The sequence below is a fragment of the Eggerthella sp. AM16-19 genome (genome assembly GCF_003474385.1).
Classification (GTDB): Bacteria; Actinomycetota; Coriobacteriia; order Coriobacteriales; family Eggerthellaceae; genus Senegalimassilia.
The window spans coordinates 1-57,671 of the sequence record NZ_QUCY01000003.1; the positions used below are offsets into that span (position 1 = coordinate 1).

Sequence of the window (57,671 nt, forward strand, 5' to 3'; positions counted from 1 at the left end):
GGGAGGGGCCCGCAGGGGGAGGTCCCCCCTGCGGGCCCCTCCGCGTTTTGGGGGACGCCTGAAGGCGCCTTTCCGCGTCCCGGGGCTCGGCCGACGGCGGCGCATGCGCGATATCCGCCGATCGCGGTGCCGGGGGCCCGCCCGGAGGGGCGTCCCTGCCGGGCGGTCCTTCGTTCGGGCGCTGCGCGCCTGCTCGGTTCTGCGCTGTATGCGCTCCGTGTAATCAGTCCTGCCTGGGTCGGGGCTTTTCGTGCATTTGGTACCATGAAAGTAACTACTATTCGTTACTTAACTCAAAGGGGAAATGCATGAAGCTGTCCCATTATGATTATCTGGTTGTCGGCGCCGGCATCTCTTCGGCGGTGTTCTGCCATGAGGCCGCCAAGCTCGGTAAGACCTGTCTGGTCATCGACCGCCGCGACCATGTTGCCGGCAACATCTACACCGAGGACGTGCAGGGTATCAACGTGCACCGTTACGGCGCGCACATCTTCCACACCTCCTTGCGCCCGGTCTGGGACTACGTCAACCGATTCTCCGAGTTCAATAATTACGTGAACAGCCCCGTGGCCGTCTACAAGGACGAGCTGTACAACCTGCCGTTCAACATGAACACCTTCTCGAAGATGTGGGGCATCCGCACCCCGGCCGAGGCCGTCGAGATCATCGAGCGCCAGAAGGCCGAGGCCGCCGACCTCATCGGCGAGGGCGAGCCGAAGAACCTCGAGGAGCAGGCGCTGTCGCTCATCGGCCGCGACGTGTTCGAGAAGCTGATCAAGGGCTACACCGAGAAGCAGTGGGGCCGCAGCTGCACCGAGCTTCCCCCGAGCATCATCAAGCGCCTGCCGGTGCGCCTGACCTACGACAACAACTACTTCAACGACCGCTGGCAGGGCATCCCCATGGGCGGCTACACCGCCATGGTCGAGCGCATGTTCGGTGACGTGGAGATCCTGCTGTCCACCGAATACCGCGAGTTCCGCGAGCAGAACCCCGGCATCGCCGACCGCACCATCTACTGCGGCCCCATCGACGAGTACTTCGACTTCAAGCTGGGCACGCTGGAGTACCGCAGCCTGCGCTTCGAGTCTGAGACCGTCGAGTGCGAGAACTGGCAGGGCAACGCGGTGGTCAACTACACCGAGCGCGAGGTGCCGTGGACGCGCATCATCGAGCACAAGCACTTCGAGTCGCAGTCCTCGCCGGTCAGCGTGATCACGCGCGAGTATCCGGCGGACTGGAAGCCCGGCGACGAGCCGTACTACCCGATCAACGATGAGCGCAACTCCGCGCTGTACGAGCAGTACGAGCAACTCGCCAAGCAGGAGGGCGACGTGGTGTTCGCCGGCCGCCTGGGTGGGTACAAGTACTACGACATGGACAAGGCCATCGACGCGGCATTCGATTTGGTGAATGCCGAGTTGGGCGTTGACCTGCGCGCATAATTCTTTGTAAGACGCGATGCATGCTATTCGGTTGCATTGGTGTTGCGAATAGCTTTTCGTGTTGATTGCGAATACCTCTAAAGTAGTTATGCCAAATTGGCTCCGATCATTTTAGTCAACGGCTAGGGCTTTGGCCCTGGCCGTTTTTTCTTCATGAACTCCGAGAGGCTTTCAAACGAGATTCGTTCGAAAGCCTCTGTTGGTGTTTACTGAGCGCCGTTGGGGAATTGAACTCGGAAAAATGCTGGAGTTGTGTCGGAAAAGGAGTCGGAATCTTGGTGACAATATTCGTCCTCTGAATGGGGTTTTCAGTGGTTGCGAATTTTGACTCGCGAATATGTGACCGAGGTGTCAATTTGCTCGAAATACGTTCTGCCTTTTTGCCACGATTGCCACTGCGGCATTGTGGTTCGCTTTCGGAGATTGCGTAATCCTGCGCAATGGCAAAGCGGCTTGCGTTGCCTTACTTGTGGGCGTCAGGGTACGGCATGTCGCTTTTTGGTGAAATTTGGAGTTGCGGGTCGATTCTGGCGGCAGGCGATTACGCTTCTTCGCAGACGCGCAGACGCGCAGACGCGCAGACGCGCAGACGCGCAGACTTTGCCTGATAAGCTATTCGCCGCAAAACCCCGTAAAACCCAGTTTACCGCCGTGTTAATTCTGCGCTGAATGCGGGGCTGGTAATTCCAAAAAGGTATAATGACCTTGGAAAATACTAGGCGGTATGGAGGATTACCACATGGCTGGAAGCATGGATGTCATCGAGTTCGTGGCGCGTGAGGCGCTTACGAATGAGGACAAGTTCAAGCGATTGGTCGAGCAATTAGGCGACTCTTCGCGTCGCAATCGGCAGAATGCCGCGGGATCGCTGGCGTTTATCGCGAAGGTTAGCCCCGAGTTGCTCGTTCCCTATGCGTCCGATTTGATCGATGCCTTGAATCGTCCCGAGGCTCAAACTCGCTGGGAAAGCTTGGATGCGCTCACCGCGCTCGTTCCGGTGGAATCGCGCTGCACTGACAAGGCGCTTGCCGGTGCCGAGAATGCGCTGTTCGATGAGGAGAACGGGTTCGTTCGCCTGGCTGCTATGCGCTTCTTCTGCGCATATGGTGCCACCACCGAAAAGCGCAGCGAGAACGCCTGGCCGCTCATTGACGAAGCAATCCAGTGCTATCACGGCGATGTCGAGTTCAACGACATGCTGAATGCTGTTGCGGAGTTCGCCACTGGCAAGCTTTCGGAGCACGTTAAGGAAGCACTTGTTGAACGTATGTCGTTTGATGCGCATAATGGCAGGGGTGCCTTGAAGCGCAAGGCGCAAACCATCATTGACAACGTTCAAGGGCAATAAGCTTGGAACCTCGGGCTGTGCCGCGTTGCGGTGCAGCCTGTTTCTTTCAACCCGTATGCGCTGCGGCGCAGGACAGAAGGAGTGGCAATGGCACAGCATACTGTAACCTTGATTCCGGGCGACGGCATCGGCTTGGAAACGTCTGCTGCAATGCAGCAGGTCGTGGAAGCTGCAGGTGCGGATATCGTTTGGGAAGTCGCTGAGGCCGGTGCGGCATGCGCCGAGAAAACGGGCACTCCGCTGCCTGATGAGACCATCGAGGCGGTGAAGCGCAACAAGGTTGCCATCAAGGGCCCGTGCACCACTCCCGTTGGAACCGGTTTCCGCAGCGTCAACGTTGCGCTTCGCAAAACGCTCGACCTGTATGTGTGCCTGCGTCCGGTGCTGTCCATGCCCGGCGCTGGTGGCCGTTACGATGACGTCGACCTGGTTATCGTTCGCGAAAACTCCGAGGACCTGTATGCAGGCGTGGAATTCGAAGAGGGCTCCGAGGCGGCTTCGAAGCTCATCAAGTTCTGCGAGGACGAGGGCGCGGGCGTTATCCGCCCCGATTCCGGCATCTCCATCAAGCCCATCTCCGTCACGGCTACCCAGAACATCGTGCGCTATGCCTTCGAGTATGCGCTGAAGCATGGCCGCAAGAAGGTCACTGCTGCTCATAAGGCCAACATCATGAAGTATTCCGACGGCCTGTTCCTGCGCACGGCGCGTGAGGTTGCCAAGGAGTACGAGGGTCGGGTTGAGTTCGATGACCGCATCATCGACGCCTTCTGCATGAATATGGTCATCGATCCGGCGCAGTTCGACGTGGTGGTGTTCCCTAACCTGTACGGCGACATTGCCAGCGACCTGGCCGCTGGCCTGGTCGGCGGCCTGGGCATCGCCCCGGGTGCGAACATCGGCAAGGAATACGCCGTGTTCGAGGCCGTGCACGGCTCCGCTCCCGACATTGCAGGCCAGAACAAGGCGAACCCCACCGCGGAGATCATGTCCGCGGCCATGATGCTCGACCATCTTGGGGAGTTGGAGATCGCCGAGCGTATCCGTCGCGGCGTCCGCGCCGTGTACGCAGACGGTTCCGTGCTGACGGGTGACATCCGCAAGGCCACTGGCAGCAGCGCCCCTGCGGCAAGCTGCACCGGGTTCACCGAGGCGCTCATTGCCGCCATCAAGGCTCAGGCGTAATCGTGCGGTCGGCGTTGGCCGGCGTGCCGTGCGAAGCGGAGTGCCGGCCCGTGCTCACTCCCGTAGCGGGTTTGAGCTGGGAGGTGCTGCTGCCGGTTTAAGTTGGTGGCAGGTAGGTTTCATCCTGCGTGCACGGCAGCCGGCCGACGTTGATTGTCGGGTTTGCTCCTGCCGGCGTGTATGACTATCGGTTGCCGGCGATTTTCGGGTAGGTTTCAACCGGCGTGTGCAGTTGCCGGTGGGCGCCGATTTCCAATAGGGTTCCCATCGGCGAGTGCGACTGAAGGTTAATGCCTGATAACCAAGCGGGATTCGCCGACGCGCGTAGCTGCTGGCAGAAACCGATTCCCGCTAGGGCTTTCGCCGGTGAGCGAGATTGCCGGCTGAATCGTGTTCAGCAAGATCGATATCAGGGTGCGACACGCACCAAGAGGGGACGATATGAAGAACGAGAAGTTCGCCGCTACCCTTTCCGTGGGCGATGCGGCTTACACCTATTATCCGGTTGAGCAGGTTGAGGGCTCCGAGAAGCTTCCGTATGCGCTGAAGGTGCTGCTCGAAAACGTGCTGCGCAACGCCGAGAGCCCGGAGGCGGCTTCCGATCTGGCCAAACGCGTGATCGAGGCTGGTTGCGCAGGCGAGGTGGGCAGCGAGGTCGAGTTCAGCCCTGCGCGCGTGCTGTTCCAGGACTTCACGGGCGTGCCGGTGTTCGTGGACTTCGCCGTGATGCGCGAAGCTTGTGCGAACTTGGGCGGCGACCCGGCGAAGATCAACCCGCAGATTCCCTGTGACCTGGTCATCGACCACTCGGTCATCGCCGATGTGGCGGGCTGCTCCTGCGCCATGGAGAAGAACATGGAGCTGGAGTTCCAGCGCAACGGTGAGCGCTATAACTTCCTTAAGTGGGCGCAGAAGTCGTTCCAGAACGTGCGCATCGTCCCGCCGGGAGCAGGTATCTGCCATCAGCTGAACATCGAGCAGTTCGCGCAGGTCGCCATGACCTCCACGGCCGCAGGTGTGGAAACGCCGGAGGGCGAGAACCCCACGGTGTACTTCGACACCCTGGTTGGCACGGACAGCCATACGCCTACCGCCAACGGCATCGGCGTGCTGGGCTGGGGCGTCGGCGGCATCGAGGCCGAGGCGGCGGCGTTGGGCCAGCCGATCACCACGCTGGTTCCCAAGGTAGTGGGCGTGCGCCTGGCGGGCAAGCTGTCCGAGGGCGTCGCGGCCATGGACGTGGCGCTGACGTTCGCGAAGATGCTGCGCGAGAAGGGTGTCGTCGGCTGCTTCGTCGAGTGCTTCGGCCCTGGCCTGGACAGCCTGAGCGCCACTCAGCGCACGTGCATCTCCAATATGACGCCGGAATACGGCAGCACTTGCACGCTGTTCCCCGTTGACGACCAGACGCTGGCGTACCTGCGCCTGACCGGTCGCAGCGAGCAGCAGGTGGCGCTGGTCGAGCAGTACGCGAAGGCGCAGGGCTTCTGGAACGACCCGCAGGCGCCCGAGCGCGTGTACGCCGACGTGGTCGAGCTGGACCTGAGCAGCGTGAAGCGCAGCATCGCCGGCCCGTCGCGCCCGCATGATCGCATTTTCCTTGAGCAGGCGCAGGAGCGCTTCCATGAGATTTGCGCCGATCGCGGACTTGACCTGGGTAAGAAGGAAACGGTCGACGTGAACGGCCATGTATGCGAGTTGGGCCACGGTGCGCTTGCCATCGCCGCGGTGACCAGCTGCACCACCGCCACCGACCCGTCCATGATGCTGACCGCTGGCTTGGTGGCGAAGAAGGCTGCCGAAGCGGGGCTGAAGCCCAAGCCGTGGGTGAAGTGCATCCTGGCTCCGGGCAGCCATGCCACCGAGCTGCTGCTTGAGCATGCCGGCTTGATGGATGGCTTGCGCGACCTGGGCTTTTACACATGCGGTTTCGGCTGCATGAGCTGCATCGGCAATTCTGGCCCCATTCTGCCGGCGCTGCACGACATCGCCGATGACTTGGAGCTTGCCAGCGTGCTTTCGGGCAACCGCAACTTCGAGGGCCGCATCTCGCCTGACGTGTCGCAGAACTACCTGGGCGCGCCGGCAACGGTGATCGCTTACTCGCTGGCTGGCACCATGGACGTGGATCTGCCCAACGCCGTGCTGGGCGAGCGCGCCGACGGCACGCCGGTGAAGCTGGCCGACATCTGGCCGACCGACGCCGAGGTCGCCGACCTGCTGGAGCGTTTCGCCACGAAGGAGCTGTTCGAGGAGGGATCGCGCGGCCTGTACGACGGCGACGCCGCCTGGCAGCAGCTTGGCAGCGAGCCGTCCGACACGTTCGCGTGGGACGAGGCTTCCACGTACGTGCGCCGCGCGCCGTACTTCGACGGCATGGGCGCACAGCCTGCGCCGGCCGAGCCCATCAAGGATGCGCGTGCGCTGGCCTTCCTGGGCGACTTCATCACCACCGACCACATCTCGCCCGCGGGCAGCATCGCGTTGGATTCCCCGGCGGCGAAGTACCTGGAGGAGCGCGGCGTCGTTCCGGCGGACTTCAACACCTACGGTGCCCGTCGCGGCAACCACGAGGTCATGATGCGCGGCACGTTCGCCAACGTGAAGCTGTCCAACAAGCTTGCGGAGGGCAAGAAGGGCGGCTGGACGCGCGACTTCCTGAAGGGCGAGATCACCCCGCTGTTCGATGCGGCTATGGACTATGAGCGGGCCGATGTGCCGCTGGTCGTGGTGGCCGGCAAGATGTATGGCAGCGGCAGCTCGCGCGACTGGGCGGCGAAGGGCCCCATGCTGCTGGGCATCCGCGCGGCGTTCGCGGAAAGCTTCGAGCGCATCCATCGCTCGAACCTCATCGGCATGGGCGTGATGCCGCTGCAGTTCGAAGAGGGTGAAAGCGCCGAAAGCCTGGGTCTGGATGGCTCCGAGCAGTATACGGTCGGCGCCGTGGACTTCTCGAAGGGCCTGCCCGAGCCGCGCGTGGTGGACGTTATGGCGAAAAAGGCCGACGGGTCCGAGGTCGCCTTTAAGGCGACGGTCCGCGTGGACACGCCTACCGAGGGCAAGTACTTCGAGCACGGCGGCATTCTGCAGTACGTCCTTCGCCAGCTGGCGAAATAAGGGCGACGGCCGAACGCGGAGCTTCGCCAAGGGGAGAGCGCCGCGCTTCCCGGAGGGGCGCGGCGTTGACCGGCCGTCATCGCAACGAATATAAAAGGTAACGGAACGCGTTCGGTTTCAAGGGAAGCTGGATGCGTTCCGCTACAATGTGGAACATTGTTCATCCATCAATGGAGAAAGGGATGCCGTGAAACAGACATCCGGTTTTGAGTCGCTCATCGATGCCCTGAAGCAATCGGGCTTCGACATGGGCGCAGGCTTCGGAGGGCCCGCTGGCGCCTCCGGCGAAGGGGGTGCCAGCAGTTCGTCGGGCAACGGTGCTGGCGGCCAAGGTTCCGAAAACCCGTTCACCGCGTTCAGCGGCGGCCGCGGCAACAAGGGCGGCAACGGCGGGGGCGTCCCCGGGTTCTCATTCGGCGACAAAATGGGCCAGATGGGCAAGAAGGCGCTCATCATCACCGCGGTGTTGGTGCTGCTTATCGTGGCGGCGGCCTACTGGTGGTTCCATCCGCCCATCAATATCCACAGCGTGGACACGTGGATGTTCGTAGTCGTGTTCATCCTTCTGCCGCTGTTCCTGCTGTGGAACGTGAAGTCGCGCACGTACGAAACGGGCAACAGCAAGGTCGACCCCAATCGCACGAAGGCGAAGGCGTTCAAGGTGGCGTCGTGGATTCCCGTGGCCATCGCGCTGGTCGGCGTGGTGGGTGCTTTGGCGTCGCTGTCGGTGTTCCCTGGCAACGCTGCCAAGTACGCTAGCGTGCTGGAAACACAGGACGCTGACTTCGCGCAGGATATCCAGCAGGTCGACTATTCCGAGATCCCCATCATCGACCGCGATTCGGCGGCGCTGCTGGGCAATCGCGCCATGGGCAACATTCCCGAGTACGTCAGCCAGTTCGAGATCGCGGGCACGTATAGCCAGATCAACTACCAGGGCACGCCCGTGCGCGTGAGCCCGCTGGGCTATGCCGACCTGTTCAAATGGCTGACGAACCGAGCCCAGGGCATCCCGGCGTACGCGCTGGTGGATATGACCACGCAGGATGCGCAGATCGTGAAGCTGGGCGACCGCGCGATCTTCTATTCGCGTTCCGAGCCTTTGGCCCGCAATATCGACCGTTACGTGCAGTTGAAGTACCCCTTCTACATGTTTGATGAGAAGTCGTTCGAAATCGACGAGGACGGCCAGCCTTGGTGGGTCTGCCCGGTGCAAACGCGCACCATCGGCCTGTTCGGCGGCACCACCATCGAGCGCGTGGTCATGGTGAACGCCACCACGGGCGAGTGCACGGACCTGGCCATCGACGATGTGCCCCAGTGGGTCGACCGCGCCTATCCGGCCGAGCTGCTTATCCAGCAGTACAACTGGTCGGGCAAGTATCAGGACGGCTGGCTGAACAGCTGGCTGGGCCAGAAGAACGTGGTGCAGACCACGCCGGGCACCGATGACAACGTGGGCTACAACTACATCGCCAAGGACGATGACGTGTGGGTGTACACGGGCGTGACGTCGGCCACGGCGGATAACTCCATCGTGGGCTTCGTGCTGGTGAACCAGCGCACGGCTGAATCCCATTACTACCCGGTGGCGGGCGCTACCGAGGAATCGGCCATGCAGTCGGCCGAGGGCGCGGTGCAGAACCTGCGTTACTCTGCCACGTTCCCCATCCTGATCAACGTGTCCGAGCAGCCGACGTACTTCATGGCACTGAAGGATAATGCAGGCACCGTGAAGAAGTTCGCGATGGTGGACATCCAGCATTACCAGAACGTGGCAACGGGCGATACGGTCGCGGAGACGCAGAAGTCCTACCAGGCGATGCTGGCAACCAGCGGAACGCTTTCCGGCGATGCCGCGGAGGCCAACATGCAGGAGCAGACGGGCGCGATCCGCAGCATGACGCAAGCGGTTTTGGACGGCAACTCCCACTTCTATGTGACGCTGGAAGGCGTTGAGGGCATCTACGACTTCGCCTTGCCTGCGCAGCTCGGTATCGTGGGCTATAGGGAAGGCGATACCATCACCTTCAAGTACATCGCCGGCGATACCACAAATTCCGTCCAAGAACTTGTTGACACGCAGAATAAATCTGATACTATAGATAAGTCGTCTTCTGAGCAGGCCGCAAAGACGGTTGAACGAACCGCGGAAACGGCCGACCAGCAGAAGACGGAGCAACAACACTAGTTCCGCTGCCCGAGACAGCAGGCACCGAAAGGTTCAATCGCAAGCAATTGCGGCCCGCCGAGGTGGTTGTTAAGTATCGCACTTCAACGACCCCTGTGTCTTAGGACGGCAGGGGTCGTTCTTCTTCTCAAGCGCGACTCCACCCGCATGGGGCGGAACCCGAGTTTGAGAAGAAGGAGGTGTAACAATGCCGAACGCAAAGAACCAATCCATGCTGTCCGCGATCAAGGAAGATCTGGAGGGTGCGGGTGCTGTGTGGGTCGTCGATGCCTGCGGTCTGACCGTCAAGGAGGTCGAGGCTCTGCGCAACGCAGTCCGCGAGTCCGGTGCATGCATGAAGGTGTACAAGAACACCGTTATGCGCATCGCTCTGTCCGAGGCCGAGCTGCCTACGCTGGACGACATGCTGCATGGCCCGAGCGCATTCGTGTTCGCCGGTTCCGATGTGGCTGCTGCCGCGAAGGCCGTCAAGGAATTCGCCAAGTCCAACGAGAACCTGCAGATCAAGGGTGGCTTGATGGAGGGTGCTGCAGTCAGCGCCGCAGAGGTGGAGGCCATCGCTTCCCTGCCCTCTCGCGAGGAGCTGTACGCTCACATCGCCGCTGCCATCAACGGTGTGGCTCAGGGTCTGGCAACCGCTATCAACGGTGTGCCGCGTGGCCTGGCTCAGGTCGCAAAGGCCGTTGCCGATCAGAAGGTTGCGTAAGCAAGCTTCTTGCGGCATAAGACGTGCCGCGTAATGCATTTGAAATTTCGGCTGGAACATTAGGATGATCCAGCCCCTTTGAAAGGAAACTAACATGGCTGTTTCTCGCGAAGAGATCATCGAGGCTCTGAAGGAAATGTCCCTGCTCGAGGCTTCTGAGCTGGTCAAGGACATCGAGGAGACCTTTGGCGTGTCCGCTGCTGCTCCGGTTGCTGTTGCCGCTGCTCCGGCTGCTGGCGCTGCTGCCGCTGAGGAGAAGTCCGAGTTCGACGTCGTGCTCGAGGGCTTCGGCGACAACAAGATCGCTGTCATCAAGGCTGTCCGTGAGATCACCGGCCAGGGCCTGAAGGAAGCTAAGGAGACCGTCGAGGGTGCTCCTTCCACCATCCAGGAGGGTGTGGCCAAGGACAAGGCTGAGGAGATCAAGAAGACGCTGGAAGAGGCCGGCGCTGCTGTGACCCTGAAGTAAATTCAGCCTTCCGACTGCTTTTACAGGACCCGCTGCTTGCAGCGGGTCCTTTTTTGTTTGGGCTTGCATTCCTGCTTCGGAACGCAACAGAATGGTTACGGATGCGGTGTTGCCCGCGTAGGGCGTGTAACGTTCCGGGAAGACGATTATGGTATACCGCACAAAGAGGTACGACGGGAAGGAAGCGCCATGCAGACAGGGTATTTCAGCGCCGCATGGAACGATGTGAAGAGCTCACAGGGCTGGCTGGGGAAGATGTTCCTGTTAGGCCTTATCGCGTTCATCCCGGTGTTCGGCCCGGTGGTGCTGTTGGGCTATGCGTTCGGCTGGGCTCGCGACATCGCATGGGGCGTGCATATGCCCATGCCTGCGCGAATCTTCGGAAACGAGGACGGCTTGCTGTATCGCCGCGGGCTGATCGTGCTTGCCATTTGCGTTGTCTGTTGCGTGGTGATCCCGGGTGCGCTTGAAGGCTGCTGGGATGCGCTTGCGGGGCGCGGTTTGAGCAACGTTTCGCATGCCGTTTGGGGCGGTGCCGGCGGTGCTGCGATAGTGAGCCCGGTGTATTCCCTGTTCAGCCTTGCGGTTTCCTTGGCATCCGTCATGTTCTTCCTGGTGGCCTCCATGCGTGCGAGCATCTATGGCAGGTTGGGGCCTGGTTTTCAGGTTCCGCGTCTGTGGGCTATGATGCGCCACGACATGAAGGGCTTGCTGCGGGTTCTCGGGCTTTCCATTGTGCTCGCCATCGTGCCTGCGGTGGTGACGGGGATTGTCGGGTCGCTTTTGGTCGGGGGCGTTATCGGCGTGGGGGCGTATGGGCTGTTCTCCAACGGTACCGCGCCTGACATGATGCTTATCGTCGCTGCGGGCATGTGCTTAGTCGTTGTCTGCCTTGCCTTGGCTGTGGTGGTTTCGGCGGCATCGGCGTTCGCGGTGGTGATGCAGGCGCGTGCCGTGGGATACTGGACAAGGCAATTCGACGTTCCGGCATGGCGCGGTCAGGATGACTCCATGCCGTTCGAGATGGCGTCCAACGGGGCGCCGAGATAGGCGGTTCCGTGAAACAAGGGAATAGAGGCCAAGGGTCGCGTGGCGTATCCGATGGGCAAGCCGGCAGCCGAAGCGGCAAGCCGTCGCGCCGCGGAGGCGCGCAGGATAGCGTGAGCGCAGCTCGTCGCAGCCTAGGGAAACAGGGCAAACGAAACGAGTTGGGGAAGCAGGGTTCCCAGCATGCGTTGCGCGAGGATGGGCGCCCGTGCGAAGGCGCTAACGCTGACGCGGGCCGTCGTGGCTCGAAGAAGGCGCACGGCTCGGGCAGGCCGCAGGGTGCGTTCAAGTCGAACAAACCGCAATGCTCCCGAGATTCAGGCAGGCCGCAAAGCTCGCGTGGACAGGGCAAAGCGCGCGCATCGCGCGGCGGTTCCGTGGCGGCGCCAGCAGCCAAGCAGGCGAAACTGCAAGCATCTCTGCCTCCGCGCAGTGCGTTCTTGCCGGTTAGCCGTGCCGATATGGAGAAGCGCGGTTGGGATTGTTGCGACTTCGTGTTCGTGTGCGGCGATGCATATGTCGATCATCCCTCGTTCGGCATGGCCATCATCACGCGCCTGCTTGAGGCAAACCACTATAAGGTGGGTGTGATCTGCCAGCCCGATTGGCGCGACCCGGAAAGCGTCACGGTGCTGGGAAGGCCCCGGCTGGGTTTCTTGGTTTCCGCCGGTAACATGGACTCGATGGTGAACCACTACACGGTTGCCAAGAAGCATCGCAGCACCGATGCGTTCTCGCCCGGCGGCGAGATGGGGCTTCGTCCCGATCGCGCGGCGGTGGTCTACGGAAACTTGATTCGCCGTACGTACAAGGACGTTCCCATCGTGCTGGGCGGCATCGAGGCATCGCTTCGCCGTTTGGCTCATTATGATTACTGGTCTGACAAGCTGAAGCGTTCGATCCTGCTTGACTCCGGCGCCGACCTGGTCAGTTACGGCATGGGCGAGCATTCCATCGTGGAGATCGCCGATGCGCTGGCGGCTGGGCTCGACGTGTCCGACATCACGTTCATCGACGGCACGGTGTATCGCGCGAAAACGCTTGAGCACGTGTACGATTACGAGCTGCTGCCCTCGTTCGATAGCATGCAAAAGGATAACCTCGAGTATGCCCGCAGCTTCAACGTGCAGTACGGCAACAGCGACCCCTTCACGGGAAAACGCCTGGTGGAACCATATTCCGACCATGAGTTCGTGGTGCAGAACCCGCCGAGTAAACCGCTGACCACCTCGGAGATGGACGCGGTGTACCGTTTGCCGTATGCGCGCGCGTATCACCCCATGTACGAGGAAGCCGGCGGCATCCCGGCCATCCGCGAGGTGAAGTTCAGCCTGACCAGCAATCGCGGCTGCTTTGGCGAGTGCGCGTTTTGCGCGCTGACGTTCCATCAGGGGCGCATTGTGCAGGTGCGAAGCCATGAGTCCATCGTGGAAGAGGCGAAGCAGATGATCGCCGACCCGGAGTTCAAGGGCTACATCCATGACGTGGGCGGCCCCACGGCGGACTATCGCCACCCTGCGTGCGATGCGCAGCTGCGCCGCGGCGCCTGCCGCAACAAGCATTGCCTGACGCCGCAGCCGTGCCGCAAGTTGAACGCCGACCATACGGATTACCTGCAGTTATTGCGCGAGCTGCGCGAACTGCCGGGGGTGAAGAAGGTGTTCGTGCGCTCGGGTATCCGCTTCGACTACGTGTTAGCCGACCGTGCCAAGGGCGAGGCGTTCGTGCGCGAGCTGTGCGAGCACCATGTGAGCGGGCAGCTGCGCGTGGCGCCCGAGCATGTTTCCAACGCCGTGCTCGGCGTGATGGGCAAGCCGCAACATCAGGTGTACGAGAAGTTCGTGAAGCTGTTCCAGCAGGCCAACGACGCCTGCGGGCTGAAGCAGTTCGTGGTGCCGTACCTGATGTCGTCGCACCCCGGCAGCACGCTCGATGAGGCCATCGAGCTGGCGGAATACGTGCGCGACATGGGGTTCAATCCCGAGCAGGTGCAGGATTTCTACCCCACGCCGTCCACCATGTCCACGGCCATGTACTTCACGGGCGTGGACCCGCGCACCATGGAGCGCGTGTTCGTGCCGAAAAGCCCGCACGAGAAGGCGCTGCAGCGCGCGCTCATCCAGTATCGTGACCCGAAGAACCACGACCTGGTGATGGAGGCGCTGCGCAAGGCGGGTCGCGCCGACTTGATCGGGTTCGGGCCGAAGTGCCTGATCAGGCCTTATAAGAGCGAAGGCGGGTACGGCGCTGGCGCGAAGAAGGGCGTGGCGGGCGCGAAGAACGCGACTCGAGGGGCGAAGGCCCGTGAAGGCGGCCGGGGCTCCGGCGGCCATGGCGCGGCTGGTGCCGGCAAGCGCGGCCAGGGTTCGGGTGGCAGGGGCGCTTCCGGTGGCCGCGGCGGCAAAGGCAACGGATCGCGTGGGAAAGCGCCCCGACGCTAGCTGAATCACAGCATATTCCCTAGGTGGAGAGGGTATACTATAAGGGTTGCAATCAACGGCGTCGGCGCTTGAGCCGCTGACGCCTTGCCTCTGTGGAAGAAAGGCGGCAGCGCGCATGAAAATCTCAACGAAGGGTCTGTACGCGGTTCGTTTGATGCTGTATCTGGCGGAACACGACGGCGGTGGCCCCGTGTCGCTGAAGGAAGTGTCCGAATCGCTGGGCATCTCGAAGAAGTACCTGGAGCAGATCGTGTCGAACGTGGTCACGGCGAAGCTGGTGCGTTCGGTGCGCGGCGCCGCCGGCGGCTATCAGCTGGCGAAGCCGGCTAGCGTGATCACCGTGCTGGACGTGCTGCGGGTCACCGAGGGCTCGCTTGCGCCGGCATCGTGCCTGGAAGATGACACCTTCGACTGCAATATGCCGGTTCCCTGTATGGAGCTGGGCGTATGGCGTGGGCTGTATAAGGTGATCAACGAGTATCTGGGCGGTATCACGCTGCAGAGCATCATCGACGAGCATTCGGCGGTTGCAGCGGACAGTTATTCGATCTAACGGAAGGGCGTGAGCGTTCAAGCTTGCGCCCTTTTCGCTATTTACCTGGAGAAACGGCATATAACCCACCAAACCACCGGAAATACGGGATAATATTTTGAAATAGATATTGACATTGCCTAGAGACATAGTAGGATAACAGGCATGAAAATGGCGTTCCGCACGTGGCAATCAACGGCGGACAAGCGAGAGAGGAACATCATGACCATCCACAAGAGCGTGTCCGAGTTGATCGGCGGCACCCCGTTGGTGGAGCTGTCCAACTACGAGAAGAACCATAACCTTGAGGCCACCATCGTGGGCAAGGTGGAGCTGTTCAACCCTGCCGGCTCGGTGAAGGACCGTATCGCGAAGGCGATGCTCGACCAGGCCGAGGCCGAAGGCAAGCTGGATGCCGACACCGTCATCATCGAGCCGACCTCCGGCAACACCGGCATCGGCTTGTGCTCGCTGGCTGCTGCGCGCGGCAACCGCATCATCATCACCATGCCCGAAACCATGTCGGTCGAGCGCCGCAACCTTATGAAGGCATATGGCGCCGAGCTGGTGCTGACCGATGGCAGCAAGGGCATGAAGGGCGCCATCGCCCGCGCATCCGAGCTGGCAGAGGAGATCCCGAACTCGTTCATCCCCAGCCAGTTCACGAACCCGGCCAACCCTGCCGTCCACGAGCGTACCACCGGCCCCGAGATCTGGGCGGACACCGACGGCAAGGTGGACATCCTGGTCGCCGGCGTGGGCACCGGCGGCACGCTTTCCGGCACGGGCAAGTATCTGAAGTCGCAGAACCCCGACATCAAGGTGGTCGCTGTGGAGCCCGCCGGCTCCCCGGTGCTGAGCGAGGGCCATGGCGGCGCGCACAAGATCCAGGGCATTGGCGCGGGCTTCGTGCCCGACACGCTGGACCAGTCGGTCTATGACGAGGTAATGCCCATCACCGACGAGGAGGCGTTCCAGGCCGGTCGCGAGCTGGCAGGTAAGGATGGCCTGCTGGTGGGCATCTCCTCCGGCGCCGCGGTTGCCGCCGCAACGAAGCTGGCGCAGCGTCCCGAGAACAAGGGCAAGCTGATCGTGGCGGTGCTCCCCGACACCGGCGAGCGTTACCTGTCTACGGCAATGTTCAACTTCTAGGAAACGCAAGCTGCCTGTTTGCGGCGAAAGCTGCAGGTCGGCGAACATGAGAACTCGGCGAAAGCGCCCCGCTCCAGTTGGAACGGGGCGCTTTGCGCGTTAAGCGGCCTTTTGCGGTGGTTGTGGGCTACGTTCTCGTTACGGTTCGTTCGTCGATTGCCGCACCTGCGCGACCTTGGGTACAATAAAGAAATAGCGTGGGGACGGGGAGCCCGCCCAAGGCGATAGGGGCGGAGTGTCCATCTATCGCGAAAGAGGCGGAGAGCCCGCCTAGTGCGATAACGACGGGCAAGCCCGTCTTGCGTGAAAGATTATCGGGGAAAGGGGCTCATCATGAGCGCGAGCAAGCACGATTGGGGATTGATCTTCGCGGGCGTCGCCTTGGCGGCGGCCGGCTTCTTCTGCATGTTGGCACCGGGGTTGACCATCGTGACCATCGCGGCCGTGGTGGGCGCGTTCTTCCTGGTGGCGGGCGTGTTTGACATCATCAGCTACATCAGGCTGCGCAATATCATGCCGCGTAGCGGCTGGGAGCTTGCCTACGCCATCATCGACGTGCTGCTAGGTCTGATCTTCTTGCTGCATCCGCTTGCGTTCTCCGCGGTGGTGCCGTGGCTGGTGGGCGTGTGCTTCGTGGCGTTCGGCGTGTTCGAGGTAATCGCGTCGGTGAAGGCGCACGGCTGGGGCGTGCCGATGTGGGGATGGGCCCTGTTCAGCGGCGTGCTGAACGTGCTGTGCGGCATTGCGTTCTTCGTCATGCCCCAGATGCTCAGCATATTCTTGGCCATCATCCTGCTGGTGCGCGCTGCAACCCTGATGGTGTACGGCTGGAACACGGGCCGCTATATCGCTATGTAGCGCTGCGGGTTTGCCCGCGGGTAAGTAGGAAAGCGGGTCGGCCGGCGCGCCGGGGGAAGACGTGTTCGTCCGGTAGCGCTCTGGCTGGCGGTCGGGCAAAGGCATGTGGGCTGCGTCGGGTTTCGGCTGGCGCTGCGCGCGCGTGATAAAATCGCAACGGAAAAATGGGCCTCGGGCATGTGCCCGAGGCTTTCTTGTCGGCGGGCATCGCGCGGTTGCGCGGCGTCGTGCCGGACGAAGTGGCAGATGGAGCTGCGAACGGGGCAGCGGCAGAAGCTGTGGACGAAGCGGCGAGCGAAAGGGCTTGAGATGGCGAATGAGCAGGTGGACGGCCAGATGAGCGATCGGGCGAACGGGCAAGCGACCGACGGGGCAAGCGACCTGACGGGCGGCCAGATGGGCAACTCCGCAAGCGACCAAATGGGCAACCAGGTCATCGAGCAGCAGTCCCTGCTAAGCGGGGAGGCGCTGGCGGAGGTGACCGGCGATCCGGCGGCGCGCATCGAGGCGCTGCGCCGCGAGATCGAGCACAACAGCTATCTGTACTACGCCAAGGACGCGCCCGCCATCAGCGACGCCGCGTTCGATTCGCTGATGCGCGAGCTGCGCGCGCTCGAGGCGGCGCACCCCGAGCTCATCGACCCGTCCAGCCCCACGCAGCGCGTGGGCGGTTACGTGGGCGAGCAGTTCGCGCCCATTCAGCATGAGCGCCGCATGTACTCGCTCGACGATGCCATGGGCGCCGAGGAGCTCGACGAATGGCTGGCGCGCGTCAAGGAATTCTTCGGCACCATCCCCGAGCTGGTGTGCGAGCTGAAGATCGACGGCTCGTCGGTGGCGTTCACCTACGAGGGCGGCCGCCTTATCCGCGCGGCAACGCGCGGCGACGGCACCACGGGTGAGGACATCACGGTGAACGTGCGCACAGTGAAGGATGTGCCGTTGCGTCTGCGCGACGGCGCCATGGCCGGCATCCGTGACACCGACGTTTCCATCGAGCTGCGCGGCGAATGCTACATGCCCAAGACTAGCTTTGAAGCGCTCAATGCAGCTGCCGAGGCCAACGGCAAGCAGCCGTTCGCCAATCCGCGCAACGCAGCCGCCGGCAGCCTTCGCCAGAAGGATCCTCAGATCACGGCGCACCGTGATCTGTCCACGTTCGTGTATGCCGTGGGCGACGAGCGCAAGCTGGTGGCGGAAACGCAGTGGGACCTGCTCACATGGCTGGGCGAGGCGGGATTCCATGTGAATCCCGACATCGCGTTGGTGACCAGCGCGGAGGAGGTGCACGAGTTCTGCCGCAAAAGCCTGGAGCGCCGCGATGCGCTGCCCTACGACATCGACGGCGTGGTAGTGAAGGTGAACTCGTTCGCGCAGCAGGAGGCCATGGGCTACACGGCCCGCGCGCCGCGCTGGGCCATCGCGTTCAAGTTCCCGCCCGAGGAGAAGACCACGCTTTTGCGCGATATCACCGTGCAGGTGGGCCGTACGGGCAAGCTGACGCCGGTGGCGGAGATGAATCCGGTGCTGGTGGCGGGCTCGACCGTGGCACGCGCAACGCTGCATAACGAGGACGAGGTGCTGCGCAAGGACGTGCGCGTGGGCGACACGGTCATCGTGCGCAAGGCCGGCGACGTGATCCCCGAGGTGCTGGGCCCCGTGCTCAGCCTGCGCCCCGACGATGCGCGGTCCTGGAGCATGCCCAAGGAGTGCCCGAGCTGCGGCAGCCCCGTGGTCCGCGAGGACGGCGAGGCCGATTATCGCTGCATTTCCATTGATTGCCCTGCTCAGGCGCTTGAGCGGTTGCTGCATTGGGCTAGCCGCGGTGCCATGGACATCGACGGCATGGGCGAGGAGATCGTGCGCCGCCTGGTGGAATCCGGCCGCGTCAGCGACGTGGCGGATTACTACACGCTCGACGAGGTGGAGCTGGCGCAGCTGCAGACGGGCCGCACGAACAAAGAAGGCGAGCCGATCTGCCTGGGGCAGACCATCGCGAAGAAGCTGGTGGCGGCCATCGACGAGTCGCGTACTCGTCCGTTCGCCCGCCCGCTGTTCGGCCTGGGCATGCGTCACGTGGGCAAAACCATGGCCGAAACGCTGGCGCGCGCGTTCCCGAGCATGAATGCGCTGATGGCGGCTACCGAGGAGCAGCTGGCGGCGGTGGACGGCGTGGGCCCGAAGATCGCGCATTCCACGTACCTGTTCCTGCGCACGCCCGACAACGTGCAGGTCATCGAGCGATTGGCGAAGCACGGCGTGCGCCTGGCCGACGACGTGGACGCGCAGGCCGCCGACGCGCTGCCGCAAACGCTCGAGGGACTGACGTTCGTGCTGACCGGCAGCCTGACGCAAAGCGGCATGAAGCGCGACGAGGCCGGTGCGGCGCTGAAGGCCCGCGGTGCGAAGGTGTCGGGCAGCGTGTCGAAGAAGACCAGCTTCGTGGTTGCCGGCGAGGCGGCGGGCAGCAAGTACGACAAGGCCGTGGCGCTGGGCGTCCCCGTGCTGGACGAGGCCGCGCTGCTGCACATCATCGAGACGGGCGAAGTGCCGACGGCGGACAGGGAATAGCGCGGCTGCTTCGTCTGTGGCGCTTCGCCGCGTGTTGCCGGCGTGTGCTGTCGGTGGGCGTTTCTCGCGATGTTTGCCCGCATGGGGCTCTACCGACTGCGGCGCGCGTTTGCTCGCGCCCGCCCCACCTGGGTCGGTTCGCCGGGTATTGCGCTTACGCAAATCTACCGGGTGCCGGCGTTTCGGGGCCGTTCGCATGAAGGAGTTACGAATTTGAGATTCGTAACATCGAATCGGCGGGCGCGTCTGCTATAGTGTGTTACGGAATTTCACCTCGTAACACCAGGCGGGCGCGCAATGAAATCGCAGACGTCGCGCGCCTTTGCCTGGTCGATGAAAGGATTTCTTGATGAAGAGCTTCTCCAGGCGTACGTTTTTGCAGGTGGCGGGCGTAAGCGCCGCTGCAGTGGGCTTCGGCGGCGTGCTGAGCGCCTGCGCCGGCGGTTCCAATGCGGGCTCCGGCTCCGCCGCTAGCGGGGAGCATGCCTCTCAGGTTACCGTCTCCATGCCGGTGAGCAGCGAGCCCGATGCCGGCTTCGACCCGTTCGTTTCCTGGGGCTGCGGCGAGCACGTGCACGAGCCGCTCATCCAGTCCACGCTTCTGACCACGAAGGCCGACATGGGCTTCGAGAACGACCTGGCAACGGCTTATTCGTGCAGCGATGACGGCCTGACCTGGACGTTCACCATCCGCACCGACGCCAAGTTCACCAACGGCAAGCCGGTTACCGCCCATGACGTGGCCTACACCATCAACGGCGTTGCCAACAACGAGGCCAGCGAGTGCGATCTGACCATGGTCGACAAGGCCGTCGCCGTCGACGACGAGATCTGCGAGATCCATCTGAACAAGCCGTTCAATGCGCTGCTGTACACGCTGGCGGTTATCGGCATCGTGCCTGATGGCGGCCATGATGCCGACTACGGCAGCAACCCGGTGGGCAGCGGCCGCTACATGATCGAGCAGTGGGATCGCGGCCAGCAGGTCATCCTGAAGGCCAACCCCGACTACTATGGCGAGGCGCCGAAGATCGAGCGCGTCGTGGTGGTGTTCATGGAAGAGGACGCCAGCCTGGCGGCCGCCCGTTCCGGCCAGGTGGACGTCGCGTTCACGACGGCCACCTTCGCCGACCAACAGCCGAAGGGTTACGACCTGCTGAACTGCGCTTCCGTCGATTCGCGCGGCATCTCTCTGCCCACCATCGCGCCGGGTGCCACCAAGAAGCAGACGGGCGAGGAGTATCCCGCCGGCAACGCGGTCACGCAGGACCTGGCGCTGCGCCGCGCCATCAACTACGGTGTGAAGCGTCAGACGCTCATCGACAACGTACTGAACGGCTACGGCCAGATCGCCTACAGCGTGGGCGACCATATGCCCTGGTCGTCCGAGGCCATGAAATGCGAAGAGGATCTTGCTCGCGCAAAGGCCCTGCTCGACGAGGCGGGCTGGGTAGCCGGCGCCGATGGCGTGCGCGCCAAGGACGGCGTGACGGCCGCGTTCGACCTGTACTATTCGTCCTCCGATTCGGTGCGCCAGGCCATTGCCATGGAGTTCGCCAACCAGATGAATGAGCTGGGCATCAAGGTGACGCCGAAGGGCGCAAGCTGGGACGACATTTACCAGCATCAGTTCAGCGACCCGGTCGTGTGGGGTTGGGGTTCCAACAGCCCAATCGAGGTGTACAACCTGAACTACTCCATGGGCAACGGCAACTACGCCTGCTACGAGAACGCCGTGGTCGATGCGCACCTGAACGCCGCACTGGCCAACCCCGTGGTCGCCGATTCGTATGACGAATGGAAGCTGGCCATGTGGGACGGTGAAAACGGTCCGGCGCCGCAGGGCGATGCCACGTGGGTGTGGTTCGCCAACGTCGACCACCTGTACTTCGTGGCCGAGGGCCTGAAGGTTGCCGAGCAGAAGCCGCATCCGCATGGTCACGGCTGGTCGATCGTGAACAACGTCGATAAGTGGAACTGGTAGCAACCGGCTGAACGCCGCGGGGGCGGGGCGCGCGAACGCGCCTCCGTCCCCTGTTCGCCGGTAGTGGCGGGGCTTGCCGTAGGGCTTGCCCCGCTTTTGCGGTTCTAGCGGCTTGGCTTGGGGCGGCGCGTTCGCCTGCCTGAAGGCGGGCTGCGCGCAGGCTCCTTCGGCGATTGAAAAGGTTTTGAGCTTGGAAGCCAAAGGGCTTCCGGGGAAGATTTCGAGATTTGGGACTTAAGTAGGTATGACGAAGTATCTTGCCCGACATATCGTGCGGTTCGTGCTGCTCATGTTGGCGGTGGGGCTGGTGGTGTTCGCGCTGGTGAGCGCCTCGCCCATCGACCCTGTTCAGGCCAACGTGGGGCAGGCCGCATATGTGAACATGTCGGAGGCCAAGCGCGCCCAGCTGGCCAGCTATTGGGGCGGCGACGTGCCGTTTTGGGAGCGTTTCGCCAACTGGGCGGGCGCGCTTTTGCACGGCGATATGGGGACGTCGCTCAGGTTCAACGCGCCTGTGTCGGAGGTGATCGCGCATCGCGCGGCAAACTCGCTGGCGCTCATGGGCATCGCGTGGCTGATCAGCGGCGTGCTGGGTTTCGCGCTGGGAGTCGTTGCTGGCGCACGCCGCGGCGGTGCGGTCGACCGCGTGGTGCGCGGCTACTGCTACCTGCTGGCGTCCACGCCAACGTTTTGGCTGGGTTTGCTCATCCTCATGATCTTCGCCGTGCAGCTGGGGTGGTTCCCCATCGGGTTCTCCGTGCCCATCGGCGTGTCGGCGGCAGATGTGACGCTTGCCGACGCGGCGCACCACCTGGTGCTTCCAGCGCTCACGCTTTCGGTGACGGGCGTGGCCAACATCGCGCTGCACACGCGCGAGAAAGTGGTCGACGTGCTGGAAAGCGATTACGTGCGCTTCGCGCGCGCCCGCGGCGAGTCGGAGCTGAGCGTGGTTTTGCACCATGGTTTGCGTAACGTGGCGCTGCCGGCGGTCACGCTGCAGTGCGCGTTCATCTCCGAGATCTTCGGCGGGTCGGTGCTGGTCGAGCAGGTGTTCTCGTATCCGGGCCTGGGGCAGGCGGCCGTCACCGCCGGCCTGGGCGGCGACGTGGCGCTTCTGGCTGGGATCGCCCTGGTCAGCGCCGCGTTGATATTCGGCGGCAACCTGCTGGCGAACATCCTGTACGGCGTTTTGGACCCGCGCATGCGCGTGAGCGAAGGGAGGGCGTAATGGAGAACGTGCTCCATGCCCCCGCGCAGCGCAGGGCGGGCAACCGCACGGCCACGCTGGCGGCGTGCGTTTTGGCGGCTTTTGCGCTGCTGGCCGTGGTTGCGGCGGGCATCGCGCTGTATGGCCAGGCAACGGTCACGGATTTCACCGCGAAGAACCTGGCGCCCTCGCTCGAGCACCCCTTCGGCACCGACTGGATGGGCCGCGACATGCTGGCGCGCACGCTGGTCGGCCTTTCGACCAGCGTGCTGGTGGGCTTGCTGGCGGCCACCGTGTCGTCGGTGATCGCGTTGATCCTCGGCTGTGCCGCCGCGCTCGGCGGCAAGCGCGTGGACGCGGTGGTCAGCTGGATGATCGACCTGATGATGGGTGTTCCGCATATCGTGCTTTTGGTGCTCATCTCGTTCGCGCTGGGGAAGGGCTTTTGGGGCGTGACCATCGGCGTTGCCGTGACGCACTGGGCAAGCCTCGCCCGCGTGGTGCGCGCCGAGGTGCTGCAATGCCGCCAATCGAAGTTCGTCGAGGTTGCGCGTAAGCTGGGGCAGAGCCCGGCGCGCATCGCGCTTCGCCATATGGTGCCGTATGTGCTGCCGCAGTTCGTGGTGGGCTTGATCCTGTTGTTCCCGCATGCCATCCTGCATGAGGCGTCCATTACGTTTTTGGGCTTCGGCCTGCCGCCCGAGCAACCGGCCATCGGCGTGATCTTGAGCGAATCGATGAGCTATCTGTCCACGGGCGCCTGGTGGTTGGCGGTGTTCCCCGGCCTGGCGCTCATGGCGACGGTGCTGTTGTTCGACGTGGCCGGGCAGAACCTGCGCAAGCTGGTCGACCCGCATACCGCGCAAAAGTAGGTAGGGAAGATGATGACGAAGATGAACGGCGGTGCGCCCATGGAGGCGTCATCGGCGGGCAAAGCCGCCGAGCTGGCGCATGAGCGCACCGCGCACGAGGGTGCGCAGCTGCACCACCATCATACGCATGCGGCCACGTCGAGCCACGACGGCGGGCATCACCTGCTGCAGGTTGAGGACTTGAGCGTGAGCTTCCGCATGTACGACGAGGACGCGCCGTACTTCCAGGCGAAACAGCACGATGTGCAGGTGCTTCACGAGCTGAGCATCGCCGTGCATGCGGGCGAGATCGTGGCCGTGGTGGGCGCGTCGGGCTCGGGCAAGACGCTTCTGGCCGATGCGGTTTTGGGCCTGTTCGAGCCCAACGCCACGGTGACGGGGCGCATCTGGTTCGACGGCGAGCGCATGGATGCGGCGGGTTTGCGCGCACTGCGCGGGCACGGGCTGTCGCTCGTGCCGCAAAGCGTGAGCCACTTGGACCCCATGATGCGCGTGGGCAAGCAGGTCGAGGGTTTTGCGAACGACCTGTCGAAGGCCGAGCTCAAAACGCGCCGCGCGCAGCTGTTCGAGCGCTATGGGCTGGGCCCCGAGGTTGCGCGCCTGTACCCGCACGAGCTGTCGGGCGGCATGGCGCGCCGCGTGCTGCTGTGCTGTGCGCTCATGGACTCGCCGCGCGTGATCGTGGCCGATGAGCCTACGCCTGGTCTTGACCTTGACCTGGCGGTTCGCGCGCTCGACGATTTCCGCGCCTTCGCCAACGAGGGCAACGGCGTGCTGCTGATCACGCACGATATCGAGCTGGCGCTGCGCGTGGCCGACCGCGTGGCGGTGTTCAAGGACGGAACCGTGGTGGAGGAGACCGCGACGGCGAGCTTCGCCGACCCCGGCCTTTTGCGCCATCCGTTCACCCGCGAGCTGTGGCACGCCCTCCCCGAGCACGATTTCGCCGTGGGCGAAAGCGCGGGCGTGGGTGAAGGCGGTTTCGACGGGAAGGAAGGCGGCGCATGCTAGAGGCCAGAGACATCACGTTCGGGTATCCCGGCGCAAAGCCCCTGTACAGCGGTTTCAGCCTGCAGGTGAAACCTGGCGATCGTGTGGCGCTGCAGGCGCCCTCGGGGTTCGGCAAAACCACGCTGTGCCGCGTGCTCGCCGGGTTTGAGCGCCCGCAAACCGGTCAGGTGCTGGTGGATGGGCAGCCGCTTCCGCGTCGCGGCGTGTGCCCGGTGCAGTTGATCCAGCAGCATCCCGAGCAGGCGGTGGACCCGCGCCTGCTCATGCGCAAAACGCTGGCGGAGGCAGGCGAGGTGCCACAGCAGCTGCTTGACGATCTGGGTATCCGCGACGAATGGCTGCAGCGCTACCCCCATGAGCTGTCCGGCGGCGAGCTGCAGCGCTTCTGCATCGCCCGCGCGCTGGCCACGTGCCCGCGCTACCTGATCTGCGACGAGGTGTCCACCATGCTCGACGCGGTCACCCAGGCGCACATCTGGCACGTGCTGCTCGATTACGCCGCCCGCGAAAACGCCGGCATGCTGCTGGTTTCCCATACCCCCGCGCTGACCGCCCGCATCGCAACCCGAGAAGTCGCGCTGGCGTAACCGCAACCGCGGTCCCGGACGTTTCGGACACTTTGGGGACGTAGCATTAAGTGTCCGAGATTGCGTCGGGCTTGTACGCGCTGCCGTTTCCGGACACTTAATGCTACGAATGCTACGTCCCCAAAGTGTCCTCCCAAGGCGTCCCAAGGCGTCCGTGCGGGTTGCAACTCGAGGGACGCCGCGTTCTCTCGCGGCGCTTCTTGGTGTTTAACCCGCTCCCCCCGATATGCCCGGTTCCGAGATGTCGGGAAGCGCTTGGGACGTTCTTTTCCCGAAATGGCGCCCTTTTGCCCCACCCGTTTGCCCACCCGTTTTCGAAATTGCCTGGTAAACCACCCTGCTTCGTGTCTGCTGGTCGCTTTGTCCGCAGCCTATCCTTCGCTATGTCCTCCGCAAGGATGCGCGAGGATCTTGCATGGTTTCACGAGGGAGAGGAAGGGCCATGAGCAAAACGGATGTCTCTGGAAACGCCCAAAAAGGGCGCAAGGGACTCATCGTCACGGTTGTCGCGATCGTCGTGATCGCGCTTGCGGGTGCGGGCTTTTGGGTATGGCATCAGCAGCCGAGCTTCTGCAACGCGATCTGTCACAAGCCGATGGACCGTTACGTGGAAACATATGAATCCGGCAACTCGTCGATGCTGTCGGCGGTTCACGCGAAGCAGGGCAAAGTGTGCCTGGATTGCCATGAGGCGAAGCTCGACGACCAGGTCGCCGAGGCCACCGCGTGGGTGTCCGACGACTTCACCGACCCCGTTGCCGAGAATACGTTCCAATACAACGAGAGTTTCTGCCTGAACGAGTCGTGCCACAACATGACGCGCGACGAGCTCACCGAATCCACCAGCAATATGGCGTTCAACCCGCATGTGCAGCAGCATGGCGATATCGACTGCGGCGAATGCCATAAGGCGCATTCCGAGTCCGTGATGTACTGCACGCAGTGCCATGCCGAGGCCGAGGTGCCCGATGGCTGGATGTCGTACAGCGACTACATGAGCGCGAAGCAGAGCTAGGGGGAGCGGAATGACTACGAACGATATGACGCTTGACGCACGTCGCGGCCTGAGCCGCCGCCAGTTCGTCGGCCTTGCGGGCCTGGGGCTGGCAACCATCGCGCTTGGCAACCTGACCGGCTGCTCGAAGGGCGCTACGCAGTACGTCTACGATGTAGTAGTCGTCGGGTCAGGCGGTTCGGGTACCACGTCGGCCGCCTTCGCCGCTAAAAACGGCGCGAAGACGGTGTGCATCGAGAAGCTTGGCTGGCAGGGCGGTTCCAGCTCGCTTGCGCTCGGAACGTTCTACGGCTCGGGCACGGTGCAGCAAAAGGAGCTCGGCATCGACGACACCCCGGATGACTACTACAACTATCTGCTCACGCGCAACGCCGACAAGGTCGACTTGGCTATGAACCGCTTCATGGCCGACCACTCCGGCGAGACGATCGACTGGCTGCGTGAGGATCTGAAGGTCCCGTTCAAGGATGAGATCAAGGGCAACGGCAAGGACAAGGTCAAGCGCGGGCACATGTGCAAGAACAACGCCGACGATGCGCTGAAGGCCGTGACGCAGCTGGCCAAGGAGCAGGGCGTGGACTTCCATTTCGATACCGATGCAACCGCGCTCATCGTGGACGAGTCGACGGGTCGCGTCGTGGGCGTGCGTGCCGAAAAGGCGGGCAAGGAGGTCATCTACAACGCCAAGGCCGTCATCATCGCGTCGGGCGGTTTCTGCCGCAATCCCGAGATGATTGCGAAGTATTGCCCTGATTACGTTGGCGTTTACACGGAAGTGGGTATCGGCCTTGACGGTTCCGGGCTGCAGATGGGGCTGGACATCGGTGCGGCTTACACGGGTCATGGCGGCACGAACGGCATTTTGGCGTGTCCGGTCGAGCCTGGCCAATCCAAGTTGATCAGCGCCAAGGCGCTGTGGGTCGACTCGAAGGGCAAGCGTTTCGTGAATGAAGGCGGCCAGACGCACGACATCTATTATCAGGTGGCGCACTTCGATGACCAGCAGTTCTTCGCCGTGTACGACCAGGCAATGGTCGACGGCTTGACCGATAAGCTCAAGAAGAAGGTTGCTATGGGCCTTGAGCAGGGCATGTTCGCCAAGGGCGACACCGTCGAGGCCGCAGCGGCGCAGCTGGGCGTGGACGGCGCGGCGTGCTCCGAGACGCTGGCGGCGTACAACGAGATGGTCGCATCGGGCGCCGACACGCAGTTCAAGAAGGGCGCGGCGAACCTGGTGGCGTTGACTCAGGCGCCGTATTACCTGCTCAAGATGGGCGTGTGCACCCACGGTTCGTTCGGCGGCTTCGACATCAACACCGACTTCCAGGTGAAGAACGAACAGGGCGAGGTTATCCCCGGTCTGTACTCTGCCGGTGAGGTGTGTTGCGGTACCTTCATCTACGATGACTATCCGGCGGGTGGCTGCGGCTTGAACTTCGCCTACACGTCCGGCCGCTTTGCGGGCGCGAACGCGGCGAGCGAGGCGTTGAGCGCGTAAGGTTGTCGCAGCGGGAGTGCGCGGGCAGCGCGGCAGGGCTAGGCGAATCGTCGCATGGGGTTGTCATGTCGACGGAATGCGGCAGGGGTCAGCGAGCCGTTACGTCCTCGCAATCGTTTGCGCGGCATCGTCTCCGCCTGCGTGCCCGCGACTAGAGAAGAAGATGGCAAGTCGATAAGGCGCCGCGGTCCGGTCTTCGGGATGCGGCGCCTTCGTGGTTCCCGATGTGAATGGACTGAGGCGGGTTGTCGTGCTTTCAGCTTGCTGTTTACCCTGGCGTTGCGTTTACGTTGTTTATCGCGGGCTGCAGGAAACGGTATACTGCGGGGGTTGGAGAAGGGAAGTCCGGGAGAGGGCTCAGTGGGAAGCAAGTTTGAGAACATACGCGAAGTTCGCAGGACCGATGCCGACGGGTCGCGCGCAGCCGAAAGGGCGGCTGCGCGCACGGCGATGCATCAGGCGTTCGAAGGCTGTACTCTTGCGTTTTTCGGCCTTGCGGTGGTGCGTATCTGGATTCAGTGCAACCTGTACGGCAATTACATGCTGTCCGATGCCGGGCTGGTCAGCGTCGTCATCAACTTCGTGCGCATCGCGTTCACCGTTTTGCTGGTGGCGTTCGCCCTGCGTGGCTTGATAGGGCGTGGGTCCGCGAAGGCGCTCGAATGGTTCTCCGTTACGGCCATGACGTTGGGCAGCGTGCTGTTCTTCTTGAACGGGACGCTTGCTTCCGATGCGGTGCTGTACGCGGCGTGCACGTGCGCGGGGCTGGGCATCGTGTGGGGTGGCGGTATGTGGATGGCGTTCTACCTGCGTTTGCGTCCGCGAACGGCTTTGTTGTGCGCGTTGGGCTCGCTGGCATTGGGGTCGTTGGGCGGTTTCGTCATGGGCGCTTTGCCGCGCTCGACGTGTTATCTGGTCGGAGTGTTTCTGCCCACGGTTTCATACGTGTGCTTCGGGCGGTCGATGCGTATGGCTGACGAGCGCGGATGGCCGCAGGCTCCGGGCGGCATCTCGTCGTCGCGCGAGTGCCCCGGGTTTGCGATCGCCTCGAAGGCGTATGGAGCGGAATCGCGCGTCGATTTCTTGCGTTTGCTGACCGGATTGGCATTGTTCATGCTGGTCATGGGCGTGTCGCGAGGTTTTCCGTTCGGTGAATCGATCGCATTGCCGCTGGGGATGCAGTTGTTGCACCAAGGTGGCGTGGTCGTGCTGTGCGGGGTGTGGGCGTGGGCTGCGCTGTGCCGCGGCCGTGCTGTTTCGTCGGCGACGCTGTGGCGCTTCGAAGTGGTTGCGGCATCGGCGGGCGTGGTGCTGATGGCCACGCTGGAATGGTGGGGGCTTGCCGGCGGTGCGGCGCTCGTGTCCATCGCCAACACCATGACGCTCGGCATTTTGTGGGTCATCTGCTATGACATCGCGCGCCATTCCCCGTGGAACCCGTATGCGGTGCTCGGCGTGTGCTGGGCGGTGTTTCTGTTCTCGCGTGAAGTCGGGCGCTGGGGCATCCTGGTTTTCGCGCCGCAAAGCTCGGTGATGACGCTGTTGGCCGCATTGATGGTGTGCGTGCTGTCCATTTCCATCGCGGTGCTGCTCGGTGACAACGTTCCGCGCTCTCGAGCGTTGCTGACGGGCTTTCCCGGCGAGGAGGCCGGCGAAGGCGGGGCAGGTAGCGAAGGCGATGCGAGGCCTGCGGGTTGTGCCGCGACGGGTAGCGCCGCTGGTCGCACGGGCGTTGCGGCTGCCGGCAGCGAAGGCGATGCCATCGAGCTGCCGATTGCCGAGCGTTGCGAAGCGCGGGCGGAAGGCGATGGCAGGTCGGGCCTTGTGGGCGATGTCATCGAGTCGGAGCGGAATCGCGAGGCGGTCTTGCATGCGGCAGACGACGGGGACGTCGTGCGGTTGATCGCGGGGTTTGGATTGACGCGCCGTGAGGCCGAGGTGGCTCTTATGCTTGCAGAGGGCAAAAGCAAAGTCGCGATCGCGGAGCTGCTGGTGCTTTCCGAGAACACCGTGCGCAGCTATGCGAAAAACGCTTACATGAAAATGAACGTGCACAGCAAACGGGAGCTTCAGCAAACCATTCGCGAAATGCGCTAGCATAGCGCGGGCGCGGCCCTGAGCGCTTTTTTCACTTTCCTCACCGCTACTTGCTTCAATCAGCGAACAGGTGTACGATGTTTTTGCCGTGATGTTGCTGTGGGGCGGGCAACCCTTGTGGTAACTTGCGGTAGGCACACCACAAGGGGAATACGAGAAGCGAAAGAACGGTATGGCAAAAAGCACGGTCAATTACGGCAACGACAGCATCCGCCAGTTGAAGGACGAGGAACGCGTACGCCTTCGTCCGGCAGTCATATTCGGCTCCGACGACCTTGACGGCTGCGCTCACGCCGCGTTCGAGATCCTGTCGAACTCGGTCGACGAGGCGCGCCAGGGCTACGGCAATCTGATCACCCTTACCGCCTTCGTCGACGGCTCCATCCAGGTGGAGGACAACGGCCGCGGCTGCCCGCTTGACTGGAACCCCACCGAGAAGCGTTTCAACTGGGAACTGGTGTTCTGCGAGCTGTATGCGGGCGGTAAATACGACAACAACCAGGGCGGCGACTACGACTTCTCGCTGGGCACCAACGGCTTGGGCTCATGCGCCACGCAGTACGCCTCCGAGTACATGGACGTCACCGTATGGCGTGACGGCAACAAGTATCAGCTGCACTTCAAGAAGGGCAAGGTCGTCGGCGCCAAGAAGAAGGCCCTGCAGGTCGAGCCCACCGACGAGACGCGCACCGGCACCACCATCAAATGGCGTCCTGACCTGGAGGTATTCACCGCCATCGATATCCCTGACGACTGGTATCGCGAAACCATGCGCCGTCAGGCGGTGGTCAACGCCAACGTCACGTTCCGCCTTCGCATCGAGGGGCAGGACGGCGTCTTCTCCGAAGAGGAGTTCTGCTACCCCAAGGGCATCGAGGACTACGTGATGGAGAAGGTGGGCCACGACTACCTGACTGAGCCCTTCTTCATCCAGGCAGACCGCCGCGGCCGCGACCGCGATGACCTGCCCGACTACAACGTGAAGATCACCGCGTGCCTGTGCTTCTCGCGCACGTTCCAGATGCAGGAGTACTACCACAACTCGTCGTGGCTGGAAAACGGCGGCTCGCCGGAGAAGGCCGCGCGCAGCGCCCTGACCAGCGCAATCGATGCCTATATCAAGCAGCAGGGCAAATACAACAAGAATGAAAGCGCCATTAAATGGCAGGACGTTCAGGACTGCCTGGTGCTCGTGACCAACTGCTTCTCCACGCAGACGTCCTACGAGAACCAGACGAAGAAGGCCATCAACAACCGCTTCATCCAGCAGGCTATGACGGCGTTTTTCAAGGAACGCCTGGGCACGTACCTGATCGAGAACAAAGAGTCCGCCGACAAGATCATGGAGCAGGTGCTCATCAACAAGCGCTCCCGCGAGAACGCGGAGAAGACGCGCCAGAGCATCAAGACCAACCTGCAGCAGAAGACCGACATGGCCAACCGCGTGCAGAAGTTCATCGACTGCCGCTCCAAGGACAAGGGCCGCCGCGAGGTCTACATCGTAGAGGGCGACTCGGCAGCAGGCGCCATCCGCACGTCGCGCGACGCCGAGTTCCAGGGCGTCATGCCGGTGCGAGGCAAGATCCTCAATTGCCTGAAGGAGGATTACCCGCGCATCTTCAAGTCCGAGATCATCATGGACCTGCTGCGCGTGCTTGGCTGCGGCGTGGAGGTCAACGACCGCCGCATGAAGAACCTTGGCACCTTCGACCTGGACAACCTGAACTGGAGCAAGGTCATCATCTGCACCGATGCCGACGTCGACGGCTATCATATCCGCACGCTCATCTTGGCCATGCTCTATCGCCTGGTGCCCACGCTCATCCGCGAGGGGTTCGTCTACATCGCCGAATCGCCGCTGTACGAGATCAACTGCAAGGAGAAGACCTACTTCGCCTACACCGATCTTGAGAAGAACAACATCCTCAAGGAAATCGACGGGCAGAAGTGCTCCATCAACCGCTCCAAGGGTCTTGGTGAGAACGATCCCGACATGATGTGGCTCACCACCATGAACCCCGAGACGCGCCGCCTGATCAAGGTGGAGCCCGAGGATGTCGAGCATATGGAGACCATGTTCAACCTGCTGTTAGGCAACGACGACGAGGGCCGCAAACGCCACATCGCCGAGCACGGCAGGGAATACCTCGACCAGCTTGACCTGCAATAAGGCGCCTTTCGCAAGGCTGTTGAAGATCTAAACCGGCGGGCGCGCGCAAGACGGCGCCCGCCCATTCGCATCAAGGGGAGACCGTGGCAAGAAAGACCAAAGCACAACCGAAGAAGAAGCATGTGGACAACCCCAACGTGATCGGCCTGCACTCCGAGGTGTTGGAACAGCCCATCACGCAAACCCTCGAAGTGAACTACATGCCCTACGCCATGAGCACCAACGTGTCCCGCGCGTTCCCGGAGATCGACGGGTTCAAGCCGTCGCACCGCAAGCTTCTGTACACCATGTACAAGATGGGCCTGCTCAACGGCGCGCGCCAGAAGAGCGCCAACATCGTCGGCCAGACCATGAAGCTCAACCCCCACGGCGATTCGGCCATCTACGAGACCATGGTGCGCCTTGCCACGGGCAACGAGGCCCTGCTCACGCCCTTCGTGGAATCCAAGGGCAACTTCGGCAAGTACTACTCCGGCGACTTGAGCTACGCCGCCTCGCGTTACACAGAGGCGAAGCTCTCTTCTATCTGCGCCGAGATCTTCAAGGACATCGACAAGGACCCGGTCGACTTCATGGACAGCTACGACGGCGCCATGAAGGAGCCGCGCCTGTTGCCCACCACGTTCCCCAACATCCTGGTGTCGGCGAACAAGGGCATCGGCGTTGCCATGGCTTCCGACATCTGCGGCTTCAACCTGAACGAAGTGTGCGAAGCCACCATACACTTCCTTAAGGACCCGGACTGCGATTTGCAGAAATACATGCCTGCGCCCGACTTCTCCACCGGCGGCGAGATCATTTACCGCCGCGAGGAGATGGATCGCATCTACAACACGGGCTTGGGCAGCTTCCAGATCCGCTCGCGCTGGCGCTACCTGCCCGACGAGCGTATCATCGAGGTGTACGAGATTCCCTACACCACGAAAACCGACATAATCATCGAGCGCATCGTCAAGCTGGCGAAAGAGGGGAAGGTGCGCGAAATCGCCGACATCCGCGATGAGACCGACCTTTCCGGCCTGCGCATAGCCATCGACCTGAAGCGCGGCGTTGACCCTGAGCTGCTCATGGCGAAGCTGTTCCGTTCCACCACGTTGCAGGATTCGTTCTCCTGCAACTTCAACGTGCTGGTGGACGGGTACCCGCGCGTTATGGGCGTGCGCCAAATCCTGCAGGAGTGGGTCGCGTGGCGCGTGGATTCCACGCGACGCCGCATGAACTTCGACCTGGGGAAGAAAAGCGACCGACTGCATCTGCTGCACGGCCTTGAGGCCATTTTGCTGGACATCGACAAGGCCATCGCCATCATCCGCAACACCAAGCTGGAAGCCGAGGTTGTGCCGAACCTGATGAAGGGCTTCGGCATCGACGAGGTGCAGGCGGAGTTCGTGGCCGAGTTGAAGCTGCGCAACATCAACGAGGAGTACATCCTCAACCGCACGAAGGACATCGCGAAGCTGGAAGGCGACATCGCCGAGCTGAAAGAGGTCCTGGCCAGCGAGCGGAAGATCAAGCAGGTCATCAGCGACGAGCTTGCCGCGGTGAACAAGAAGCACGTCACGCCGCGAAAAACCGGCTTGGTTGAGCCGGGCGACATCGTGGAAGTCAGTCTGGAGCCCGAGGTGGAGGAATACCCCGTCACCATGATGCTCTCGCGCGACGGCTACTTGAAGAAGATGACCGAGCGCGTGCTGCGCAAGGCCACCACGCTGAAGTACAAGGACGGCGACGAGCCCTTTATCGAGTTCCCGTCGTCGAACACCCACGAGCTGCTGGTGTTCACCGACCAGCGTCAGGTGTACAAGTGCAAGGTGGCGCAGTTCGAGGACACCAAGTCGGCGCAGCTGGGCTCGTACCTGCCCACTGACCTGGGGATGGACCCTGACGAGAGCGTGACCTGGGTAATCGACCCCGAGGACTATAAGGCCGACGTGCTGTTCGTGTTCGAGAACGGCCGCGTGGCGCGTGTGGCATTGGCGGGTTACGAAACGAAGACCAATCGCAAGCGTCTGAAGAACGCCATCTACGGCGGCAGCAAGCTGTTGTTCGCAACTGTGCTGAAAGAGGATCGCGATTTGGCCCTAGTGTCAAGCGATCAGCGCCTGATCAACTTCAACACCTCGCTGCTGAAGACAAAGACCACCAACAGCACGCAGGGCGTTCTAGCTTTCACTGCGAAGAACGGCCGCATCGTGACCATGGTGGGCACGGCTGAGGAGTTCCTAGGCGGCACCGCCAGCGTGGAGAAGTTCCGCGCGGCAAGCCTGCCCTCCTCCGGCTCGCCCATGAAGGAAACGGACATGAAGAGCCTGTTCGATTTGGAAGAGTAATAGCCGGTGAAGCGGGGCGAACGCGCGGCGCGTTGGGCGTGCTGAGCGTGTTGGATGTGCCGGACGCGTTGGGCGCGGTGCGCGGCCAACGCGAAGGGTATGCCGAGTGCGCTGGATGCATTGGGCATTGGGTGCGCCGTGCGGGCTAGGCGAGAAGGGTGCGTTCGTCCTGGCAGGTGGGCGGAAAGCGGTTTGGAGGGGCATGGCATCGCAGGGTTACGAGATACGATTGTTCGACAAGCGGATCGCCTCGTTCACGTTCGAGACGAATTGCTTTGGCGAGTCGTGTGCCGTTGGCTTGCGCGTGGAGCCGGGGGCGGAGGAATTGCTGCCGCTGAATCTGGTGGGCTGCTCGAACGATATCGAGTTGCGGCGATTCCTGAACTCGCGCCGCATCCCGAAGAACCGCGCGTACGTCGAGCGCATCCTTGCACCGTTCGGGCTGCGGGCTTCTGACACGAAGGGCATCATCGATGTGACGAAGGGTATGTCTCTTAACGATCCCTATTGTGTTGTTCCCGCAGGTGAAGGGCCTTGCTTCGCCGAGTACAACTTGTTCGGCAACAGCTTTGATACGGTGCTTTCCGTTATCGCGTACACGGGGCGCATCCCCTCAAACCAGGTGGGTTCCGGCATTCCTAGCGAGTTGTCGCCTTCTGGGTCGTTTCCGAAGACGTGGCGCGTTGTCGACGATCGGCGCGTGCTTTACAAGGCGGCGCATGATGATGGCTTGGGGCTTGAACCCGTGTCCGAGTACTTGGCAAGTCAGGTTGCCGCTGCCATGGGATTGCCGCATGTTGCGTATGACTTGGACGTTTGGCAAGAGCGCCTATGCTCGACGTGCGTTTTGATGAATGATGCGGAAATATCGTTCGTGCCGTTCGCCCACATGCTTGATCGCGATGCGAAAGACGGCATGAACTTGGAGCGCGCATTAGCGTTCTTCGATGAGCTTGGCGAAGAGGAGGGGCAAAGGTTCCGATCCATGTTGGTGTTCGACGCGGTAATCATGAACCCCGACCGCCATATGGGCAACTACGGCGTTTTTCGCGACAATCACACTGGGCGAGTGTTGGGCTTTGCACCCGTTTTCGACAACAACTTGGCACTGCTTCCGCAATATGGTATGGAATCGCTTTCCGAGGAGCTGCTGCGTGAGCGCTTTGCTGCTACACCAGGCGCGTTCGGCCCAACGGCTTATCAGCAAGCATGTGCAGCATTGGGACCGCAGCAGCGAGAACGGCTTGAACGTTTGCATGATTTCGCGTTTGACGATGCAGCGTTGGCGCGCGTGGGGCGGCAGAGGGATGGCTTTGCGTTCCCGAAGCAGCGTTTGCTTACGCTCGGGCGTGCTGTTCGGGAAAACGCCGCCACGCTGTTGAAGGGCTGATGGTAAGGGGCTGCCTTTCCGGTGTTTCGTCAGGTGCGTTTAATCGGGGCCGTTGCCGTGCTGTCGGCGTGCTGCCGGCGTGCTGGCAGGCGGCCGGTGGCTGCCCGTCTGCGCTCATTGTTGGGTTGCCGGTGTGTTGAGAAATGAAAATCCTGCATTTCGTAGGATTTCTGGCTTTAGAAATTACGCATTTCGTCGGAAATACGGCTGTGAAAAATCTGCATTTCGTAGATAATGATATAAAGTAAATCCTGTATTTCGGAGGATATCCGCTAAAAACGCCAGGTAGGTGAGCTATATGCTGAAGCGTAAAATCACAGCAAAGCTTGAAGCGTGGAAAACGATTGCGCGCGAAAAGGCGTTGCTGATCGTCGGTGCACGTCAGGTGGGCAAAAGCTTCGCCATCCGTGAATTCGGCAAGGCGAACTACGCGCGCTACATTGAAATCAACCTGTTCGAGGACAAGCGTGCACGCGAAGCTTTAAGCGCGGCTTCCGACGCCAATGACTTCATTTCGCGCGTCACGGTGCTCTCAGGTCAGGCCATCGTGCCTGATGATACGCTTGTGCTCATCGACGAGATTCAGGAAGCTCCCGACGTTGTTACCATGGCGAAGTTCTTGGTGGAAGATGGGCGCTGCGACTGGGCGTTTTCCGGTTCCATGCTGGGAACGGAGTTCAAGGGCGTGCGCTCATACCCGGTGGGTTCCGTTCACGAACTGCCTATGCATCCGCTAGATTTCGAGGAGTTTTGCTGGGCCATCGGCGTGAGCGGAGAGGCGCTTGAGTCAGTGCGTCGTTGCTGCCAGGATGAAACGCCGGTCGAGGCCTACATCCACGAAGCGCTCATGGCGAATTTTCGTACCTATATCGTCTCGGGCGGTATGCCGGAGGCGGTGCAACGGCTTGTCGACTCCGACGGCGACATTGCTTCCGTTCGCCAAGTGCTTGAGGGCTTGAACAGGCAATATCGTCGCGATATCTCGAAGTATGCCGCCGTGCGATCGCTGCAGGTGCAAAGCATCTTCGATCAGCTTCCCGTTCAGTTGGAGGGCGAAGCGCGGCGCTTCGTGTTGAACTCGGTTGATCCGCAGGCGCGTTATGAGAAGTACCAGCGCGATTTCGTTTGGCTGACGAATGCGGGTGTGGCGCTGAAAACCGATCTGGTTGATGAGCCGAAATCGCCGCTTTTGAAGACCGCAAACCCTATGAAGTTTAAGCTGTACCAGTCCGATACGGGCATGTTGATGGCGCGTTATCCTATTTCGCTGGCGCAGGCTGCGTACTTGGATGAGAAGGATCCGAACCTTGGCGGCGTGTACGAGAACGTTGTGGCGCAGCAGTTGACGGCGCAGGGCCATCAGCTCTTCTATTACCAAACGCGCAAACGCGGCGAAGTCGATTTTGTTGTGGATGCGGGCAACGGTAAAGCGGTGCCCATCGAGGTGAAGTCTGGGCGCTACTATCACGCCCACGCGGCGCTCGACCACGTGCTGGAAACCGAGGGGTACAACGTTGACCTGGGCATTGTCTTGTCGCGCGGCAATATTGAGCGGCGTGGCAAGGTGCTGTACCTGCCACTGTATGCGTTGCCGTTCTTGCCGCTGTATTTGGGGGCTCGCGTTCCGAAGGGGTTCAAGCTGCAGGTAAGGAAGGTGTAGTTGGTGCCATGGTGTCGCGCCGCTGGAGCTTGTGCAGGTTGGGCGTCGTATCGATGTCGCCTGAGAATGGCGTTGTCGGTGTTTGCATTTGTCGCATGGGCTCATCCGCTTTCGCCAAGACAAAAATGCGGGGTTTGCCCGGTAGTTTGCGGTCGCGGAAGGCGGAAAACGCTTTTGTATAGGCGCGTTGTCGGCGTGGTGGGATGATTCGGGCGTTTTTGCTCGGGGAAAGGCGGCGAGATGAAGGTGCTGCATGTTTCCGATTTGCATATCGGAAAGCGCGTTAACGGCATATCGATGCTGGACGATCAGCGCTATATTCTGCGGCAGATACTGGACATTGCGGAGAAACGCCAGGTCAGCGTGCTGCTGATTGCCGGCGATGTGTACGATAAAGCATCGCCGAGCGCCGAGGCGGTCACCGTGTTCGACGCGTTTTTGACCGATGCGGTGGCGGCGGGTTTGCGCGTGCTGGCCATTCCCGGCAACCATGATTCGGCCGAGCGCATCGCCTACGCGCAGGGGTTGCTGGAAAAGCAGGGCGTGTGCCTGCCCCCGGTGTATGCGGGCGAAGTTGAGCGGGTGGAACTTGAGGATGAGCATGGGCCGGTGGAGTTCTGGCTGCTGCCGTTTCTGAAGCCCGGTGACGTGCGCAGGTTCTTTCCCGATGAGGAAATCGGCGACGACTACTCGGCCGCGCTGCGCGCGGTGTTAGGCGCGTGCGCTATTGACCAGAGGAAACGCAACGTTGTGCTGTCGCACCAGCTGGTGACCGCGTGCGGCACGGCGCCCGATCGCGCCGACGATGAGATCAAACTGGGCGGCATGGACAACGTGGATGTGTCGGTGTACGACGCGTTCGACTATGTGGCGCTTGGTCATGTGCATCGCCCGCAGCGCGTGGGGCGCGACACCGTGCGCTATTCGGGCTCGCCGCTGAAGTATTCGTTTAGCGAAGCGCGCTATGGCAAGAGCGTGGCGCTGATTGAGCTGGGAGAGAAGAAACCGGGCGACGACGTGGGCGAATGCGTGTCGTTCGAGCTGATCCCGCTCGTGCCGCTGCATGACGTGCGCGAGGTGCGCGGCACGCTGGCCGACGTGTTGGCCATGGGCGCTGCGGCGAGTGGTTCGCTGGCGGATGCTGGGGTGCTCGCTGGCGGGGCTGATGGCGAAGCAGGTGCGCTAGGCGAAGAAGGTGAAGGGGCGGCACTGGTCGATGGCGTGCACGGCGCGTGCAATGAGGCCGCGCCCCTCGCCGCGGCGCGCGATGCTTCGCAAGATTACCTGCACATTACGCTCTCCGATGAGCATCCGCAGCTGGACGCCATGGCGAAGATCCACGAGGTGTTCCCCAATGCCATGATGTTGGACTACGACAACGTGACGGTGCTGATTGACCGCCCGCAAACCCAGCAGCTTACGGCCGACCCCGACAGCATGGACACGCTGGACCTGTTCAGCGCCTTCTACGAAAGCCAGGTGGGCAATCCCCTGGATGATGAGCAGTGTGATTTTGCGCACAAGCTGATTGCAAAGGTTGAGGACTCGGCCGCAAAAGGCCCCGATGGGCAGGAAGAGGGTGCGCAATGAAGCCGCTGAAGCTGACCATGTCCGCCTTCGGGCCGTATTCCGCCGAGACGGAAATCGACTTTCGGACGCTTGGGCGCTCGGGCGTGTACCTGGTGTGCGGTGACACGGGCGCGGGCAAAACCATGATCTTCGACGCCATTTGCTTCGCGCTGTTCGGCGAGGCAAGCGGCGACAGTCGAAACGGAGCCCGTTCTTCCGCAAGTTTGCGCAGCGATTTCGCCGATCCGGCAAGCAAAACGTTCGTTGAGCTGGAGTTCTCTTACCGCGGGCAAACCTATCGCGTAAAGCGCAATCCCGATTACGAGAGGGCTAAGAAGCGCGGCGAAGGCACTACGAAAGAGCCGGCGAACGCTGAGATCGAGTTGCCCGACGGGCGCTGCATCGGCGGCGTGCGCAAGGTGAACATGCAGGTGGAAGAGCTGCTGGGCATCGATGCGAACCAGTTCAAGCAAATCGTCATGTTGGCGCAGGGAGAGTTCCGCAAGCTGCTGACAGCGGACACGGCAACGCGTGAGGGCATCTTCCGCAAACTGTTTGCCACGCAAAAGTACGAGATGCTGCAAGATCGCCTGGGCGAGGAGTGTCGCAAGCTCGAGCGCGAGAACGAAAAGCTGAAAAGCGATGTTTTGCGGTGCGCGCAAACCGTCCGTTTTGCGCCGCAGGATGCGCGCGAGGAGGAGCTTGACGAGCGTCGTCGCAGCGGGGCGCCCATGGGAGCATGGCTGGTCGAGCTGCTCGAGGGGCTTGTGGCTGGCGACAAGGTGGAGTCCGAGCAGCTGCACAAGCAGGTTGAGGAGCTGCGCCGTAAATGGGCAGACGCTAACGCGCTGGTGAAGCAGGTGGAGAACCGCCCGCGCTACGAGCAGGAACGTGCGGCGCTCGCCGAGGAAGTCGTTCAGCACGAGGGGCGGACGGAAAGTTTGCAGACGGAGTTGCAACAGGAATGCGCACACGATGCCGAGCGTCTGGAGGCAACCGAGCGCGCAGCGGTGATCGAGGGGACGTTCGCTAAATACCAGGCCTTGCAGCGCGCTGACCAGGCGGTTTCTGCCGCGAAAGAAGCATTGCTGCGTGCCGAGCAGGCTTCCAAGGCAGCGCAGGCAGCCGCCGGTAAGGCGGAAGAGCAGCGGGTGCAGGCGGCGCAGGCCGTGGAGAAGCTTGCGGGCTCGGACGTTCGCCAGGCACAGGCGAAGGCCGCCTTCGATGCGGCGCAGCTGCGCGCGAATGCGGCGGGTGAGGCGCTTGCGGGCGCAAAAGACCTTGCGGCCAAGGTTGCAACGGCGCAAAAGGCTCAAAAGCAGGTGCAAACCTTGCTGGAGCAGGAAGAATCGTTGGTTGCTGCCGAGCGCAAAGCGCAGGATGCGGTGGCGCAGGCCAAGGCGGCAAGTGAGTCGTTCGTCGGCGCGGACGTTGCGCTCAGCGAAGCGGGCGCCGCGCTCGAACGCGCTATGCGGACCGAGCAGGATGCTTCCCGGGCGGTGCAGCGTCGTGGCGAATTGCAGCAGGCGGCTCAGGCGGTGGCTGAGCCGCATCGTCGTGCTGTTGAGCGGCTCAAAGCTGCGGAGGCCGTTCATGATAAGGACCTGGCGCAGGTGCAGCAGCTGCAAAAGGCCCAGCGCGCGGGTCGCGCGGGTCTGCTTGCAGCTGATTTGCAAGACGGTTCGCCCTGCCCCGTGTGCGGTTCGGTGCATCATCCCATGCCGGCGCAGGCGACGGGCAGCATCCCGAGCGATGATCAGATTGACAAGGCAACTGCCGCTGAGGTTGCGTCGAAAAAGGCCGTTGACCAGGTGGCGCGCGAAGCTGAAGGCGCCAAGACTCGTTGTGAGGCCGCGCAGCATACGCTCGACGAGTTTGACAAGGAACACGGCGGCGAGCAGAACATAGCGCAAGTTCTTGTGCAGGCGCGCGATGGCGTTGCAGCCGCAAAACGCGCGAAAGCCGACGCGCAGCAACGCTGCGACGAGGCGGCGCGTGTCGCGAAGCTGCTTGCCGAAGCCGATGCGGCACACGAGCGTTCCGTGACGGCGTTGTCGCAGGTCAAAGACGCTCGTCAGGCCGCAGAACGTGATCACGCGTCGGCCGATGCCGAGGCGCGTGCCCTCAGGGAGCGCCTGGCGGTCGTTTCCGTAGACGAAGCCCAGCGTGCGTTGGAGAACGCGCAACACGATGCGAGCGTTGCACAAACCGAGCTGAACAACGCCGAGCGTGCGGTTTCCGCATTCGCCGCCGCGCAACGCGGCCAGCATGCTGCGGAAGAGGCCGCGAAGCAGGCGGCTGAGCAGGCGCGCAAGGCCGAGGAGGCGCTGCGAAACCAAGCGCAGGCGCAGCAGCTTGCCGAGCAGGAGGCGAAGCATCTGCGCGCCGACCTGGACTTTTCCTCGCTCGAGGCGGCGCAAACCGAGGCGGCGCGACTGCGCCAGCAGGCGGACGCTCTCAAGCGCAGGCGCGATGCGGCCCAGCAGGCGGTCGAGCAAAATGCTCAGCAGCTTGCAACCAAGCGTGAGCTGCTGGTCGCGAAGGACAAGCAGCTGGCCGAGCTGCCCGCCGGCGACGCCGCCGCAGCGGCCAAGGAGCGCAACGACTACGAGGAGCAGGGCAAACTGGCCAACGAACGCCTTGGCGCCGTGAACCTGCGCGTTTCCGCGAACGGGGAGTGCCTCGAGCATCTGCGCAAAACGTTGAAGCGCGCAGGCGACATCGAGGAGCGCTACGGCCGGATCAAGCTGATGGCCGATGCCGCGAACGGCAACCTGACCGGGCGCGCGAAAGTCCGCTTCGAGGCGTACGTGCAGGGCATGTACTTCGATAAGGTAATCGCGGCGGCCAATCAGCGGCTGCGCGTGTTGACGGCGGGCCAGTTCGAGCTGGTGCGCTGGTCGGAGTCGGCGGGCAATTCGAAGGCCGGTCTGGGGCTGTACGTCATCGACAGCTTCACGGGGCGCGCCAGGGATGCGTCGTCGCTTTCGGGCGGTGAATCGTTTCAGGCGTCGCTGTGCCTGGCGCTGGGTCTTTCCGATATCGTGCAGGCGCACGCCGGCGGCATAGAGTTCGACACCATGTTCGTGGATGAGGGCTTCGGCTCGCTCGACCAGGGCGCGCTAGGCAACGCCATCAGCCTGCTGTCCGACCTGTCGGGCGGTAACAAGCTGGTGGGCATCATCAGCCACGTGGAGGACCTGAAAGCGAACATTCCCAAGCGCATCATCGTGACCAAAACCCAATCCGGTTCCACCGCAAAAGTGGAAGCCTAAGGGCATTGCAAATGAATCGACGGCTTTTGCGCTAGGCGATGCCTGGCGCAAAAGCCGTCACGTTTAGGCCGGGCAACACCCGTCGCAAAAGCCGTCGAGATCAGGTCGGGCAACACCTGCTGCAAAGGTCGCCTGATTCAGGTTCGCTAGTGTCTTCTGCCGCACCCCTCGATGGTCAAAACTTGCATCAGCTGCAAGTTTTGACCATGCCATCGACGAAACTTGCAAATCCAACAAGTTTCGTCGATGTGCGCAGTAGGCACCGACGGCGCGCAGTGTGCCGGACGTTTAGGGTCTGACAGTTAGTGCTACGTCCCCTAAATGTCAGACCGGGCGGCAAGCGTCAGACCGAAAGGCGCTGGGCGGCTTTCCCGGCTCTACCTATGCAGCAGGAAATCGATGACGTTCACGATCTCGATGCCATCGATGTCCGCGGGATAGGTTCCTTCCGCGACCACTACGATTTTGCGGTATTCGTCCCCGATGCGCTTGAGGGGCGCAAGTTCGCGCCGCATGGTTTCCTCGTCGCGCATGTCTTCGGTGACCTGGACGTACATTTTCTGGCGAGGCTTTGTGGCAACGAAATCGACTTCTCCGCCCCGCAAATGTCCCACTAGCACGTCGTAATCATCGAAGACAAGCTGGTTGTACACCAGGTTTTCGAGCACACGCCCGGTGTCGGTGTTTCGGTAACTGTCCAGGTAGCTGCGCATGCCTGCGTCTGCAATGTAGTACTTGCCGCCCGTTTTCAGCAGCTCGCGTCCTTTAATGTCGTAACGCTGCACGCGGTTGAACAGATAGGCTTCCACAAGCGTGGAAATATAAAAATCCGTAGTGGCCCTGTTGGTCGACTCGCCGTCCGCCTTCAAAGTGCCCGCAATCTTGTTCGAAGAGGTTTCGTTTCCGATATTGTCGGCTAAAAACGCGCAAATCCGCTCAAGCACGGAACGATTGCTCACAGCCCGCAAGCCTTTTCGCTGGGCGCGCGTCATGATATCGCGAACGATGATCGTCTGGTAGATGCTGCGCAAGTATTCGCGATGTTTCGCCTCGTCAGGTTCTTGAAGCGCAAGGTAGGGGAAGCCGCCGAACATGCGGTACTGGTCGAACAAGCTGGAAAGGGTGGCGAAGGAACCGTCCGCGAACAGGGCTATGTCGGAGCCGGTTTTACCGGCGGGTTGCCACGATGCGCCACGAAAATCCAGGTATTCGGCGAACGTGAGCGGCTGCATGGCGATTTCGACGTAACGACCGGAGATGAGCGTCGCAAGCTCGCTGGACAGCAAAAACGCGTTCGACCCGGTGACATAGATGTCGCAATCGGCGTCTACACGCAGCGCGTTGATCGCCTTTTCCCATCCTTCGACGTTTTGCAGCTCATCGAAGAACAGATAGGTATGCGGCTGACCTGCGATGCGGCCGACCACAAGATCGTAAAGCTCGCGATAATCGGCGATGCTTGCAAGCTCCATTGACTCCATTTTGAACGTGAGCAGGCGATTCTTGGGAACGCCTTGCGCGGCAAGGTGCTCCCGCATCATGTCAAGCAGGGTCGATTTCCCGCAACGGCGAATGCCCGTGACCACTTTCACCAGGTCGGTGTCTTGGAACGCGATAAGCTTGTCCAGGTATTTTTGCCGAACGATCATACGGCCCACCTCCCAGTCGATTCCTTGCGTTATGGACACGATAGTCAAAACTTGCATCTGCTGCAAGTTTTGACTATGCCATCGACGAAACTTGCAAATCCAACAAGTTTCGTCGATGCGCGAGAGCGCCCGAGGCGTAGTTTCGCTTCAAATGATGCATCGACAACGGAAGTGAAACGCAATTTGCTTCCGCTGATACGCATCTAACAGAAGCGAAACACGATTCACTTCCGTAAAGCCTTACCTAACGGAAGCGAATCGTGTTTCGCTTCCGTTAGGTAAGGCTTTACGGAGGCAAACTCCCATCGATTTCCTTAGTTGAAGCCATGAAGGAATAGTGCGGGCACGTTTGCGTGTCGGATACGTTGGCTGGACGCATGATATTTAGGGGACGTGGCTGGCACGCCTCAGGTCCCCGCGCCCTGCTTGCGTCAATACCCGAAAGCGGGTGATTCCTTTCACCTGGTGTTTTACCGTATGATAGGCGAAGCGAAGGGGGGATTATGATCGGTGAGATAAAAGCGAACGCCCGCTGCCTGGGATGGGGATTCTTGCTGGCATGGGTGTTTTGCGCGTTCTATTCCGGGTCCATGGACGGGTCGTCCATGGTGGTCGACGCAATGGGAGGCGGCGTTGCCCGGCGCCTGGCGGTGAGCGTGTTGCCAGTCGGTTCAGCGGTGGTGTCACTGATCGTCATCGTTGCGGCGGAGCGCCGGCTCGGCCCGCCGACGAACTGCCGCGCGCTCGTGGTTGCCGCGCCATTAGCGGTGGCCGTTGCCACGCCGATGCTGTTCCTTCCGGTGTACGGCTTCGCCGCAACGCCGCTTTTGTTCGCCGTATCGGCAATCTTCACGGGCGCGGGCAGCGCACTGATGTGGGTGATGTGGGGCCAGCTGTACGCACGCTTGCCGCAAGACGCCGTTGAATCGTGCGCGCCGGCGTCTGCGTTCGTGGCGGCGCTGCTGTCGATTGCCACCATGGCGGTGCCTCACGGCGCGTCGATTGCGCTTGTTTCGATATATCCGCTTATCAGCGGCGTGTTGCTCTGGCATGTTTGGCCCGAGGTCAGCGCTTCTGCCTCGGCAGACCATGCGTCTCTGCCGGCAGACCCGCTTCCGTTGCGCGAAGCGTTCGGCTCCATGGGCCGCGAAGCGTTCGGCTCCATGGGCCGCGAAGGCTTCGGCATCTTGGCGGCGTGCATGTTCGTGAGCATCGAGGGTTCGTTTTGGGCGTCGTCCTCGGCCGATGCGTCCCATGCCGTGATCATCTTCGTGGTAAGCGCCCTGTTCATGGCGGTGGTTAGCGTGTCTGCAACCGCCGGGCCGCGCCGCGTGTCCCTGTCGTTCGCGTATCGGTGGATGTGCCCGCTTATGGTCGCCGGATTCGCCGCGATCATCGTGCTTGGCGCGAAAACGGGGGCTTTTGCGGCGGCGGGCGTGGGCATCGCGTCGCGTTTCGCGTTTTGCGTCATCACGCAGATGTACTTCGCGTCCTACGCCGCCCGCGGAGCGGCCACCCCGGTGCAGTCGTACGCCGTGGGCTGGCTGTTCGTGCATGTGGGCGATTTGCTCGGCCTGCTGGTGTCGTTTCCCCTGCAGGACGCGATAGGCGCTAGCGTCATCGAGCCTTCCGGGGCAGCGGCGGTGCTGATTGTCGCGTTGGTCGCCGCGGTCATGCTGGCGCTCAACGACGAAACCAGGTTTTTGTCCTGGGAAACACCCCAGTCTTATGCGGGTGCGGTTTGCGCGGCGTCGGCTCCGGCGGCGGGCATGGATGCGGCAGTGGGCGCCGGTGCGGGCGCGTCAACGGGCGCTGGTGCAGCCGTGGACATCGGCACGGTGGATGCCGCGGGCGCAGCTGGCGAAGCGAAGGCCGGACATTTAGTGCTACGTCCCCAAAGTGTCAGGGGTGCGGGCGGGGAAGGCGAAGGCGCGGCTGGCGAAACGGGCGTGAGTGCGCCGGTTGCCGTTGGCGCTTCTCCTTCCGCCATCTCCTCGCAAAACCCTCAGCCTGTGGATTTCATCGGGCAGCGGGTGGCGCTTTTGGCTCGCGAGCATAAGTTGACGCCGCGCGAAACCGAGGTGTTCGGGCTTTTGGCGCACGGGCGCTCCATCCCATACGTCCGCGACGCCCTTATCATCAGCCGCGACACGGCTGCCACGCACGCGAAGCATATCTACGCGAAGCTCGACGTGCACTCGCGCCAAGAGCTCATCGACCTGGTCATGAGCAACGAGCTGTAGCCCCAAACGCAAAAAGGGACGCCCCGAAGGACGCCCTCTTTTGCGGTTTCGCAAATCGCACAAATCTCGCCGCGCGTAAGAGCACGGGGTGATCCCGGTCCGGCATCACCCAAACCTTCCCGGCCCCGCGTCGCTCGCCGCGCGCAAGGCTCGCGGGGCAAACCCGAATCCGGCATCGCTCAATCCTGCTATGCCTCGTGGGTCCCGGCCCTGCGCGCCTCGCGAGCGCTCCGCGGCTCCCGCTACTCCACGCCGCAGACGTGCTTGGCGGCGATGCGGGCGAACGTGGCCGTGCGGCCGGCGTTGATGCCCGTGAAGTTGCTCGGATAGTTGTGCGGGTAGAATCCGCCCTGGTCGTTGCCGCAAACGTATAGGCCCTCGACAACGCTGCCGTCCTCGCGCACGGGTTGGCTGTTCACGTTCGTGATGATACCGTGCATGGTGGCCAGCATGGTGCCGGCGATGCGCGCCGCGTAGAACGGCGGCTGGGAAACCGACGACATGCGGTACATCGGCTTGCCGAAGTCCACGTCCTCGCCCTGTTCGTAGAGCTGGTTGTAGCGCTCGACCGTTGCCAGGAACGTCTTCTTGTCCTCGCCGGTGAAGCCCATGACGTCGGCCAGCACCTCAAGCGTGTCGGCCTTCTTCAGCACGCCGTTTTGCAGCGCCGGGCCGATCCAGAAGTTGTCCAGGTTGTCCTTGCCGACCGCCTCAAGGCTGTACACGTCGGCGTTGAACGCGGTCCCCGACGGCGCCGGCACGATGCGCGAGCAGCCGCAGGTGTCGAAGCGCTCGGCGTCCTCGTAGTACTTGCCGTCGAACACCTCCCAGCTGTAATGGCCGGGCTGGTTGCACGCCATGGCGTAGCTCATGGGGTAGCACTGGTCCTCGTTCATGAAGCGCTCGCCGCGCGTATTCACGTGCAGGTAGGGCTGACTTCCCATGATGAACAGCTCGCCGTTGTAGGGCTTGCCGAACGTGGTGTCGTCGGTCATGCCGCCGCGGTTCCAGATCATCGAGCCGCCGCCGGCCTCAAGCTGGCCGCCGGCCCAAAGGGCCATCTTGATGCCTTGGCCCTTCTCGCACGTGGCGCTGCCGGTGACGCACCAGTCGGTCACGCCGGGCTGCAGCGCCTCGAGCATCTCGTCGTTGGCGCCGTAGCCGCCGGTGCACAGGATGACGCCCTTCGTCACGTTGATCTTCATGTAGCTGCCGTCGGATTTCGTGGCGTATACGCCGGTCACGCGGCCGTCGTCGTCCTGAATCAGCTGCTCGGCGGGCGTGAGGAACTTGATCTCGCCGCCCAGGCCCTCGAAGACCTGCTGCAGCATGCTCAAATGCATATAGGCGGTGTAGTTCGGGCCCTCGGGGTTGTATTCGCCCAGGCAAGGGTTGTAGCACATGGCGGGGTAGTAGGCGTGCTCGTCGTCGGGCTTGTGCCATTCGAACGGGAACACCATGCCCAGCGGCTCCAGCGTTTCTGCCATCCACTCGATCATCTCGCCGGATTTTTCGGCCCAGGTGCGGTACAGCGGCGGGTTGATGTCGCCGGACTGCGTCTGGCTGGCGTAGTTGATGAGCTTCGCCACGTCCTCGGTGTGCTCGCCGGCCAGCTTGGAGTTCAGCGCGCCGATGGCCTCGCGTGCGCATGCCAGGCCGTTGGACGCCTCCAGCACGATGACCTTCGCGCCCGCCTGCGCCGCGGTGGTAGCGGCCACCATGCCGCCGTTGCCGGCGCCGACCACGACCACGTCGGCGTCGAAGGTCTCGGCGACCTGCTGCGGGACGGCCGGCTTCTCGCACCAATCGGGCTTCCCGGCGGCCTTCTGGCGCTCCAGGTTCTCCTTCGTGGCCACGGCGGGGGCGCCGCAGCCCGTCAGCGCGCCGGCGGCAGCCAGGGCGCTTGCTGCGCCGAAACCGGTGAGGAAGCTTCGGCGGCTCAACGTCTTATTGCTCATATGGTTGCTCCTGTTTCGCGTTAGGCCTGGTTGGGAAGCAGTTTCGCCTCTTGGGCGGAGATCCAGCCCTCGGGGACCTGCATGTCGGCGTGGCACTGCGTGCAGGTGAGCACGCTGGCGCGGTGAGCCTTGTGGCAGTCGGTGCAGGCCTGCTGGCCGTGCTGCCAGGAGTGCGGGTTGCGAACCCTGATGGCGGGGTTGTCGGTTTCGACCTCGGTCATGGCGGTCAGGTCCTCGCGCGTCATGTTATGGCAGTCCTTGTTCAGGCAGAACTGGTCGCCCTGGATGCCGCGCGCCTCGGTCAGCTGGTCGGTGCTGCGCTCGGTCAGCACGCCGTCGGGGTTGCCATCGGTGGCCACCAGCGTGTAGTTGCCGCCGATCCACTCCATGCCCTCGTTGATCTGCTCGCTCATGACGGGCTGATGGCAGGTCAGGCAGTCGGCGTTGCTGCTGTTGGCGCGGTGCACGGCGGACAGCATCCCGGACGCGTCGGCTACGGGGTTGCCCCACTTGTCGGTTGCGGGTTGCCCGGGCGTCGCCTCGTAGGTTTCCAGATAGCCGTCCATCGGCGTGTGGCAGATGGCGTTGCAGAAGCTGGGCTGCTCGTGCCAGACGAACGCCCCGATCGCGGCGACCACCACGACGACCGCGACCACGCCGCCCACGATGGCGCCGCGATGCGCGCGCTTCGGCGCAGGCGCATTCTCGTTCTCGCTCACATGTTCTCCTCTCCTTGTGTTCCTTCTCTCTTGCTACGTGCAAGCAGGGAACAGGATAGGGAAAACACCGGCGCGAAAGAATCGCATGGAGTAGGGTATATCAACGTTTCCGCAGGTGAAATGGGTGGCGAAGGGGGTAGGGTAGGCGGCTGCGGAGGTGCGGGGGAGCGGGCCGTGGGGGGCGCGCTGCGAGGCTGCGGGTTGCGGGCCGCGAGGCGTCCGACAAGCCCGCCGACCCGCAGCCCCCCGCGCTACCCCACCCGATACTTAGCCAACGTCTCCTTCAGCTTCTTGATCTTGATTGGTTTGGACAGGTGATCGTTCATGCCGGACTCCTTGGCGCGCGCTATGTCCTCGATGAAGGCGTTGGCGGTCATGGCGATGATGGGCACCTCGTCGGCGTCGGGTTTATCGCACAGGCGGATGGCGCGCGTGGCCTCGTAGCCGTTCATCTTGGGCATCATGACGTCCATGAGGATGGCGTCGAACGCGCCGGCGGGCTTGGCTTGGAACAGCTCGAGCGCTTCTTTGCCGTTGGCGGCGGTGGTGACCAGCGCGCCGTCATGTTCCAGCAGCGTCTGAGCGATCTCGGTGTTCAGCTCGTTGTCCTCGACCAGCAGGATGCTCATGCCGCAAATGTCGCAGTCCTCGGCATCGCCCGACGCTTCCACGGCCTCCTCCGGCGTGCGGTTGATCGCAAAAGGCAGGTCCACGGTGAACGTGGTGCCCCGGCCCAGCTCGCTTTTCACGGAAATGGTGCCGCCCATGCTCTTTAGGAGGGCCTTCACGATGGGCATGCCCATGCCCGTGCCCTGGTAGTTGCTGCGCGCGTCGTTGTTGGCTTGCGCGAACGGCTCGAACAGGTGCTTGAGGAACTCCGGCGACATGCCGATGCCCGTGTCGCTGATGACGAAGCGGTAGACAACCTTGTCCCCGACCAGGTCTATCTGCTCGGCCGAGCAGTGCACGGAGCCGCCGGGCTTGTTGTATTTGATGCAGTTCTCCACCAGGTTCAGGAACACGCGGCGCACGTGCAAAGGGCTTCCGTATACGTCGGGGTAGGCGAAGGTATCCGGGCCGCTGGTGGTCAGCGTGACGTCGCGGCTTTTCGCGCGGATTTGCCCCAGCACGAAGATGTCGCGGCACAGGTCCGTCAGGTTGAACGGCAGGTTCTCAAGCTCAACGGCGTGGTCCTCGATCTTGCTCATCTCCAGGATGTCGTTGATCAGCGTGAGCAGATGGTTGGCCGCCACCTTGGCTTTCTCGCGGTTCTGGCTGTTCGCCTCCGCGTCGTCGGGGTGCTGCCCGTTGAGCTCCAAAAGTCCTAGGATGCCGTTGAGCGGCGTGCGGATGTCGTGGCTCATGCGGGAGAGGAATGCGGTTTTGGCGGCGCTGGCCTCTTGCGCCCTGCGTTGCGCCTCGCGCGCACTGTGCAGCGCCCACGCCAGGATGGCGATGACGCCCACAAGCAACGCGCCGATGCCCGTGAGGATGGCAACGCGGTTGTGCTCGACGAACTGGGCGAACTCTGATTGCCCGTCGGAATAGGAATAATGCGAATACGCGCTTGCCGCGATGTCGTCGGCGGCGCTGACGATGCCCTTGTTCACGATGCTGAGCAGCTGGGCGTCGCCTTGTCGCAGCCAACAGGCAAGCTCGATGCTCTTGGGCATCTCGGCGGTGACCAGGTTGCCCAGATCGACCTCGTTGCGCAGCGTGTCAAGCCCGGTAACGGTCATGATCATGCACGTTGCCTTGCCCGCCTTGATGGCGTCGATGCATGCATGGGCGTCGGGGTATTGCGTGATGGTGGCTTCGGGGTAGTGTACGTGCAGGTCGCTGCTGTCCAGCAGCGAACGGTCGTGGAACGCGATGTTCTTCAGCGCGTCGTCAAGGTTGCCGCCCGTGTAGATGGCCACAAGCGAGGTGGTGGATACTGCTGACGACTGGATGAACCCCGCCTGCTCGGCAAGCCAGTAGTCCATGTTGATGGGCATGGCCGTGTCCACGGTGCCGTCGCGCAGCGCATTGGTAAGATCCTCGTTTGACTCGAACGGCACGGCGTTCACCGTGATGCCGTATTGTTCTTCCAGCGTGCTGACCAGGGCGGAAAGCGAGCCTTCGATCTGCCCGTCCTCCCCCTGATTGGAGAACGGCAGCAGGTTGTCCAAGTACCCGAAGGTGATAGTGTTGCCGTGGTCGGCAAGCCAAGCGCTCTCGAGGCCGTTCAGCGCCGACGAGCCGCTGTTGCGCGCGGAATAGCGGGTTTTGACCTCGTCGTTGTAGCGCGGGTTGGTGCTTCTGAGCATGGATATGGCCGTGTTGATGTCGTCCATAAGGTCCTGGCGCGATTTGGGCACGGCGAAGAAGTAGTTGCTCTCGCCCACGGAGAACACGGGCATGGCGTCGGCCGACGAGATGGTGTCGTTCATGATGATGGCGTCCACCTCGCCGGAGGAAAGCGCGTCGAAAAGCGCATTGCCGCTGCTGTAATAGCGGTAGTCGCAGCTGATGCCCTGAGCCTCGATCCATTGCTTGCCCACCTCGGTTTGCATGACGTCGGGGTTGACGCCGATAGTCATGCCGTTGAGCGCGGCCGGGTCGCCCGCCCCTAGCGCGTCGTTGGTGGGTTTCGCGAAGATGTAATAGTGCTCCTCGCCCTGAGGGTTCGACGAGAACAGCAGCTTCTCGGCGCGCTCGGGCGTGTAGGAGATGTTGGGCATCAGGTCGATCTCGCCGTCCTTCAGCTTCTGTATAAGCTCGGGGAAGGTGCCGGGGACGTACTCGTATTTCCAGCCGGGTGTGTAGTAGGACAGCGTTTGCAGGTACTCGTAGCCCCAGCCGGACATATACTCGTCGGGCATGCCGTTTTGGAAGCCCTGGTTGCCGAGCAGCCAGCCCACGCGCACGGTCTTGATCTCGGGGGCGTCGGATTGCGAAGCGGTGTCAGGGGACTCCTCCTGGGCGGAAGCCGGGCCAAGCGGCGCCAGCGAGACGCAGGTGACGGCCAGTACCGCGCTCAGCGCAAGCGCGGCGGCGCGTCGGCCAACGGCGCGGAGCGTGTACAACTGTTTCAAGACGGTCTCCCCCAAATGATAAGCGCAGAAGCAATGCAGAAGCGATTCTAGCAGATGAACCGGGGAACGCGGGGAGAGCGGCCCCAGCAAAGGCTGCGGAAATGGCAAGGCAGGTGCGGGGGGCCGCCTCATGCGGGCTGCTGGCGAATGCGCGCTCGCGCCACCAGGGGAAACGCGAATAGCGTTGGTGGGGGTAAGCCGGGAGCGACGCCAGCGCGCCGTGCTTGGCGACAGCTTTCACAAAGACCCACATAAAACCGCGCTTATTGCAGAAACATGTGCTCTCGGAACATTGCATGTGAAGAGGTAGGGGGCATAACAGTAATTTTACAACGCAAGATTCGTTCTCGTGTATTATTGCGAGATGGAAAACAAGCCGATGGCACGTTTTCCGCATCGTGTCGGGGCCCCGCATTGCCAAAGATGTCGTGCCGCCGACATTGCGGCGAAACCCATCAGCGCGTTTTCCGTAGGTCGGCACGCCCCAGGCGCGGCGGCCTGCACCATACCAGGGTGCCCTGAACAGCATCGCGTTCGGTGTTCGTTGGCGCCAGGGGAATGAATGCGTTTTCCAACAGCCACCTGCCGCACCATGGCGAGCCGGCGCAGCCATCCCAAAATCAGGAAGCCAAGTGGAAAGGGGCGGCCCATGTGGTACGTCGTGCAAGTTGAGACCGGCCGCGAGAAGACGGCATGCGACGACATCAAGCAGGCAGCCGATGATGTGCTGGACGAATGCTTCGTCCCGCAGTACCTGACCGGCAAAAGGCGACCCGATGGCACCTGGATTCCTTCGAAGGAGCGCTTGTTTCCCGGCTACCTGATCTGCGTAACGCCGCAGGTCGACGAGCTGGCCGACAAGCTGCGCCGCGTGAGAAGCCTCACCAAGATCCTGGGAAACGACAAGGCATTCATACCCCTGACCGAAGACGAACGAGCATGGGTGCAAAAGGTCACTCAAAAAGACCAGCGAACCGTCGGGGAGTCCGTGGGCTACATGGAAGACGGCAAACTGGTGATCGTGGAGGGCCCGCTTAAGGGCAGGGAAGACTGGGTGCGCAAGGTGAACCATCGCAAGCGCCTAGCGTATCTGGAAATGCCGATGGGCGGTCGCACCGTGCGAGCCCAAGCAGGCCTGCAAATGGTCAGCAAAACCCAAGGCAAGCTTTTGGATAGGGAAAAGTGAACGACAGCAGCGTGAAAAGGGAATTCGGAACAGCGATGCACATGCCGAAGACGGGCGCAACGGCGCCGTTGGAGGCGCCCGTAGACGGGATGGCGCATTCGTAATGACCGGGGAAGCTACAGCTGTTAAGGAATCGACGGGGGGACGCAGGGAACAATGCAACATAGTGGCCATGCCGGAAACCTCGCCGGCCAGCAAAACCTCGACCTGCCACAAGACCGTGCGTAGCGGCACCATCTACGATTTCGATATGCAAGAGCGTCGTCGCGAAAGCCTCGAGCGCGCCGAGAAGTTGAAGGCGGAACTTGGGGACGAACCCATAACGGGGGCCGATGAGCGGATCGCCTACCGCTTTGTGAAGCGAGTTTTCGACTTCGCGTTCAGTGCGGCGGTTCTGGTGCTGCTGAGCTGGCTGTTCGTCATCATCGCCATCTTGGTGAAGGTCGACGACCCCAAGGGCCCCGTGTTCTTTAAACAGACCCGCGTGGGCAAAAACGGCCGTGAGTTCGAAATGTTGAAGTTTCGCAGCATGTGCGTGGACGCCGAGGAGAAGCTGGCAGACCTCAAAGAGCTCAACGAGAAGACCGGCCCGGTGTTCAAGATTGCCGAGGATCCGCGTATCACCCGCGTGGGCAAGTGGTTGCGCAAGCTGAGCCTGGACGAGCTGCCGCAGTTCATCAATGTGCTTCGCTCGGACATGAGCGTCGTGGGCCCGCGCCCCGCGCTGCCGAACGAGGTTGCAACCTACAACGACTACCAGCGCCAAAGGCTGCTGGTGAAGCCCGGCATGACATGCTACTGGCAAACCCGTCGCAACCGCGACTCGATTACCTTCGACGAGTGGGTCGATTTGGATTTGCTCTACATCGAGAAGTGCTCCGTGTGGAGTGATTTCAAGCTGATTGTTCAAACCGTGGGCGTGGTGCTGACCGCGCAAGGGAGTTAACATCCGTGATGAGTCAAGACATTGACAAGCTTTACGAGCGCTGGCTCGCCAATGTTGGCGAGGCCAGCCGCATTGCTCTCGAGGGCTTGGATCCCGAGAGTATGGAGGATGCATTCTATCACGATCTTGCGTTCGGTACGGGTGGCCTTCGTGGAAAGCTGGGCATAGGTCCCAATCGCATGAACGCTTACACAGTGGGCAAGGCTACACAGGGCTTGGCTGATTATCTGAACGCAAGTTTTGAGAATCCAACAGTGGCACTTTGCCGCGACACGCGCCACGGCTCGGAGGAGTTCGTGCGCCGCGTCGCTGAGGTGCTCGCGGGCAACGGGATCAAGTCCTTCGTCTTTGAGCGCGTAGAACCAACGCCAGCGCTTAGCTTTGCTGTGCGCGAGTTGGGGTGCTCTGCAGGTGTCAATATCACCGCCTCTCATAACCCTGCAGCATATAACGGATATAAGGTTTACGGTGCCGATGGTTGTCAAATCACGGTTGATATTGCCGCCGAGATCCAGGCGGCAATTGATAGGGTTGATTGCTTCAACGGCGTAAAGGCGTTGCCTTTTGAAGAAGCGTTGACTCGGGGATCGGTCGAATGGACGCCTGAATGCGTGCTTGATCGATACATCGAAATGACGCTTAAAGCTTCTACTCGCGAGGACTGCAGTGCGCTGCGTGTTGTTTATACACCGCTGCACGGCGTTGGGCTGGAATGCGTCAATCGCGTCCTTAGCGCCATCCATGTCGCTGGGGTTGTAAGGGTTGAGGAGCAGTGTGCGGCAGACGGTGCTTTTCCAACGTGTCCGTATCCTAACCCTGAGATTCGCGAGGCGCTCGAGCTTGGTCTTGATTATTGTGACCGCGCGAATCCCGATTTGCTGCTAGCAACTGACCCCGATGCCGACCGTGTTGGCATTGCCGTCCCGCATGCGGGGGAGTACAAATTGCTTTCCGGCAACGAGGTGGGTCTGTTGCTGCTCGACTTCTTGGCTGCCAAGGCAACTGAGTTCGGCGTTGATATCAGTCGAAAGGTTGTTTGTACCACCATTGTTTCCGCTCCCATGGCTGATGACCTGGCGCGTGAGCGCGGTCTCGAGCTCCGCCGCACGCTCACAGGCTTCAAGTTCATCGGCGAACAGGTTGGCATGTTGGAGGCTGAGGGCCGCAAGTCCGATTTCCTGATGGGCTTCGAGGAGAGCTACGGTTATTTGGCGGGTACGTGTGTACGCGATAAGGATGCTGTTGTTGCCTCGATGCTGATTTGTGAACTCGCTGCCTATTGGAAAGCAAAGGGCAAGGACCTTTACGAGGCTATGGAATCGCTCTATGAGTGTCACGGATTCTGGGCGAACGCGTTGCTGTCGCAGGCATACGAGGGGCCGAGGGGCGCATCTGAGATGGCGGAGATGATGGCCAGCCTGCGAAATGTCACTTGCGTTGAGTTCGGCGGTGTAGCCGTTGCGCAGATTATCGACTATTCGAATGGCGCAGACATGCCTGTTGTCAACCCGACCGGTAAACCGCAGAAGCTCCTGCCTGCGGACGTTCTTGAGCTGAGGCTTGTCGATGGGTCGCGCGCGATATTCCGCCCTTCCGGCACTGAGCCGAAGGCAAAGGCCTACATCTTTGCGAAAGGCTCAGGTCGCGGCGATGCCGACGAGAAGCTAACTGCGTTGTGTGTTGCAGCAAAACGCATTTTGGAAGGAAGAAAATAGATGATCCACCTCGTGCTACTCTCCGGTGGCTCGGGCACGCGTCTGTGGCCGCTGTCGAACAGCTCGCGCTCCAAACAATTTTTGAAGGTGCTGCGCGACGCCGACGGCAAGCACGTCTCGATGGTGCAGCGCGTGTTCGGCCAGATCAGGAACGTGCACGCCGACCTGGACGTTACCATCGCCACCTGCGCGAGCCAAGAGAACTCCATCCGCAGCCAGGTCGACGGCGACTACGCTCTGGTGCTGGAGCCCGAACGTCGAGACACCGCGCCCGCCATCATGCTTGCCTGCGCCAACCTGGCCCTCGAGCAGAAGGCCGACGCGGGCGACACTGTTGTGGTGATGCCCATCGACACCTACGCCGACCAGGCGTACTACGACGGCATCATGAAGTTGGACGCTGCCGTTCAAGGTAGCTTTGCCGACCTGGTGCTGCTGGGCGTGGAGCCCACGTACCCCTCCGAGAAGTACGGCTACATCGTGCCGACCTCGTCGGAGAGTGACCCTCGTCGCGTGGAGCGCTTCACCGAAAAGCCCGACGAGGCAACCGCCGAGAAGCTCATCGGGCAGGGTGCCCTGTGGAACTGCGGTGTGTTCGCATTTAGGCTGGGCTATCTGACGGGGCTTACCGCAAAGTACCTGACCGCCGACGACTTCGAGGGCTTTCGCTCGCGCTATGCAGAGCTTCCCAAGAACAGCTTCGACTACGAGGTGGTGGAGAAGGCTGACTCCATAGGTGTCGTCTCCTATGCAGGCCAGTGGAAGGACCTGGGCACCTGGAATACCCTGACTGATGAGATGGCCGACGAGACCGCTGGCCGCGTGGTTGTGGATGCCAAGACCTGCGAGAACGTGCACGTAATCAACGAGCTTGGCTTGCCTATGGTGGTTGCGGGTTTGAAGGACGCAGTGATTGTGGCCACGCCCGACGGCGTCCTGGTGACCGGCAAGGAGGCCTCGGCCAACATCAAGAAGCAGGTTGCGGCGGCAGCCGAAAGCCGCCCCATGTACGAGGAGCGCCGCTGGGGTGAGTACCGCGTCATCGACAGCTCCGTTTTCCCTGACGGGGCGAAAGCCCTGACCAAGGAGCTTATCGTGCGCGACGGAAAGCAGCTGAGCTACCAGCGTCATGCGCACCGCAGCGAGGTGTGGACGATCGTCTCCGGCACCGGCGAGGTGGTGCTGGACGGCCTGGTGCAGCAAGTGCGCGCGGGCTCCGTAGTGAACATCGCCGCCGGCACGCTCCATGCAGGCCGATCTCTTGGCGGGAACCTGCACGTCATCGAGGTGCAGCAGGGCGACATCTTGGCCGAGGAAGACATCGAGCGCTTCGGCGATTATTGGAGGGCTTAATTGGCGATTAATGGCAATAAACCCAAGGTGGCAATAGTCCAGGACTGGCTCGTGAGCCGTGGCGGCGCTGAGCAGGTGCTCCAATGCTTCCATGAGCTCTACCCGGAGGCGCCCATCTACGTGCTGGTGCACGACGAGGACAAGGCGCCCGAGTGGGCGCGCGGGCTCGACGTGCGAACCTCCTATATACAGAGATGGCCTGGCGGGAAGGACCACTACAGGCTGCTACTCTCCTTCATGCCCAAGGCTTGGGAGGCTCTCGACCTGACGGAGTACGACCTGGTGCTGAGCTCCTGCTCGAGTTGCTGCAAGGGCGTGCTGACGCGCCCCGATGCGGTGCACGTGTGCTACTGCCATTCGCCTATACGCTACGTGTGGGACCTGTACTACGACTACTTTGAGGGATCGTCGGCGATAAAGCGCGCCTTTATGCCGCACATGATTCACAAGGTTCGCATGTGGGACTTCCAGGCCGCGCAGAGGGTTGACCGGTTCGTGGCCAACTCCGACTACGTGGGCAAGAGGATCGCGAAGTTCTACCGCCGTGAGTCGACGACCATTTATCCCGGTATACGCATCCCCGAGAGGCCCGTCTCCGAGGAACGGGACGACTACTACTTCGCGCTGTCACGCTTTGTGGGTTACAAGCGCATAGATTTGGCCATCGAGGCGTGCAACAAATTGGGCAGAAAGCTCATCGTTGCCGGCTCGGGCGGCGAGGAAGAAGAGAAGTTGCGCGCCATGGCGGGCCCGACCGTGGAGTTCGTGGGGCGCGTCTCTGACGAGCGGCTGCAAGACTACTACTCCCACGCCAAGGCCTTTCTGTTCCCCGGAATCGAGGACTTCGGTCTGACGCCGCTTGAGGCCATGGCGGGCGGCGCGCCCGTGCTGGCCTACGGCGAGGGCGGCGCATTGGAGACCGTGGTGGACGGCGAGACCGGCATGTTCTTCCACGAGCAGAGCGCCGAAGCGCTGGCTTCCTGTATCGAGGAGTTTGAGCGCTGCGGCTTCAGCGCGGCTGCATGCCGCGCCCGCGCGGAGCAGTTCTCGAGGGAGAAATTCAAGAGGGAGATTGCCGCGTTCTGCGATGCGGCCCTC

At 62.2% G+C, this 57,671-nt stretch carries 36 protein-coding genes and 2 pseudogenes (1 of these 38 running past the window's edge); 34 read left to right on the forward strand and 4 right to left on the reverse strand.

What is annotated here, in order from left to right; all coding sequences use genetic code 11:
* Positions 1 to 308 precede the first annotated feature (308 nt).
* The 27 genes from glf to DW178_RS02150 all read left to right on the forward strand — a co-directional run bounded on the left by glf (position 309) and on the right by DW178_RS02150 (position 41,727).
* Positions 309 to 1,445, forward strand: a complete 1,137-nt coding sequence (glf, locus tag DW178_RS02020) for a UDP-galactopyranose mutase (protein WP_118349453.1) — start codon at positions 309 to 311, stop codon at positions 1,443 to 1,445.
* Positions 1,446 to 2,184: 739 nt separating this feature from the next.
* Complete coding sequence (locus DW178_RS02025) at positions 2,185 to 2,793, forward strand: hypothetical protein (protein ID WP_118349454.1); 609 nt, start codon at positions 2,185 to 2,187, stop codon at positions 2,791 to 2,793.
* An 87-nt stretch (positions 2,794 to 2,880) separates the two neighbouring features.
* Positions 2,881 to 3,978, forward strand: coding sequence for an isocitrate/isopropylmalate dehydrogenase family protein (locus tag DW178_RS02030; protein ID WP_118349455.1), 1,098 nt, complete (start codon positions 2,881 to 2,883; stop codon positions 3,976 to 3,978).
* 441 nt (positions 3,979 to 4,419) lie between these two features.
* Entirely contained in the window at positions 4,420 to 7,095 is a 2,676-nt protein-coding gene (gene acnA / locus DW178_RS02035; RefSeq protein WP_118349456.1) for an aconitate hydratase AcnA, read from the forward strand.
* A 187-nt stretch (positions 7,096 to 7,282) separates the two neighbouring features.
* On the forward strand, positions 7,283 to 9,286 hold the full coding sequence (locus tag DW178_RS02040) for a Tat pathway signal sequence (protein WP_118349457.1): 2,004 nt from the start codon (positions 7,283 to 7,285) through the stop codon (positions 9,284 to 9,286).
* A gap of 187 nt (positions 9,287 to 9,473) precedes the next feature.
* Entirely contained in the window at positions 9,474 to 9,992 is a 519-nt protein-coding gene (rplJ, locus tag DW178_RS02045) for a 50S ribosomal protein L10 (RefSeq protein ID WP_042435380.1), read from the forward strand.
* A 94-nt stretch (positions 9,993 to 10,086) separates the two neighbouring features.
* A complete protein-coding gene (gene rplL / locus DW178_RS02050; RefSeq protein WP_042435383.1) occupies positions 10,087 to 10,461 on the forward strand; it encodes a 50S ribosomal protein L7/L12 in 375 nt (124 codons plus the stop codon).
* Positions 10,462 to 10,650: 189 nt separating this feature from the next.
* A complete protein-coding gene (locus DW178_RS02055; protein ID WP_118349458.1) occupies positions 10,651 to 11,511 on the forward strand; it encodes a DUF4013 domain-containing protein in 861 nt (286 codons plus the stop codon).
* A gap of 158 nt (positions 11,512 to 11,669) precedes the next feature.
* The gene (locus tag DW178_RS02060; RefSeq protein ID WP_286168461.1) at positions 11,670 to 13,949 is read left to right on the forward strand and encodes a YgiQ family radical SAM protein; all 2,280 of its coding nucleotides are present in this window, start codon (positions 11,670 to 11,672) and stop codon (positions 13,947 to 13,949) included.
* 115 nt (positions 13,950 to 14,064) lie between these two features.
* A complete protein-coding gene (locus tag DW178_RS02065) occupies positions 14,065 to 14,502 on the forward strand; it encodes an RrF2 family transcriptional regulator (protein ID WP_042435389.1) in 438 nt (145 codons plus the stop codon).
* Positions 14,503 to 14,703: 201 nt separating this feature from the next.
* Positions 14,704 to 15,633: a cysteine synthase A gene (gene cysK, locus DW178_RS02070; protein ID WP_042436087.1), complete on the forward strand. Its 930-nt coding sequence runs from the start codon at positions 14,704 to 14,706 to the stop codon at positions 15,631 to 15,633.
* Between the two features lie 333 nt (positions 15,634 to 15,966).
* The gene (locus tag DW178_RS02075; protein ID WP_118349459.1) at positions 15,967 to 16,491 is read left to right on the forward strand and encodes an HdeD family acid-resistance protein; all 525 of its coding nucleotides are present in this window, start codon (positions 15,967 to 15,969) and stop codon (positions 16,489 to 16,491) included.
* A gap of 420 nt (positions 16,492 to 16,911) precedes the next feature.
* Positions 16,912 to 19,062, forward strand: a complete 2,151-nt coding sequence (ligA, locus tag DW178_RS02080) for an NAD-dependent DNA ligase LigA (protein WP_118349530.1) — start codon at positions 16,912 to 16,914, stop codon at positions 19,060 to 19,062.
* Positions 19,063 to 19,411: 349 nt separating this feature from the next.
* Entirely contained in the window at positions 19,412 to 21,046 is a 1,635-nt protein-coding gene (locus DW178_RS02085) for an ABC transporter substrate-binding protein (protein ID WP_118349460.1), read from the forward strand.
* Between the two features lie 244 nt (positions 21,047 to 21,290).
* Positions 21,291 to 22,274: an ABC transporter permease gene (locus DW178_RS02090; protein ID WP_118349461.1), complete on the forward strand. Its 984-nt coding sequence runs from the start codon at positions 21,291 to 21,293 to the stop codon at positions 22,272 to 22,274.
* Entirely contained in the window at positions 22,274 to 23,125 is an 852-nt protein-coding gene (locus tag DW178_RS02095) for an ABC transporter permease (protein WP_118349462.1), read from the forward strand. Before DW178_RS02090 ends, DW178_RS02095 begins: the two co-directional genes overlap by 1 nt.
* Positions 23,126 to 23,137: 12 nt before the next feature.
* Entirely contained in the window at positions 23,138 to 24,136 is a 999-nt protein-coding gene (locus DW178_RS02100; protein ID WP_286168462.1) for an ATP-binding cassette domain-containing protein, read from the forward strand.
* Positions 24,130 to 24,723, forward strand: coding sequence for an ABC transporter ATP-binding protein (locus DW178_RS02105; RefSeq protein ID WP_118349464.1), 594 nt, complete (start codon positions 24,130 to 24,132; stop codon positions 24,721 to 24,723). Before DW178_RS02100 ends, DW178_RS02105 begins: the two co-directional genes overlap by 7 nt.
* A 442-nt stretch (positions 24,724 to 25,165) precedes the next feature.
* Positions 25,166 to 25,738, forward strand: a complete 573-nt coding sequence (locus tag DW178_RS02110) for a cytochrome c3 family protein (RefSeq protein ID WP_118349465.1) — start codon at positions 25,166 to 25,168, stop codon at positions 25,736 to 25,738.
* Positions 25,739 to 25,748: 10 nt separating this feature from the next.
* A complete protein-coding gene (locus DW178_RS02115) occupies positions 25,749 to 27,236 on the forward strand; it encodes an FAD-dependent oxidoreductase (RefSeq protein WP_118349466.1) in 1,488 nt (495 codons plus the stop codon).
* A 360-nt stretch (positions 27,237 to 27,596) separates the two neighbouring features.
* A complete protein-coding gene (locus DW178_RS11375; RefSeq protein WP_286168463.1) occupies positions 27,597 to 29,333 on the forward strand; it encodes a helix-turn-helix transcriptional regulator in 1,737 nt (578 codons plus the stop codon).
* A gap of 172 nt (positions 29,334 to 29,505) precedes the next feature.
* Entirely contained in the window at positions 29,506 to 31,503 is a 1,998-nt protein-coding gene (locus DW178_RS02125) for a DNA gyrase/topoisomerase IV subunit B (protein ID WP_118349467.1), read from the forward strand.
* 83 nt (positions 31,504 to 31,586) lie between these two features.
* Positions 31,587 to 33,833, forward strand: a complete 2,247-nt coding sequence (locus tag DW178_RS02130) for a DNA gyrase subunit A (RefSeq protein ID WP_118349468.1) — start codon at positions 31,587 to 31,589, stop codon at positions 33,831 to 33,833.
* 202 nt (positions 33,834 to 34,035) lie between these two features.
* A complete protein-coding gene (locus DW178_RS02135) occupies positions 34,036 to 35,223 on the forward strand; it encodes a HipA domain-containing protein (RefSeq protein ID WP_118349469.1) in 1,188 nt (395 codons plus the stop codon).
* 298 nt (positions 35,224 to 35,521) lie between these two features.
* On the forward strand, positions 35,522 to 36,883 hold the full coding sequence (locus tag DW178_RS02140; RefSeq protein ID WP_118349470.1) for an ATP-binding protein: 1,362 nt from the start codon (positions 35,522 to 35,524) through the stop codon (positions 36,881 to 36,883).
* A gap of 240 nt (positions 36,884 to 37,123) precedes the next feature.
* Positions 37,124 to 38,473 (forward strand): exonuclease SbcCD subunit D, encoded by a 1,350-nt coding sequence (locus DW178_RS02145; protein WP_118349471.1) that lies wholly within the window; start codon positions 37,124 to 37,126, stop codon positions 38,471 to 38,473.
* A complete protein-coding gene (locus DW178_RS02150) occupies positions 38,470 to 41,727 on the forward strand; it encodes an AAA family ATPase (RefSeq protein WP_118349472.1) in 3,258 nt (1,085 codons plus the stop codon). Before DW178_RS02145 ends, DW178_RS02150 begins: the two co-directional genes overlap by 4 nt.
* 377 nt (positions 41,728 to 42,104) lie before the next feature.
* Here DW178_RS02150 and DW178_RS02155 read toward each other — a convergent pair whose 3' ends face one another.
* Positions 42,105 to 43,376 carry an ATP-binding protein gene (locus tag DW178_RS02155; protein ID WP_118349473.1) on the reverse strand — a complete coding sequence of 424 codons (1,272 nt, stop codon included), beginning with the start codon at positions 43,374 to 43,376 and terminating at the stop codon, positions 42,105 to 42,107.
* A 503-nt stretch (positions 43,377 to 43,879) separates the two neighbouring features.
* On the opposite strand from DW178_RS02155, the gene DW178_RS11380 reads away from it, so the two are divergent.
* Positions 43,880 to 45,619 (forward strand): response regulator transcription factor, encoded by a 1,740-nt coding sequence (locus tag DW178_RS11380; RefSeq protein WP_286168464.1) that lies wholly within the window; start codon positions 43,880 to 43,882, stop codon positions 45,617 to 45,619.
* A 242-nt stretch (positions 45,620 to 45,861) separates the two neighbouring features.
* On the opposite strand, the gene DW178_RS02165 is transcribed toward DW178_RS11380, so the two are convergent.
* The 3 genes from DW178_RS02165 to DW178_RS02175 all read right to left on the reverse strand — a co-directional run bounded on the left by DW178_RS02165 (position 45,862) and on the right by DW178_RS02175 (position 51,373).
* Positions 45,862 to 47,577 carry an FAD-dependent oxidoreductase gene (locus DW178_RS02165; RefSeq protein WP_118349474.1) on the reverse strand — a complete coding sequence of 572 codons (1,716 nt, stop codon included), beginning with the start codon at positions 47,575 to 47,577 and terminating at the stop codon, positions 45,862 to 45,864.
* 20 nt (positions 47,578 to 47,597) lie between these two features.
* Positions 47,598 to 48,296, reverse strand: a complete 699-nt coding sequence (locus DW178_RS02170; RefSeq protein WP_118349475.1) for a cytochrome c3 family protein — start codon at positions 48,294 to 48,296, stop codon at positions 47,598 to 47,600.
* A gap of 251 nt (positions 48,297 to 48,547) precedes the next feature.
* Positions 48,548 to 51,373, reverse strand: coding sequence for an ATP-binding protein (locus DW178_RS02175; protein ID WP_158573969.1), 2,826 nt, complete (start codon positions 51,371 to 51,373; stop codon positions 48,548 to 48,550).
* A gap of 649 nt (positions 51,374 to 52,022) precedes the next feature.
* Here DW178_RS02175 and loaP point away from each other — a divergent pair.
* The 6 genes and pseudogenes from loaP to DW178_RS02200 all read left to right on the forward strand — a co-directional run.
* The gene (gene loaP / locus DW178_RS02180; protein ID WP_118349477.1) at positions 52,023 to 52,559 is read left to right on the forward strand and encodes an antiterminator LoaP; all 537 of its coding nucleotides are present in this window, start codon (positions 52,023 to 52,025) and stop codon (positions 52,557 to 52,559) included.
* A gap of 172 nt (positions 52,560 to 52,731) precedes the next feature.
* The gene (locus DW178_RS02185) at positions 52,732 to 53,505 is read left to right on the forward strand and encodes a sugar transferase (RefSeq protein WP_286168470.1); all 774 of its coding nucleotides are present in this window, start codon (positions 52,732 to 52,734) and stop codon (positions 53,503 to 53,505) included.
* Positions 53,506 to 53,606: 101 nt separating this feature from the next.
* Positions 53,607 to 54,374, forward strand: a pseudogene (locus DW178_RS11695) (phosphohexomutase domain-containing protein); the annotation flags it as partial.
* Positions 54,375 to 54,470: 96 nt separating this feature from the next.
* A pseudogene (locus DW178_RS11700) lies at positions 54,471 to 55,220 on the forward strand (phosphohexomutase domain-containing protein); the annotation flags it as partial.
* A complete protein-coding gene (locus DW178_RS02195; protein ID WP_118349480.1) occupies positions 55,221 to 56,573 on the forward strand; it encodes a sugar phosphate nucleotidyltransferase in 1,353 nt (450 codons plus the stop codon).
* A gap of 27 nt (positions 56,574 to 56,600) precedes the next feature.
* Positions 56,601 to 57,671: the 5' portion of a glycosyltransferase gene (locus DW178_RS02200; RefSeq protein WP_199669217.1), read on the forward strand. Its footprint extends 21 nt past the window's final position; 1,071 of the gene's 1,092 nt are visible here — the first part of the coding sequence; its start codon is at positions 56,601 to 56,603; the stop codon falls past the right edge of the window.

Coding starts and splice junctions, on each gene's coding strand:
- glf (WP_118349453.1), top strand. CDS start 309: ATGAAGCTGTCCCATTATGATTATCTGGTTGTCGGCGCCGGCATCTCT.
- DW178_RS02025 (WP_118349454.1), top strand. CDS start 2,185: ATGGCTGGAAGCATGGATGTCATCGAGTTCGTGGCGCGTGAGGCGCTT.
- DW178_RS02030 (WP_118349455.1), top strand. CDS start 2,881: ATGGCACAGCATACTGTAACCTTGATTCCGGGCGACGGCATCGGCTTG.
- acnA (WP_118349456.1), top strand. CDS start 4,420: ATGAAGAACGAGAAGTTCGCCGCTACCCTTTCCGTGGGCGATGCGGCT.
- rplJ (WP_042435380.1), top strand. CDS start 9,474: ATGCCGAACGCAAAGAACCAATCCATGCTGTCCGCGATCAAGGAAGAT.
- rplL (WP_042435383.1), top strand. CDS start 10,087: ATGGCTGTTTCTCGCGAAGAGATCATCGAGGCTCTGAAGGAAATGTCC.
- DW178_RS02055 (WP_118349458.1), top strand. CDS start 10,651: ATGCAGACAGGGTATTTCAGCGCCGCATGGAACGATGTGAAGAGCTCA.
- DW178_RS02065 (WP_042435389.1), top strand. CDS start 14,065: ATGAAAATCTCAACGAAGGGTCTGTACGCGGTTCGTTTGATGCTGTAT.
- cysK (WP_042436087.1), top strand. CDS start 14,704: ATGACCATCCACAAGAGCGTGTCCGAGTTGATCGGCGGCACCCCGTTG.
- DW178_RS02075 (WP_118349459.1), top strand. CDS start 15,967: ATGAGCGCGAGCAAGCACGATTGGGGATTGATCTTCGCGGGCGTCGCC.
- ligA (WP_118349530.1), top strand. CDS start 16,912: ATGGGCAACCAGGTCATCGAGCAGCAGTCCCTGCTAAGCGGGGAGGCG.
- DW178_RS02085 (WP_118349460.1), top strand. CDS start 19,412: ATGAAGAGCTTCTCCAGGCGTACGTTTTTGCAGGTGGCGGGCGTAAGC.
- DW178_RS02090 (WP_118349461.1), top strand. CDS start 21,291: ATGACGAAGTATCTTGCCCGACATATCGTGCGGTTCGTGCTGCTCATG.
- DW178_RS02095 (WP_118349462.1), top strand. CDS start 22,274: ATGGAGAACGTGCTCCATGCCCCCGCGCAGCGCAGGGCGGGCAACCGC.
- DW178_RS02100 (WP_286168462.1), top strand. CDS start 23,138: ATGACGAAGATGAACGGCGGTGCGCCCATGGAGGCGTCATCGGCGGGC.
- DW178_RS02105 (WP_118349464.1), top strand. CDS start 24,130: ATGCTAGAGGCCAGAGACATCACGTTCGGGTATCCCGGCGCAAAGCCC.
- DW178_RS02110 (WP_118349465.1), top strand. CDS start 25,166: ATGAGCAAAACGGATGTCTCTGGAAACGCCCAAAAAGGGCGCAAGGGA.
- DW178_RS02115 (WP_118349466.1), top strand. CDS start 25,749: ATGACTACGAACGATATGACGCTTGACGCACGTCGCGGCCTGAGCCGC.
- DW178_RS02125 (WP_118349467.1), top strand. CDS start 29,506: ATGGCAAAAAGCACGGTCAATTACGGCAACGACAGCATCCGCCAGTTG.
- DW178_RS02135 (WP_118349469.1), top strand. CDS start 34,036: ATGGCATCGCAGGGTTACGAGATACGATTGTTCGACAAGCGGATCGCC.
- DW178_RS02140 (WP_118349470.1), top strand. CDS start 35,522: ATGCTGAAGCGTAAAATCACAGCAAAGCTTGAAGCGTGGAAAACGATT.
- DW178_RS02145 (WP_118349471.1), top strand. CDS start 37,124: ATGAAGGTGCTGCATGTTTCCGATTTGCATATCGGAAAGCGCGTTAAC.
- DW178_RS02150 (WP_118349472.1), top strand. CDS start 38,470: ATGAAGCCGCTGAAGCTGACCATGTCCGCCTTCGGGCCGTATTCCGCC.
- DW178_RS02155 (WP_118349473.1), bottom strand. CDS start 43,376: ATGATCGTTCGGCAAAAATACCTGGACAAGCTTATCGCGTTCCAAGAC.
- DW178_RS11380 (WP_286168464.1), top strand. CDS start 43,880: ATGATCGGTGAGATAAAAGCGAACGCCCGCTGCCTGGGATGGGGATTC.
- DW178_RS02165 (WP_118349474.1), bottom strand. CDS start 47,577: ATGAGCAATAAGACGTTGAGCCGCCGAAGCTTCCTCACCGGTTTCGGC.
- loaP (WP_118349477.1), top strand. CDS start 52,023: ATGTGGTACGTCGTGCAAGTTGAGACCGGCCGCGAGAAGACGGCATGC.
- DW178_RS02185 (WP_286168470.1), top strand. CDS start 52,732: ATGCCGGAAACCTCGCCGGCCAGCAAAACCTCGACCTGCCACAAGACC.
- DW178_RS02195 (WP_118349480.1), top strand. CDS start 55,221: ATGATCCACCTCGTGCTACTCTCCGGTGGCTCGGGCACGCGTCTGTGG.